This window comes from Stenotrophomonas sp. SBJS02 (assembly GCF_020428325.2).
GTDB lineage: Bacteria > Pseudomonadota > Gammaproteobacteria > Xanthomonadales > Xanthomonadaceae > Stenotrophomonas > Stenotrophomonas africana.
This window is the reverse complement of sequence record NZ_CP109812.1, coordinates 1792541-1847887: the sequence shown is the minus strand read 5'-3', so window position 1 is coordinate 1847887 and position 55347 is coordinate 1792541. Positions and strand designations below refer to the sequence as shown.

54 protein-coding genes, 1 tRNA gene and 1 pseudogene (1 of these 56 running past the window's edge) are annotated in these 55347 nt (G+C 66.7%); 17 read left to right on the top strand and 39 right to left on the bottom strand.

The genetic code is table 11. The annotated features are described in order from the left end of the window. Positions 1 to 850 carry the 3' portion of a LysR family transcriptional regulator gene (locus FQS62_RS08825; RefSeq protein WP_005409107.1) on the top strand. 182 nt of this gene lie to the left of the window's left edge, so the window shows 850 of its 1032 coding nt (coding positions 183-1032); its start codon lies beyond the left edge, outside the window; the stop codon is at positions 848 to 850. A gap of 522 nt (positions 851 to 1372) precedes the next feature. Here FQS62_RS08825 and FQS62_RS08820 read toward each other — a convergent pair. Further along, positions 1373 to 2068 (bottom strand): YiaD family glycine zipper/OmpA-like lipoprotein, encoded by a 696-nt coding sequence (locus FQS62_RS08820; protein ID WP_010484399.1) that lies wholly within the window; start codon positions 2066 to 2068, stop codon positions 1373 to 1375. 140 nt (positions 2069 to 2208) lie between these two features. After that, a complete protein-coding gene (locus FQS62_RS08815) occupies positions 2209 to 3624 on the bottom strand; it encodes a cryptochrome/photolyase family protein (RefSeq protein WP_208044006.1) in 1416 nt (471 codons plus the stop codon). Between the two features lie 109 nt (positions 3625 to 3733). Between FQS62_RS08815 and FQS62_RS08810 the strand changes: the two genes are divergently transcribed. After that, complete coding sequence (locus FQS62_RS08810) at positions 3734 to 4318, top strand: hypothetical protein (protein ID WP_208043973.1); 585 nt, start codon at positions 3734 to 3736, stop codon at positions 4316 to 4318. A gap of 19 nt (positions 4319 to 4337) precedes the next feature. On the opposite strand, the pseudogene FQS62_RS08805 reads toward FQS62_RS08810, so the two are convergent. From FQS62_RS08805 to FQS62_RS08790, 4 genes and pseudogenes are all read right to left on the bottom strand, one after another. Further along, positions 4338 to 4951: pseudogene (locus FQS62_RS08805) on the bottom strand (inorganic diphosphatase). Between the two features lie 10 nt (positions 4952 to 4961). Then, positions 4962 to 6311, bottom strand: coding sequence for a purple acid phosphatase family protein (locus FQS62_RS08800; protein ID WP_226053537.1), 1350 nt, complete (start codon positions 6309 to 6311; stop codon positions 4962 to 4964). 14 nt (positions 6312 to 6325) lie between these two features. Further along, positions 6326 to 7441: an NHL repeat-containing protein gene (locus FQS62_RS08795; protein WP_154348866.1), complete on the bottom strand. Its 1116-nt coding sequence runs from the start codon at positions 7439 to 7441 to the stop codon at positions 6326 to 6328. Further along, positions 7441 to 10002, bottom strand: coding sequence for a TonB-dependent receptor (locus FQS62_RS08790; protein WP_208043972.1), 2562 nt, complete (start codon positions 10000 to 10002; stop codon positions 7441 to 7443). The genes FQS62_RS08795 and FQS62_RS08790 overlap by 1 nt, the downstream gene beginning before the upstream one ends. A 170-nt stretch (positions 10003 to 10172) precedes the next feature. Between FQS62_RS08790 and upp the strand changes: the two genes are divergently transcribed. Beyond that, complete coding sequence (gene upp, locus FQS62_RS08785) at positions 10173 to 10805, top strand: uracil phosphoribosyltransferase (RefSeq protein WP_057499348.1); 633 nt, start codon at positions 10173 to 10175, stop codon at positions 10803 to 10805. 19 nt (positions 10806 to 10824) lie between these two features. Here the strand turns inward: upp and FQS62_RS08780 are convergent, their stop codons facing one another. Together FQS62_RS08780 and FQS62_RS08775 are read right to left on the bottom strand one after the other, a co-directional pair. Then, on the bottom strand, positions 10825 to 11304 hold the full coding sequence (locus FQS62_RS08780) for an SRPBCC family protein (protein WP_208043971.1): 480 nt from the start codon (positions 11302 to 11304) through the stop codon (positions 10825 to 10827). Continuing rightward, positions 11276 to 11644, bottom strand: coding sequence for an ArsR/SmtB family transcription factor (locus tag FQS62_RS08775; RefSeq protein ID WP_099588851.1), 369 nt, complete (start codon positions 11642 to 11644; stop codon positions 11276 to 11278). Before FQS62_RS08775 ends, FQS62_RS08780 begins: the two co-directional genes overlap by 29 nt. A gap of 126 nt (positions 11645 to 11770) precedes the next feature. Here FQS62_RS08775 and FQS62_RS08770 point away from each other — a divergent pair, with 126 nt between their 5' ends. Next, complete coding sequence (locus FQS62_RS08770; RefSeq protein ID WP_049446255.1) at positions 11771 to 12064, top strand: PsiF family protein; 294 nt, start codon at positions 11771 to 11773, stop codon at positions 12062 to 12064. 82 nt (positions 12065 to 12146) lie between these two features. Here FQS62_RS08770 and FQS62_RS08765 read toward each other — a convergent pair whose 3' ends face one another. From FQS62_RS08765 to rsmD, 6 genes are all read right to left on the bottom strand, one after another. Further along, entirely contained in the window at positions 12147 to 13034 is an 888-nt protein-coding gene (locus tag FQS62_RS08765; RefSeq protein ID WP_049446254.1) for an MBL fold metallo-hydrolase, read from the bottom strand. A gap of 120 nt (positions 13035 to 13154) precedes the next feature. Then, on the bottom strand, positions 13155 to 14885 hold the full coding sequence (ggt, locus tag FQS62_RS08760) for a gamma-glutamyltransferase (protein WP_208043970.1): 1731 nt from the start codon (positions 14883 to 14885) through the stop codon (positions 13155 to 13157). After that, positions 14882 to 15163, bottom strand: coding sequence for a YfhL family 4Fe-4S dicluster ferredoxin (locus FQS62_RS08755; protein WP_004153175.1), 282 nt, complete (start codon positions 15161 to 15163; stop codon positions 14882 to 14884). The genes ggt and FQS62_RS08755 overlap by 4 nt, the downstream gene beginning before the upstream one ends. Before the next feature lie 132 nt (positions 15164 to 15295). Continuing rightward, positions 15296 to 15787 (bottom strand): hypothetical protein, encoded by a 492-nt coding sequence (locus FQS62_RS08750; RefSeq protein WP_004153167.1) that lies wholly within the window; start codon positions 15785 to 15787, stop codon positions 15296 to 15298. A gap of 60 nt (positions 15788 to 15847) precedes the next feature. Beyond that, on the bottom strand, positions 15848 to 16357 hold the full coding sequence (coaD, locus tag FQS62_RS08745; protein ID WP_005409091.1) for a pantetheine-phosphate adenylyltransferase: 510 nt from the start codon (positions 16355 to 16357) through the stop codon (positions 15848 to 15850). Between the two features lie 26 nt (positions 16358 to 16383). Continuing rightward, positions 16384 to 16962: a 16S rRNA (guanine(966)-N(2))-methyltransferase RsmD gene (gene rsmD, locus FQS62_RS08740; protein ID WP_208043969.1), complete on the bottom strand. Its 579-nt coding sequence runs from the start codon at positions 16960 to 16962 to the stop codon at positions 16384 to 16386. 635 nt (positions 16963 to 17597) lie between these two features. On the opposite strand from rsmD, the gene htpG reads away from it, so the two are divergent. Then, a complete protein-coding gene (gene htpG / locus FQS62_RS08735; protein WP_208043802.1) occupies positions 17598 to 19490 on the top strand; it encodes a molecular chaperone HtpG in 1893 nt (630 codons plus the stop codon). Positions 19491 to 19658: 168 nt separating this feature from the next. On the opposite strand, the gene FQS62_RS08730 is transcribed toward htpG, so the two are convergent. Then, on the bottom strand, positions 19659 to 19958 hold the full coding sequence (locus FQS62_RS08730) for a hypothetical protein (RefSeq protein ID WP_049445698.1): 300 nt from the start codon (positions 19956 to 19958) through the stop codon (positions 19659 to 19661). A 129-nt stretch (positions 19959 to 20087) separates the two neighbouring features. On the opposite strand from FQS62_RS08730, the gene ftsY reads away from it, so the two are divergent. The 3 genes from ftsY to FQS62_RS08715 all read left to right on the top strand — a co-directional run bounded on the left by ftsY (position 20088) and on the right by FQS62_RS08715 (position 22886). After that, positions 20088 to 21404 carry a signal recognition particle-docking protein FtsY gene (gene ftsY, locus FQS62_RS08725; RefSeq protein WP_208043801.1) on the top strand — a complete coding sequence of 439 codons (1317 nt, stop codon included), beginning with the start codon at positions 20088 to 20090 and terminating at the stop codon, positions 21402 to 21404. An 82-nt stretch (positions 21405 to 21486) separates the two neighbouring features. Then, positions 21487 to 22611, top strand: a complete 1125-nt coding sequence (mutY, locus tag FQS62_RS08720) for an A/G-specific adenine glycosylase (RefSeq protein WP_208043800.1) — start codon at positions 21487 to 21489, stop codon at positions 22609 to 22611. A gap of 5 nt (positions 22612 to 22616) precedes the next feature. Beyond that, positions 22617 to 22886 (top strand): oxidative damage protection protein, encoded by a 270-nt coding sequence (locus FQS62_RS08715; protein WP_014036808.1) that lies wholly within the window; start codon positions 22617 to 22619, stop codon positions 22884 to 22886. 95 nt (positions 22887 to 22981) lie between these two features. Here the strand turns inward: FQS62_RS08715 and FQS62_RS08710 are convergent, their stop codons facing one another. From FQS62_RS08710 to FQS62_RS08665, 10 genes are all read right to left on the bottom strand, one after another. After that, on the bottom strand, positions 22982 to 23440 hold the full coding sequence (locus FQS62_RS08710; protein WP_208043636.1) for a DUF6491 family protein: 459 nt from the start codon (positions 23438 to 23440) through the stop codon (positions 22982 to 22984). Between the two features lie 220 nt (positions 23441 to 23660). Next, on the bottom strand, positions 23661 to 24374 hold the full coding sequence (gene lolD, locus FQS62_RS08705; RefSeq protein ID WP_005409083.1) for a lipoprotein-releasing ABC transporter ATP-binding protein LolD: 714 nt from the start codon (positions 24372 to 24374) through the stop codon (positions 23661 to 23663). Continuing rightward, entirely contained in the window at positions 24367 to 25608 is a 1242-nt protein-coding gene (locus FQS62_RS08700; protein ID WP_208043635.1) for a lipoprotein-releasing ABC transporter permease subunit, read from the bottom strand. Before FQS62_RS08700 ends, lolD begins: the two co-directional genes overlap by 8 nt. A 23-nt stretch (positions 25609 to 25631) precedes the next feature. Next, positions 25632 to 26030 (bottom strand): hypothetical protein, encoded by a 399-nt coding sequence (locus tag FQS62_RS08695; protein ID WP_268924498.1) that lies wholly within the window; start codon positions 26028 to 26030, stop codon positions 25632 to 25634. After that, positions 26031 to 26279 (bottom strand): FAD assembly factor SdhE, encoded by a 249-nt coding sequence (locus tag FQS62_RS08690; RefSeq protein ID WP_004153155.1) that lies wholly within the window; start codon positions 26277 to 26279, stop codon positions 26031 to 26033. A 98-nt stretch (positions 26280 to 26377) separates the two neighbouring features. Further along, positions 26378 to 27163, bottom strand: coding sequence for a succinate dehydrogenase iron-sulfur subunit (locus FQS62_RS08685; RefSeq protein WP_005409079.1), 786 nt, complete (start codon positions 27161 to 27163; stop codon positions 26378 to 26380). Between the two features lie 66 nt (positions 27164 to 27229). Further along, positions 27230 to 29020 (bottom strand): succinate dehydrogenase flavoprotein subunit, encoded by a 1791-nt coding sequence (sdhA, locus tag FQS62_RS08680; RefSeq protein ID WP_057500721.1) that lies wholly within the window; start codon positions 29018 to 29020, stop codon positions 27230 to 27232. 31 nt (positions 29021 to 29051) lie between these two features. Further along, positions 29052 to 29438, bottom strand: a complete 387-nt coding sequence (sdhD, locus tag FQS62_RS08675; protein WP_024958619.1) for a succinate dehydrogenase, hydrophobic membrane anchor protein — start codon at positions 29436 to 29438, stop codon at positions 29052 to 29054. Next, positions 29435 to 29827, bottom strand: coding sequence for a succinate dehydrogenase, cytochrome b556 subunit (gene sdhC, locus FQS62_RS08670; protein WP_024958620.1), 393 nt, complete (start codon positions 29825 to 29827; stop codon positions 29435 to 29437). Before sdhC ends, sdhD begins: the two co-directional genes overlap by 4 nt. A gap of 56 nt (positions 29828 to 29883) precedes the next feature. Continuing rightward, positions 29884 to 30054, bottom strand: a complete 171-nt coding sequence (locus FQS62_RS08665) for a DUF1674 domain-containing protein (protein WP_005409075.1) — start codon at positions 30052 to 30054, stop codon at positions 29884 to 29886. 39 nt (positions 30055 to 30093) lie between these two features. Here FQS62_RS08665 and FQS62_RS08660 point away from each other — a divergent pair, with 39 nt between their 5' ends. Further along, positions 30094 to 30969 (top strand): CAF17-like 4Fe-4S cluster assembly/insertion protein YgfZ, encoded by an 876-nt coding sequence (locus tag FQS62_RS08660; protein ID WP_208043633.1) that lies wholly within the window; start codon positions 30094 to 30096, stop codon positions 30967 to 30969. A gap of 132 nt (positions 30970 to 31101) precedes the next feature. On the opposite strand, the gene ugpC is transcribed toward FQS62_RS08660, so the two are convergent. Next, positions 31102 to 32184, bottom strand: a complete 1083-nt coding sequence (gene ugpC, locus FQS62_RS08655) for an ABC transporter ATP-binding protein (RefSeq protein WP_208043392.1) — start codon at positions 32182 to 32184, stop codon at positions 31102 to 31104. 351 nt (positions 32185 to 32535) lie between these two features. Between ugpC and zwf the strand changes: the two genes are divergently transcribed. The 5 genes from zwf to eda all read left to right on the top strand — a co-directional run bounded on the left by zwf (position 32536) and on the right by eda (position 38548). Further along, complete coding sequence (zwf, locus tag FQS62_RS08650; RefSeq protein WP_088479157.1) at positions 32536 to 33972, top strand: glucose-6-phosphate dehydrogenase; 1437 nt, start codon at positions 32536 to 32538, stop codon at positions 33970 to 33972. After that, the gene (glk, locus tag FQS62_RS08645; RefSeq protein ID WP_049447609.1) at positions 33969 to 34976 is read left to right on the top strand and encodes a glucokinase; all 1008 of its coding nucleotides are present in this window, start codon (positions 33969 to 33971) and stop codon (positions 34974 to 34976) included. Before zwf ends, glk begins: the two co-directional genes overlap by 4 nt. Further along, positions 34973 to 35695 (top strand): 6-phosphogluconolactonase, encoded by a 723-nt coding sequence (gene pgl / locus FQS62_RS08640; protein WP_049447610.1) that lies wholly within the window; start codon positions 34973 to 34975, stop codon positions 35693 to 35695. The genes glk and pgl overlap by 4 nt, the downstream gene beginning before the upstream one ends. 58 nt (positions 35696 to 35753) lie before the next feature. Next, complete coding sequence (gene edd, locus FQS62_RS08635; protein WP_049447611.1) at positions 35754 to 37670, top strand: phosphogluconate dehydratase; 1917 nt, start codon at positions 35754 to 35756, stop codon at positions 37668 to 37670. 218 nt (positions 37671 to 37888) lie between these two features. After that, positions 37889 to 38548 carry a bifunctional 4-hydroxy-2-oxoglutarate aldolase/2-dehydro-3-deoxy-phosphogluconate aldolase gene (gene eda / locus FQS62_RS08630; protein ID WP_005409068.1) on the top strand — a complete coding sequence of 220 codons (660 nt, stop codon included), beginning with the start codon at positions 37889 to 37891 and terminating at the stop codon, positions 38546 to 38548. Between the two features lie 334 nt (positions 38549 to 38882). On the opposite strand, the gene FQS62_RS08625 is transcribed toward eda, so the two are convergent. The 3 genes from FQS62_RS08625 to ispG all read right to left on the bottom strand — a co-directional run bounded on the left by FQS62_RS08625 (position 38883) and on the right by ispG (position 41727). Continuing rightward, the gene (locus FQS62_RS08625) at positions 38883 to 39530 is read right to left on the bottom strand and encodes a response regulator (protein WP_004153112.1); all 648 of its coding nucleotides are present in this window, start codon (positions 39528 to 39530) and stop codon (positions 38883 to 38885) included. A gap of 201 nt (positions 39531 to 39731) precedes the next feature. Then, positions 39732 to 40481 (bottom strand): phosphatase PAP2 family protein, encoded by a 750-nt coding sequence (locus FQS62_RS08620; RefSeq protein WP_057500716.1) that lies wholly within the window; start codon positions 40479 to 40481, stop codon positions 39732 to 39734. Beyond that, positions 40462 to 41727 carry a flavodoxin-dependent (E)-4-hydroxy-3-methylbut-2-enyl-diphosphate synthase gene (gene ispG / locus FQS62_RS08615; protein WP_057500715.1) on the bottom strand — a complete coding sequence of 422 codons (1266 nt, stop codon included), beginning with the start codon at positions 41725 to 41727 and terminating at the stop codon, positions 40462 to 40464. The genes FQS62_RS08620 and ispG overlap by 20 nt, the downstream gene beginning before the upstream one ends. Positions 41728 to 41841: 114 nt before the next feature. Between ispG and FQS62_RS08610 the strand changes: the two genes are divergently transcribed. Together FQS62_RS08610 and FQS62_RS08605 are read left to right on the top strand one after the other, a co-directional pair. After that, the gene (locus FQS62_RS08610; protein WP_208043393.1) at positions 41842 to 43068 is read left to right on the top strand and encodes an ATP-binding protein; all 1227 of its coding nucleotides are present in this window, start codon (positions 41842 to 41844) and stop codon (positions 43066 to 43068) included. Then, on the top strand, positions 43065 to 43628 hold the full coding sequence (locus tag FQS62_RS08605) for a response regulator transcription factor (RefSeq protein WP_054171466.1): 564 nt from the start codon (positions 43065 to 43067) through the stop codon (positions 43626 to 43628). The genes FQS62_RS08610 and FQS62_RS08605 overlap by 4 nt, the downstream gene beginning before the upstream one ends. A gap of 21 nt (positions 43629 to 43649) precedes the next feature. On the opposite strand, the gene FQS62_RS08600 is transcribed toward FQS62_RS08605, so the two are convergent. From FQS62_RS08600 to pcnB, 9 genes are all read right to left on the bottom strand, one after another. Next, complete coding sequence (locus tag FQS62_RS08600; protein WP_226053531.1) at positions 43650 to 46547, bottom strand: type 2 lanthipeptide synthetase LanM family protein; 2898 nt, start codon at positions 46545 to 46547, stop codon at positions 43650 to 43652. A gap of 82 nt (positions 46548 to 46629) precedes the next feature. Next, entirely contained in the window at positions 46630 to 46836 is a 207-nt protein-coding gene (locus tag FQS62_RS08595; RefSeq protein ID WP_049423517.1) for a DUF6229 family protein, read from the bottom strand. Positions 46837 to 47151: 315 nt separating this feature from the next. After that, positions 47152 to 48666, bottom strand: a complete 1515-nt coding sequence (gene pgi / locus FQS62_RS08590; protein ID WP_049445291.1) for a glucose-6-phosphate isomerase — start codon at positions 48664 to 48666, stop codon at positions 47152 to 47154. Further along, positions 48663 to 49043 carry an aspartate 1-decarboxylase gene (gene panD / locus FQS62_RS08585; protein WP_005409061.1) on the bottom strand — a complete coding sequence of 127 codons (381 nt, stop codon included), beginning with the start codon at positions 49041 to 49043 and terminating at the stop codon, positions 48663 to 48665. The genes pgi and panD overlap by 4 nt, the downstream gene beginning before the upstream one ends. A gap of 87 nt (positions 49044 to 49130) precedes the next feature. Then, positions 49131 to 49628, bottom strand: a complete 498-nt coding sequence (locus FQS62_RS08580) for a hypothetical protein (RefSeq protein ID WP_049445294.1) — start codon at positions 49626 to 49628, stop codon at positions 49131 to 49133. Positions 49629 to 49695: 67 nt separating this feature from the next. Beyond that, on the bottom strand, positions 49696 to 50535 hold the full coding sequence (gene panC, locus FQS62_RS08575; protein WP_164158934.1) for a pantoate--beta-alanine ligase: 840 nt from the start codon (positions 50533 to 50535) through the stop codon (positions 49696 to 49698). Continuing rightward, entirely contained in the window at positions 50532 to 51347 is an 816-nt protein-coding gene (panB, locus tag FQS62_RS08570) for a 3-methyl-2-oxobutanoate hydroxymethyltransferase (protein ID WP_049445298.1), read from the bottom strand. Before panB ends, panC begins: the two co-directional genes overlap by 4 nt. Positions 51348 to 51381: 34 nt before the next feature. Then, on the bottom strand, positions 51382 to 51867 hold the full coding sequence (folK, locus tag FQS62_RS08565) for a 2-amino-4-hydroxy-6-hydroxymethyldihydropteridine diphosphokinase (RefSeq protein WP_088479151.1): 486 nt from the start codon (positions 51865 to 51867) through the stop codon (positions 51382 to 51384). Positions 51868 to 51870: 3 nt separating this feature from the next. Beyond that, the gene (gene pcnB / locus FQS62_RS08560; protein WP_057500709.1) at positions 51871 to 53250 is read right to left on the bottom strand and encodes a polynucleotide adenylyltransferase PcnB; all 1380 of its coding nucleotides are present in this window, start codon (positions 53248 to 53250) and stop codon (positions 51871 to 51873) included. A gap of 52 nt (positions 53251 to 53302) precedes the next feature. Between pcnB and FQS62_RS08555 the strand changes: the two genes are divergently transcribed. Continuing rightward, positions 53303 to 53377 (top strand) — tRNA-Glu (locus FQS62_RS08555). A 448-nt stretch (positions 53378 to 53825) separates the two neighbouring features. On the opposite strand, the gene FQS62_RS08550 is transcribed toward FQS62_RS08555, so the two are convergent. Beyond that, entirely contained in the window at positions 53826 to 55250 is a 1425-nt protein-coding gene (locus FQS62_RS08550) for a sugar porter family MFS transporter (protein WP_208043862.1), read from the bottom strand. Between the last annotated feature and the right edge of the window lie 97 nt (positions 55251 to 55347).

The following is a 55347-nucleotide window of genomic DNA, read 5'->3' as shown; positions in this document are numbered from 1 at the left end:
AGCCGGTTCGATCTACCACGAGCATTGCCAGCGCATTGCGCGCGAGCTGGAAGAAGCCGAGAGCGCAGTGAGCCAGCTGCAGTCCGGCCCGCGTGGCTGGCTGCGTTTCACCGTGCCCTATTCAATCGGCATCACCTGGATCGCCCCGCTGCTGGGCCAGTTCCATGCGCAGTATCCAGAGATCCGCCTGGACATGCATATGGGCAACGAGAAGCTGGACCTGATTGCTGGTGAAGCGGATCTTGCGCTGCGTGTCGGTGCCCTGCCCGATTCCAACCTGGTGGCGCGCAAGCTGGGCAGCCTGCGTACGCAGGTGTTCGCCAGCCCGGCCTACATCGAGCGCTATGGCGAACCGCTGCATCCGGAAGAACTGCAGTTCCATCGCATCCTGGCGATGCGCAAGCCGTACCACACCGGCAACTCGCCGCGCTTCACCTGGCAGCTGGGCGAGAACGGCGGCGAGCTGCGCGACTTCCCGGTCACCCCGCTGATGACCGCCAACGACATGTCTGCGTTGAACGGTGCGCTGGTGTGTGGCGAAGGCCTGCTGCTGACCGGCGACGTGATGGCCAAGCCGTTTGTTGAATCGGGCATGGTGCGCCGCGTGCTGGCCGGCTGGACCGGCCCGGAAGTGGACTTCAACGCTGTGTTCGCTGGCGGCCGCCTGGTTTCGCCGAAGGTACGTGCGTTCGTCGACTTCCTGGTCGAGAAGCTCAACTTCGATGCCAACTATATGCTGGCGCAATGCCCAGGCGCGAAGCTGGCGCAGCAGCAGAAGGAAAAGGAAGACGCCGCGCTGGAAAGCAGCGGCAAGCGGATCCTCGAGAAGGTGGCCGCTTCGGCGGCGTAACCGGACGCATCCACGCACGGCATGGATCTGGCCAGCGCGCGGCGCGGCGTTCTGTAGAGTCGAGCCATGCTCGACTGCTGTTGGGACCGCGCCGACCAAGGTCGGCATCTACCAGAAGAGGAGTCGAGCACGGCTCGACTCTACATGCGCTATCGGCGTGCCGAGCAAGCTCGGCACCTACAGAAAATACCGCCTGCAAGGGCGGCATTTTCGTTCCGGCTACGCCGAACTACCGGTAGATGCCGACCTTGGTCGGCGCCGTTCGGAGAAGCCGCAACCGGAAGCGCTATCGGCGTGCCGAGCAAGCTCGGCACCTACAGAAAATGCCGCCTGCAAGGGCGGCATTTTCGTTCCGGCCAGGCCGAGCTACCGGTAGATGCCGACCTTGGTCGGCGCCGTTCGGAGAAGCCGCGAACGGGAACGCTATCGGTGCGCCGAGCAAGCTCGGCACCTACAGAAAATGCCGCCTGCAAGGGCGGCATTTTCGTTCCGGCTACGCCGGAACAGCAGTAACGCTACGCGTTACTGCTTGAGCGGAATCACCCGGATTTCGACGCGGCGGTTCTTTGCACGGCCGGCATCGGTGCTGTTGTCGGCAATCGGGTACGACTTGCCGGCACCCAGCGTTTCGATACGTACGCTCTGCACGCCCTGGCCGATCAGGTACTGCGCGACCGAGTCGGCACGTTCCTTCGACAGGCGGTTGTTCACCGCGTCGCTGCCGATGCTGTCGGTGTGGCCGACCACTTCGATCATGGTCTGGTTGTAGTCGCGCAGGGTGCCTGCCACGCCGTTGAGCGAACCGTAGAACTGCGGCTTCAGGGTCGACTTGCCGAAGTCGAAGGTGATGCCGTCCGGCAGGTTCAGCATGATGTTGTCGCCCTGGCGCTGCACATCGATGCCGGTGTTGGCAGTGCGCTCGCGCAGCGCGCGTTCCTGGCGATCCTGGTACTGGCCGACGGCGGCGCCGCTGAGCGCACCGATACCGGCACCGATCAGTGCGTGCTGACGACGCTCGGTGGCGCTGTCGCCGGTCAGCAGGCCAGCGGCCACACCAATCGCGGTGCCGATCAGCGCATTGCGGCCGGTGCGGTTCTGCTGCTCGGTCGGGTTGCCGTACTGGTCACTCTGCACATAGGAGCCGCCAGTGGCGCAGGCCGACAGGACGGCCGCACTCATCAGAGCCAGTGCGACGTTGCGGGTAGTGTTGCGGATCATGGGGTTCTCCTTGGTTTCCGGTCGGGCCGGCGGCTTGCGGGCGCAGAGAGAATAAACAGCCCGATGCGATGCCGGAATGATGATGCGGCGTGGCGACAGGGCCGCGTTCAGCTAACTGACTGGATCACTCAGCCGCCACTTTACCCTTCTCCCGACTGGCGGTAAGCCGCCAACGCTGCGTCGCGGCCAACCGCCAGATCCACCAGCGGGGTACGCGGATAGCCCGGGGCATGCGCCGCCAGCAGTAGCGGATGCTGCCACGGCGCGAAACGCGCCTTCACCGGCAGTGCCGCCAGCTCGGGCACCCAGAGGCTGATGTAGCGGGCCTGTGGGTCGAACTTCTCGGCCTGGGTGACCGGGTTGAACACGCGGAAGTACGGCGCAGCATCGGCACCGGTTCCGGCCACCCATTGCCAGCCCATCGTGTTATTGGCCAGGTCGGCATCGACCAGAGTGTCCCAGAACCAGCGTGCGCCCTGCAGCCAGTGCGCACGCAGGTGCTTGCACAGGTAGCTGGCCACAATCATCCGCACCCGGTTATGCATGTAGCCGGTGTGCCACAGCTCGCGCAGGCCGGCATCGACGATAGGCACGCCGGTATTGCCGCGCTGCCAGTCGTGCAGTTGCGCTGCAGTGGGCGTGGCCCAAGGGAAACGGTCAAAGCGCGGGTTGAGGTTGTCGGTGGGCGTCTTCGGGAAGTGATGCAGCAGGTGGTAGGCGAAATCACGCCAGCCGAGCTGGCGCAGGTAGCCGTCGATGTCGGCGTCGGTGCCCGCACTGCGCAGGCCTTCCAGCGCGTGGGCAATGCGCCACGGTGCGATTTCGCCGAAATGCAGGTGCGGCGAAAGCCGCGAGGTGCCCACGCGATCCGGCAGGTCGCGCTGCTCGCGGTAACCGCGCAACGCACCGTCCTCGAACACGGACAACGCCTCCAGCGCGCCAGCCTCGCCCGGTTGCCAGTGCTCCCAGAAGCCGGTATCCCAGTCCAGCGTCGGTGCCAGCTGGAGATCATCCAGTGCGAGGCTGTCGACCGCGTGCGCCGCCAGCGCCTTCGGTGCGGCCTGCAATGCGGGCAGGCGCCAATGACTGAGCACGTTGCGCCAGTAGGGAGTGAACACCTTGTAAGGCTGGCCCTGCTGGGTCGCGATGTCCCAGGGCTCGAACAGCAGGCTGCCATTGCAGCTCTGCGCGTCGATGCCCTGCTCGCGCAGCGCGCGCTTGATGGTGGCGTCACGCGGCTGTGTGGCCGGTTCGTACTTGCGGTTCCAGTACACCGCCTCGGCGCCGGTCTGCTCGATCAGCGCCTGCAGCGTAGCCAGGCTCTCGCCGCTGCGCAGTACCAGGGCCGAACCGCGCGCGCGCAGGTCGGCGTCGAGCGCGGCCAGTGAGCGATGGCGCCACGCGTCCGATGCTGCGCCCGGCAACCACTCACCCTCCTCCTGCGGCGCATGGATGTAGACCGGTACCACTTCATGGCCGGCATCGAGCGCGGCCTGCAGGGCCGGATTGTCCTGCAGCCGTAGATCACGGCGAAACCACACCAACGCTACCGACACGTGCATCGCCTTCGTTCTGGATGCCGCACATGATAGCCAGCGGCGGTGAAGGCGTTGCGCGCGGCGGGGTCTGCTAGGCTGCCGGGCCCGTTACTGGAACACCTGCGCCATGGATGAGCTGCACGCTCCCTTCGCTCGCTTCGGCCTGCTGCAGGCCCAGGATGAACGTGACTGGGACGGACCCTTTCCGCTGCCATCGGTGCTGGCGCGCTTCTACGCGCAGGTCGGGCCACTGGGGCGCGAGATCAACGCCAGGGTTGGCCATGCCGGCATCACCATCCCCGGGCTCGAGGTGTGGGTGCCACCGCTGCAACGGCTGTGGCGCCATCAGGCCGGTTACCGCTGGAACGGCATCAGCGGCGAGGCGATCGAAGACTGGCCCGCCAACTGGTTGGTTGTGGCCGATCTCGGCGCCGATCCTTTCATCCTCGACCTGGACGATGGCCGCGTGCTGTTCGCACGACATGGCTGTGGACGATGGGAGCAGGACACACTTGTCGACGACCTGCCGACCCTGATGGCCATTCTGGCCGCGGCCGGCACTGTGTATCTGGAAGCCGGAGATGATCTCTACAACGATGACGACGGCGGCGGCATCCGCGCCGAATACCAGGAAGCTGCCGTGCAGGCAGTGGCCCGGGTGCTGGGCGACCGCCTGCAGGCCGAGGCCTTCATCGAGACGTTGCTGGGGTGAATCCACGCATGGCGTGGATCTACTTTTCGAAGCGCTCCATCGCCTTGCTGATCAGCGCACGCGCTTCGGCGGCGTTGCCCCAGCCGTTGAGTTGCACCGGGTTGCGCCCCGTCGGCAGGTCCTTGTAGACCCGGAAGAACGCCTCGATGCGCTGGCGCTCGATCTCCGGTAAATCCTGCAGATCGCGGATAGTGGCGTAGGTCGGGTCGACCTTGTCGGTCGGCACGCCGATGATCTTCTCGTCGTGCTCACCGCCGTCGATCATCTTCAGGTAGCCGATCGGCCGGAAGCGCACGATCACGCCCGGATGCAGCGGTTCGCGGGTCAGCACCAGCGCATCCAGCGGATCATTGTCACCGGCCAGGGTGCGCGGCATCGAGCCGTAGTTGGCCGGATAGCCACCGGCATCGACTGGAAGCGGTCCACATGCACCAGACCGTCTTCCTTGATCTCGTACTTGGTGAAGCTGCCGGCCGGAATCTCCACCGCCAGATTCACCTCCTGCGGGGCCTGCTTCGGCTGCGCCACCAGGAACGGATGCAACACGGTATCGGCAGCGGTCACCGCACTGGCCAGCAACAACAGGGCGGCACCGATGGCAGCGAGAGGAACGATGCGACGGGGCGCGTTCATGTGCGTCTCCTCATTCCCAGCAGCGGTCGGCACGCCCCTTGGCGGTCTGCGCGCGCGGGCAGTCGCGTGGCGTGATGCGGCCTTCGGTCAGCTCCGTGCGCAGCTTGCTACCGTTGGCATCGCGGCGCAGTTCGAAGGCGTCGTAGAGACGACCGGTCACGGTGCGGGCTTCATAGCGCAGGTGCTGTGGGTCGATATTCAGCACCTGGAACAGCTGGGTGTCCTCGGCCACCGGATGCATCGTCCTGCGTGCTTCGTCGGAAAGGCGGTACTGCTTCGGTCCGGCCACGGTCACCACATACTGTGGCGTCGCCGCCTGCCCTTCGCCACGACGGCCATAGGTGTGATCGTGGCCCTGCAGCACCAGATCGACGTTGTGGCGGCGTACCACCGGCAACAGCACGTCACGCAGCGCGGCGTTCTCACGCCCTTCGCGCGGCGAATAGAACGGCTGGTGCAGCAGCACGATGGTCCACGGCTGCGGATTGCCGCTCAGTACCTTGTCCAGCCACTGTGCCTGTGCCTTGGCGGTGCCCAGGTCGAGGGCCGACGTGCCATCGACCACGGCCACGCGCACGCCCTGCGCATCGAACCAGTAGCTTGTCTGCTGTGCGGCGCTGGCGCCATTGCCCGGCAGCGCGAACGTGACCGGCCAATGCTTGCCCAGCACGCGGCGTTCCTGCGGGGTGTCCTCGAATTCCTCGAAGTACTCGTGGTTGCCGATGGCCGGGGCCACCAGGGTTTCCTGCGCCAGCCAGCTGGTAGCAGCAAACCACTCGCCCCACTCGCTGTCATCCATGTTGTCGCCACCGCTGACCAGGTCGCCGGCAAACAGGCTCATGCGCGCCTGCGGTGCAGCCTTCTGCGCGGCACGCACCACCCGGCTGACGTGGCTGACGTTCTTGTTCTGGGTATCACCGAAGTACAGCAGGGTCAGCGGCTGGTCGGCGGCGGCCAGCGTACGCAACTGGTTCCAGGCGCTCCAGCTGCCATTGCCCTGCACGCGGTAGACGTACTGGGTATCCGGCTGCAGGCCGCTGATGTCGGCGCGATGATGATGCGACAGACCGTTCTCGGTCTGCAGCGCACGGGTCGTTGCGCGCACCTGGCGGATGCCCTCGATGGCCGGCGAATCATCGGCGAGGGCAATCTCCAGCAGCGGTGCCTGCACGCTGCCGTCGGTACGCCAGGCCACGGCGAACCCATGGCTGGGGTCGACCGCCGGCGAGGCGACGATGCGGTCCGGTACCGTCGTCGCTGCGTAGTGCCGGCTGCCCGCCGGCACCTGGGTATTCGGTTCGGCCGCTGCGAACGACAGGGACGGCAACGCCAGCATCAGGCCCAGCGCCAGCGTACGCATCACGCACTGCCCGCTCATGCGCCACACTCCAGCGGCAGCGCCAACTGCTTGGCGATGCTCTCCCAGTCGAAGGCCACCACGCCCTGGTCGTCGTGCACGGCATACAGCGCACCGTGCGGGAAGCGCGCGCTGGGTTGCTGCATCATCCAGATGCCATCGGTGTTGGCCACGGTATTGCCCTGGAACGCGCCGACCGGCTTCAGCGTGTGACGGTCGAACAGGTGGAATACGCTGCGCTGCTTGCCCTGTTCGGTGGTGATCCACCATCCGTCCTTGCCACAGGTGCGCAGGGTCACGCCTTCGGCCTGCGCCTTGAACACCTCGCGGCCGAACGTGGTGCCGGTGAAGCGGCCCGCCAGGGTATAGACCTTGAACTCGCTGGCGTAGCTCTCGTCCTCTTCCGCAATCAGCAGGCGGTCGTTGTCCGGATCGCCCCAGATCGACTCGACCACGCGCAGCGCACCGGCCGCGGTGGTGTCACCGATGCTGGCCACCAGCTTCGCCTCGACCTTCGCACCGTCGCGGGTCACGTGGTACTGGCGCACGCGCTTGTCCAGCTCGGCCAGCGGCGGCAGGATGTCACGCCCCTGCGCATCCTCGCCGTTGTCCCAGGAGTCGGTGACGTAGACGCTGTAGCCATCGGCACGGCGGTCGACCCACAGCCCGTACGGCTTGCGCAGGTCGTCCGCAGCGAAGGTCGCCAGCGGCGCGAAGTCCGGCAGGCTCAGCACCTGCACGCGGTGATTGTCGCGCTCCACGATCCACAGCAGGTCGTCGGTCACCGCGATGCCGTTTGGGCGGTCGAACTGCCCCGGTGCGGTGCCGCTGCTGCCCACGTCACGCAGGTGCTGGCCGGTGCTGCCATCGTAGACCACCAGCTTGTCGGTCGCCTTGGCCGTGGCGATCAACCACAGCATGCCATCCGGAGCGCGCCAGGCCGCCGGCGAATCGATGTTGTCAGCCGGGGTCATCGGCGAAAGGAACGCCTCGGCGATGGTGGTCACCGTGCGCTCGCCGCTGGCCTTCGCCGGCGTCGCGGCCATGGCAGGATCGTTGCCAGCGGACGGTGTGCAGCCGGCGGCCAGTGCAACGGCCAGCGCGGCGGCCAGGGCAGTGATGCCACGCGCCATCACAGTGCCACCTTCAGGCCCAGCGCATAGGTGCGGCCATATTCTTCCATCTGCAGGGTGCGCGAACGCGTGCCCTGGTACAGCTCCAGCGGCTTGTCCAGCAGGTTCTGCGCCTCGAAGTACATGCTCACCCGCGGGGTGAACTTGTAATCCAGCGAGAAATCGAGCTGGGTGTTGGGTGCAACATAGATGTCGAACGCGCGGCCCTTGCCGATGCTGTCCAGGTACTCGCTGCGGTATACCGCCGCCAGGCGCGTGCTCACACCGTACTTTTCATAGCCGATGTGTGCGCTGTAGACATGCTTGGAGGCGCGCGGCAGCGTGAAATCCTCCCCCGCACGGTCCTTGATGCCGGCATCGAATTTGGTATCCAGCCAGGTGCCACTGGCACCGACCAGCAGTCCATCCAGCCCGGAAGGCAGGAAGGCCAGCTGCTGCTGCCAGTTGAACTCGGCACCACGCACGGTGGCCTTGCGGCCGTTGATCGGCTGGGTCACGTCGAAGCCGCCGTAAGCCGGGTCGTTGGTGCGCACGGTCTCCACGATGTAGCCGTCGATGGACTTGTGGAACAGGCCCAGCGAGACGATGCCGGTGCTTCCGATGTACTTCTCCACCGACAGGTCGATGTTCTTCGACTCGTACGGGTCCAGTTCCGGATTGCCCAGGCGCACTTCCTCGTCACCGCGGCTGTAGCCCACGCGCGGTGAAATGTCACCGAACGAGGGGCGCGATACGGTCTTGTTGGCCGAGGCACGCAGCACCCAGTCGTCTGCAGCGTCATAGCGCAGGTGCAGGCCCGGCAGCACGTTGGTATAGCTGCTGTTGGCCACGCGCGGGGTGACGGTGAAGCTGCGGCCGTTGGCGGCCACGTCCACCTGGTTGCCAACCGCCTTGAACTGGGTGTTTTCCACGCGCACGCCGCCAATGATACGCAGCGCGCCCACGTCCCAGGTACCCATCGCATAGCTGGCGAAGATGTCTTCGCTGGCAACGTAGTCCTCTTCCAGCGATGTCATCGCGTTGCCACCGGCATCCTGCGGGCGGGCGCTGTACTGGCCACCGTTGGCGGCCCAGAAGGCGCGCATCGCGGCCGAATCCATGCCGTCACCCAGGTTGCCGTGGCGGTGTTCGGGCGAGGAGGTGCTCCAGCTCGACAGCGCCACCTTCGGGCCGACGCGCAGTTCGCGCTCGTCCACATTCACGTCGCGGTCGCGCCAGCGTCCCAGCAGGCCGAACTTGATGCTGCTGCTGTCGCCGTCGAAGCGTACGTTGACCTGCGCGCTGTGCTCCTTGTCGTTCACCTGCTTGGGCGAGAGTACGAAGCGGTCGAACGCATAGTTGCTGTTGTCCAGCCACTGCGGGTTGTCGAAGCTGTAGCTGGGCAGGCGGCTGCGCTGGTCAAGCGTGCCGTTGAAGGCCTTGCCGTTGAGCTTGAAGCGCGCCTCCATCTCGTCGTTCACCCGCTCCTCGGTGCGGGTGTAGCCGATCCGGTAATCGACCACGGCGTTGGTCAGCTTGTTCTCGCCACCGAGACTGGCCGCGAAGGTGTTTTCCTTCTTGGTGCGGTAGCGCATGCGCTTGTCGATCGAATCCTTCGGCATGCCATCCAGGCGGTACTGGTCGGTGCCGGTCTTGACCATCTTCGCGTCGTCGAAGTTGAAGATCACGCGCTGGCGGGTCTCCGCATCATCGAACTGGCTGTAGAGCGTGCGCAGGTAGTACTTGCTGTCGTCGTTCGGCCGCCAGTCGAGGTTGAGGTTGGCACCGATGCGCTTGCGCTCGATCTCGTACTTGCGGTGCTGCAGGTTGATCGCGGTCACGTCACCGGGGGCGGCATCGTCCTCGCCGTCGTACTCCACTTCGGTGTTGTCCGACTCGAACCGGCGCTTCTGGTAGTTCACGCCCAACGCCACGCCGAACGTGTCGTTGAACACTTCGCTGTAGTTGAAGGCGGCCTTGGGGCTTGTCTCGCCTGACAGCTGCTGGTGACTGCCCTCGATCTTGCCGCGCAGGCTGCGACCGTCGCGGTCGAAGGCCGAGGCCGATTCCACCAGCACGGCGCCGCCGATGGCATCACCGGGCATGTCCGGGGTCGGCGACTTGACCACGCGCAGGCGCTCGGTGGAGTCGGACGGGATCACGTCCAGCGGCGCGGCACGGCTGGAATCCTCCGGCGTGCCGACCGCGATGCCATCTACGCTGACGCTGTTGAGGTTGGCGTCCAGGCCACGGATGACCACGAAGCGGCCTTCGCCCTGGTCGCGGGTCACGCTGATGCCTGGCAGGCGCTGCAGCGACTCGGCCACGTTCTTGTCCGGGTACTGGCCCAGAGCATCGGAGGACACTGCGTCCTCGATGGCGTCGCTGCTTCGCTTGAGGTCGACTGCGCGGATCTGCGATTCGAGCTGGGCACGCACCTCGATGCGGTCCAGGTCGACTGCATCCGACGCCACGGCGCCGGTGGCGGCTACCGTCTGCTGCCCGGCGGCCTGCAGCGGTGCTGCGGCCCCCATTGCCAGGGTCAGGGTGATGGCAACGGCCAACGGAGTCTTGATATGCACTGGGAATCCCCATTCCTGTTAAGAATGGGTCTGCACGGTATGTCCGCAAGGTTGCATGGCCGTGACATGCGTCTGCACATTTCGAGTAACACCGCTCCGGGCCAGGTTTGGGTTCGGCCCGCCAATCCGGCAAAATGGCGCTCTCTCTCCTTCTCTCCCCCCTTCCGACCATGAAGATCGTCGAAGTGCGCCACCCGCTGGTGCAGCACAAGATCGGCCTGATGCGCAACGCTGCGCTCAGCACCAAGGACTTCCGCGAGCTGGCCAACGAGCTCGGCACGCTGCTGGCCTATGAGGCCACCGCCGACCTGGATACCGAGCCGCACACCCTGCCCGGCTGGGCCGGCCCGGTCACCGTGCAGCGCATTGCGGGCGCCAAGATCACCGTGGTGCCGATCCTGCGCGCTGGCCTGGGCATGCTCAGTGGCGTGCTGTCGCTGATCCCGGCCGCCCGCGTCAGCGTGGTCGGCCTGCAGCGCGATGAGGAAACCCTGCAGCCGGTGCCCTACTTCGAGCGCCTGACCGGCCGCCTGGAAGAGCGCGACGCGCTGATCCTGGACCCGATGCTGGCCACCGGCGGCACGCTGATCGCCACCATCGACATGCTCAAGCGTGCCGGCGCCCGCCGCATCAAGGGCATCTTCCTGGTGGCCGCGCCGGAAGGCATCGAAGCGGTCAAGGCCGTGCACCCGGACGTGGAGATCTACACCGCGGCCGTCGATGCCCAGCTCAACGACAAGGGCTACATCCTGCCGGGCCTGGGCGATGCCGGCGACCGCATCTTCGGTACCCGCGTCGGCTGATCCGACCCCAAGCGCTGTACTACAGGCCGGCTGCGAACGCTTCCAGCTGGCCGATGACGGTGTTCCAGCCGTCGAAGAAGCCCAACTGCTCATGCTGGTCACGCAGGGCGTTGTCCGGGTGCATCACCTGCGCGGTGTAACGACAGCCCTGCCCTTCGTCCTCCATCGTGATGATGGCGGTGAAACCCAACCACGGTGACTGCGGCTGCCAGCCCGGGCCGAGCATCGAGGTGAACACCAGGCGCTGCTGCGGCACGATCTCCAGGAAGCTGCCCGGGTTGTCACTGCTGCCGCCGTCGGGGCCCTGCATGAAGGTGTGGAAGGCCCCACCGGGGCGCAGGTCGAACGCTCGCACCTCGGTGGTCCAGGGCTTCGGGCACCACCACTGACGCAGCAGTTCCGGGTCGGTCCAGGCCCGCCACAGGGCGGCACGCGGTGCATTCAGCACGCGGCTGATGACCAGATCGGTGTCAGGGTTGTCGCCTGCGTCTACGGCCATGGGCCTGCTCCTGTCGGTGAAGGGTTTCGACAAACTCGACCATGCGGTCGGCACGCGCTTCCCACACGGCGCGCTGCCCGGCCAGCCATTGCTCGGCCTGGGCCAAGCGCTCCGGCACCAGTTCGCAGGTGCGTACACGTCCCTGCTTGTGGCTGCGCACCACGCCATTGCGCTCCAGCACGGCCAGATGTTTCATCAGCGAGGGCAAGGCCATTTTGAAAGGCTCGGCCAGCGTCGACACCGTGCGCGGCCCCTGCCCCAGCGCGGCTATGATCGCGCATCGGGTGGGGTCGGCCAGTGCCTGGAACACGTCTTGGATGGCGGGATAATACTTACCCATATGGCTAAGTAATACCCCGGTCTGAATGCCGCTGCAAGCAGGCGCGGCCGGGGCATGATTCTTCACGTGGTCTTGCTACCCGCAGGCCAATGCTCCGCGCACCCGCCACCGCTTGGAGTACTGTCGATGAAAGCTTCTTTCCTGCTGGCCGCTGTCCTGCTGGTCAGCCTGCCCCTGGCTGCCAACGCCACCACGCCGCAGCAGCAGCGCATGGCCGAATGCTCGGCCAAGAACAAGGGTTTGAAGGGTGATGCCTACAAGACCGCACAGAGTTCCTGCCTCAGCGGCCATGCCGCCGACACCAAGCCTGTCAATGCGCAGCAGGAACGCATGCGCAAGTGCAACGCTGACGCGGGTGCCAAGAAGCTCGCCGGTGATGCGCGCAAGACCTTCATGAGCAGCTGCCTGAAGGCGTCGTAACGGTCGCGACCGGGAAAACAATACACGCGTGGCGTGGATCCACGGGCATCAGTGAATGGCCGGGCAATGCCCGGCCATTTCATTACCCCAACGCGCGCGCCTTCAGTTCACCCTGCTCGTGCAGGGTCACGAAACGACCCTTGTCATCGCGGCCCAGCTGCGCCAGTGCCACCTGCGGGTCGTGGGTGAAGAACAGCCGCACGTTGCGCGCCAGCTTGTCTTCGAGGAACTGCCGCTTCTCGTCGATCAGCAGCTCGGCGTTGCGGTCATAGCCCATGGTGATCGGCACGTGCACCCATGAACGGCCGGGAATCAGGTCGGCGCAGAACACCACGCCGCCATGCGGCCCCTCGCCGGCCTGCGCATGGCCGACGATCTCGGCCAGCATCAGCCCCGGTGTGTGCCCGTCGCTGTAGCTGAAGCGTACGCTGCGCCCCAACGCCTTGGAGTATTCACCGTCCACCACTTCCAGGCGGCCACTGGCCTGCAGCAGGCCGGGCAGTTCCGGAATGAAGCTGGCGCGGTCGCGCGGGTGTGGCTGCACGGCGCGCTGCCAATGCTGCGCGCCGACCACGTAGGTTGCGTTGGGGAACAGCAGTTCCGGCTCGCGACCCTCGCTCCACGCCGCCAGCAGGCCACCGGCATGATCGAAGTGCAGGTGGCTGAGCACCACTACGTCGATATCCTCGTGCTCGAAGCCGGCTTCGCGCAGCGAATCGATCAGCACGTGCTGGCTTTCCTGCACGCCATAGCGCTCGCGCATGCGCGGATCGAAGAACGCGCCGATACCGGTTTCAAACAGCACGGTCTTGCCTTCCAGCGGGCTGGCAAGCAGTGCACGGCAGGCCAGCTCGATGCGATTGAGCTCGTCCGGTGCCGCCCATTTTTCCCACAACGCACGCGGCGCGTTGCCGAACATCGCGCCGCCGTCGAGGCGCTGCGAGTTTCCACGAATAGACCAGAGTTTCATGCGTCGATTATCGGCGCCGGCTCGTTAAATAATCGCTAGGAGGAAAACAGAAAACCCCGCCGGCAAAGGCGGGGTTTCGGTAATCGGCCAGATTGCCGGCCAACGGCCAGCACGACCGGATCAGTGTGCCGGTACGACCTGGGCACTGCCCACCGGATTGCGCGGGTCGCTGCCGCCGAACAGCTTGTTCGCCTTGCGGTCCCATTCCACGGTCTGCAGGTTGCCCCACACGTGGCTGGAACCGCGGCCACTGGCGGCAACGTCGCCCGGCAGGTCGATCTTGTGACCCATCGCCTGCAGCTGCTTCACCGTCGCCGCGTCGAACGCATCGTCCTCGGCTTCGATCAGGTCCGGCAGCCACTGGTGGTGGTAGCGCGGCAGCGCGGCAACCTGCTGCGCGTCCAGGCCGTCGTCGTAGCCCAGGATGCCCAGCAGCACCATGGTGATGATGCGACTGCCACCGGGGGTGCCCAGCACCACCACCTTGTCGGCGTTCTCCATGAAGGTCGGCGTCATCGAGCTGAGCATGCGCTTGCCCGCCTTCGGCGCATTGGCTTCATAGCCCATCACGCCGAACGCATTGGGCGTGCCCGGCTTCAGTGCGAAGTCGTCCATCTCGTTGTTCAGCAGCACGCCGGTGCCCTTGGGAATCAGCCCCGAGCCGTAAAGCAGATTGACGGTCTGGGTGGCGCCGACACGGTTGCCGTCACGATCGATGATCGAGAAGTGCGTGGTCTCGTCGTCTTCCAGCGGCGTCGGGTTGCCCGACAGCAGGTCGCTGGGCGTGGCCTTCTCCGGATGGATGGTCGCGCGCAGGCCCTGTGCGTAATCCTTGCTGGTCAGCACCTTCTGCGGGATCTGCACGAAGTCCGGATCACCAAGGAAGAAGGTGCGGTCGCGGTAGGCGCGACGCATCGACTCCACCACCAGATGGGTGCGATGTGCCGGGTCCATCTTCTTGATGTCCCAGCCTTCCAGGATCTGCAGCATGCTGGCCAGCGCGATGCCGCCGGACGACGGCGGCGGCGCGGTGGTGATCTTCCACCCGTTGTAGTTGAACACGATCGGCTCGCGCTGCTTCACGCGGTAGCCGGCCAGCTCTTCAGCGGTCCACTGGCCGCCGGCCTGCTTCACGCCGGCCAGCAGCAGCTTGCCGGTCTGGCCCTTGTAGAAGCCATCGAAGCCACCCGCGGCCAGGCGCTCCAGGGTCTGTGCCAGTTCCGGCTGCTTGAACAGATCGCCGCTGGCGATCGGCTTGCCGTTGCGCAGGTAGACCTCACGGGTGCCGGGGTAGCGTTCCATCACTTCGCGACGCGAGGCATAGCCCTTGGCCATGCGGTCGTACACGGGGAAGCCTTCACGCGCGATGCGGATCGCCGGCTGCAGCGAAGCCGACAACGGCAGCTTGCCGTGCTTGGCTGACAGCTCGACCAGCGCCGCGGGCAGGCCGGGAATACCGGCCGACCAGGCACCATTGACCGAACGATCACGGTCCAGGTTGCCCTGCTTGTCGAGGAAGGCCTGCGGAGTTGCCGCGGCCGGCGCGGTCTCGCGCGCGTCCAGCATCACGTCCTTGCCGGTGGCCGCGTCGTGCAGCAGGAAGAAGCCACCGCCGCCCAGCCCGGAACTGATTGGCTCGACCACCGCCAGCGTGGACGACACCGCCACCGCGGCGTCGAAGGCGTTGCCGCCCTGCGCCAGGATGTCGATGCCGGCCTGGGTGGCCAGCGCGTGGCCGCTGGCAATGGCTGCGCCGTCGGGGCGCTCGGCACGGGCCGGGCTGTCGGCCCAGGCCATCGGGCTCAGCAGCAGGCCGAGCAGCAACAGGGGGCGGACGATCAGCGTCTTCATTCGGATGGGGGCTCCGCGTAGAGTTCGGGGTGATCGTGCTGCAACTGGCGCAGCTTGGCCAGCAGCTGGTCTTCCGTTTCCACGATCTCCGGGTCCGGGTCGATGCACTCGACCGGGCAGACGACCACGCACTGTGGCTCGTCGAAATGACCCACGCATTCGGTGCAGCGCGCAGGGTCGATCACGTAGATGGTTTCACCCATCGCAATGGCCTGGTTCGGGCAGGCCGGCTCGCATACGTCGCAGTTGACGCAGAGCTCGTTGATTTTCAGCGACACGGCGATACTCCTCGCCCGCGCCCTGGGACAAAGGACCGGCCAGCGCGGGCGCGCGGGCCGGTCAGGTCATCAGCGGCGCCCTTGCAGGACGCCGCCCGGGCCATGCCGGAGCATGGCCGCCATGGCTCGGTATTACTTGGCTTCGACGAAAATGTACTCGGCACCGGTCGGCTGGATCGCAGCCTGTACGCGGGCGTTGTCGGCCGACTGGCCGATGAAGACGACGCGCACGCCCTTCATCGAATCCGGCGACACGTCCTTGAAGACGGCCTGGATCATGTCAGCCATCTTGCCCGAGGCCGACGAACCGAAGGCCAGCATGTTGCCCGGCTGCACGCCACGGGCCACGGCCTGGGTCGCGCTCTCGGTCTGGCGCTCGTACTTGGCCTGGAAGTCCGGGTCCGACTCCGGCGAGAGGTAGTACAGGAACGGGCTGTTGGTGATGTTGCCCATGTTCTGGATGGCCACTTCCTGCAGGTACTTCTTCCAGCCTGCATCGTCGTCCTTGGACGGAGCGACCAGGGCCTGCTTGGCCTCGTCGACCGGAGCGGCCTCTTCCTTCTTGCAGGCGGTGAAGGCCAGGGCCAACGAAGCGATCAGCATCGCGCGCATGGTGGTGTTCATGGGTTTCCTCCCGGAATGGTGCGTGGTGTTGTACGTAATGGGGTGCGGGTACAGCAGGGCTTACGACTGTGCAGCCTTCGCTTCGCGGACCTTGCGCAGGGCTTCGAGCACCGCGGCCGGCACGAAGCCGGACACGTCGCCGCCCAGGCGCGCGATCTCGCGGACCAGCGAGGACGAAATGAAGCTGTGCTGCTCGGCCGGGGTCAGGAACAGGGTCTCGACCTCCGGAATCAGATGGCGGTTCATGCTGGCCATCTGGAACTCGTACTCGAAATCGGACACCGCGCGCAGGCCGCGCAGCAGCACCCCGCCCTGGACCGAACGTACGAAATGGGCCAGCAGGGTGTCGAAGCCGATGACTTCGACGTTGCCGTGGTGGCCCAATGCGCCACGTGCCAGCTGCACGCGCTGCTCCAGCGGCAGTGCCGGTCCCTTCGACGGGCTCTGTGCCACGCCGACCACGACCTTTTCGAACAGTGGTGCGGCCCGGCTTACCAGGTCGATATGACCGTTGGTGATGGGGTCGAACGTGCCGGGGTAGACGGCAATGCGGCGGTTGGCCACGGTCATGGGCGGATGCAGATGTTCAGATGAGGTCAAAGTGTAGCAGTGGCGCGGCGGTACAGGGCAAAGCGCACCTCACGGGTGCCGCCCTCGCGGTGCAGCAGCCAGTCCGGCGGCAGCATCGGCACGTGGCCGGCCGGCGATTCCAGGTACAGCCAGGCATCGGCAGCCAGATGCCGCGGCAGCTGGGCCAGCACGTCCTGCCACAGGCCATCGGCGAACGGCGGGTCGATGAAGACCAGGCCTGCCTGCTGCGCGGGCGCGCTCTGCAGCCAGCGCACGGCATCGGCCTGCACGACCGTGATCTGGTCGGCGGCCTGCAGCTTGGCCACGGCGGCGGCCAGATTGCGTCCCAGCTGCGCGTCGCGCTCGACCAGAGTGGCGTGCGCGGCACCGCGCGAGACGGCTTCCAGGCCCAGCGCGCCGCTGCCGGCGAACAGGTCCAGCACCCGCGCGCCGCCCAGCCTGGGCATCAACCAGTTGAAAAGGGTCTCGCGCACGCGATCGCTGCTGGGCCGCAGCCCCGGCAGGGTCGGCACCGGCAGACGGGTATTGCGCCAGCGCCCGCCGATGATGCGGACCTGGCCGTCATTGCCCCCACGGCCGCTCATCGGCGCCCCCGGCGGGAGGTATTCGAGAAATTCAGCATGAGCGGGATTGTAGTTCGGCCGGCCCGCGGCCGGCACCCGCAGAGTCCGAAGCAACGGCCGAAGCAACTTCAAAAGCTGGTTTCCTGTGGGTTGGCGGGGCGGGTCAGGTTGTGGGGGACGCCGTAAACCCGTCCATGGGGGCTTGGCCGCGGCATCCATGCCGCGGACACCCCCACAACCTGACCCACCCCGCCTTCGACAGTTTCCTGCGATCTGTCGGAACGGCTTTCTGCTCTGGTGGGTGCCGACCGTTGGTCGGCACGAATGAATTCATTCGATATCTGACAGATGTGCCGACCAAAGGTCGGCACCTACCAACAGCCGAGTGAACCCGTCAGAGGCGAGGCGGTGTGGGTTGGCAGGACCGTTGGCGCCATGGATGGCGCCATCGAGCCCCCAGGGACGGGTTCACGGCGTGTCCTGCCAACCCACACCACCCCGCCATCCCACGGAACGCCCGCTGTTGCTGTTGCTTCGGCCTCTGCAGGTGCAGGGCTGCAAGCCCTGCCGAACAACCCCTTGATTTCGGGACAATCAGCCATACCCCTTGGCGAGGCCGCACGCGCTGGCGCGGCATTGCACATGGAGCCCTATCGATGACCGACACCATCCAGACCGAAACCCTTGGCTTCCAGACCGAAGTCAAGCAGCTGCTGCAGCTGATGATCCACTCGCTGTACTCCAACAAGGAAATCTTCCTGCGCGAGCTGGTCTCCAACGCCGCCGACGCCGCCGACAAGCTGCGCTTCGAGGCCCTGACCCAGCCGGCCCTGCTGGAAGGCGACAGCGAGCTGCGCGTGCGCGTCAGCTTCGACCCCACCGCGCACACCATCACCATCGAAGACAACGGCATCGGCATGAGCCGCGCCGAGGCGATTGCCCATCTCGGCACGATCGCCAAGTCCGGCACCGGCGATTTCCTGCGCCAGCTGTCCGGCGACCAGAAGAAGGATTCGCAGCTGATCGGCCAGTTCGGCGTCGGTTTCTACAGCGCCTTCATCGTTGCCGACGAAGTGGAAGTGACCTCGCGCCGCGCCGGCCTGGCTGCAGGCGAAGGCGTGCGCTGGACCTCGCGCGGCGAAGGCGATTTCGACGTGGCCACTGTCGACAAGGCCGAGCGCGGCACCCGCATCGTGCTGCACCTGAAGGACGGCGATCATGATTTCGCCGACGGCTGGCGCCTGCGCAGCATCCTCAAGAAGTATTCGGACCATATCGGCCTTCCGATCCAGATGCCGAAGGAAGGTGGCGAAGAAGGCGCCGCGGTCGAATGGGAAACCGTCAATCGCGCCAGCGCGCTGTGGACCCGTCCGCGCACCGAGATCAGCGACGCCGAGTACACCGAGTTCTACAAGCACGTGGCGCACGACCACAGCGATCCGCTGGCGTGGAGCCACAACAAGGTCGAAGGCAAGCTGGAGTACACCTCGCTGCTTTACGTGCCCGGCCGCGCGCCGTTCGACCTGTACCACCGCGACGCGCCCAAGGGCCTGAAGCTGTATGTGCAGCGCGTGTTCGTGATGGACCAGGCCGAACAGTTCCTGCCGCTGTACCTGCGCTTCATCAAGGGCGTGGTCGATTCCAACGACCTGTCGCTGAATGTCTCGCGCGAGATCCTGCAGTCCGGCCCGGTCATCGATTCGATGAAGGCGGCGCTGACCAAGCGCTCGCTGGACATGCTGGAAAAGCTGGCCACCGACAAGCCGGAGCAGTACGCCACGTTCTGGAAGGAATTCGGCCAGGTGCTGAAGGAAGGTCCGGCCGAGGACTACAACAACCGCGAGAAGGTGGCCGGCCTGCTGCGCTTCGCCTCCACCCGTGGCGACGGCGATGCGCAGACCGTGTCGCTGGCCGATTACCTCGGCCGCATGGCCGAAGGCCAGGACAAGATCTACTACCTGACCGGCGAGAGCTACAGCCAGGTGCGCAACAGCCCGCACCTGGAAGTGTTCCGCAAGAAGGGCGTGGAAGTGCTGCTGCTGACCGACCGCATCGACGAGTGGCTCATGGGCTACCTGACCGATTTCGACGGCAAGGGCTTCGTCGACATCGCCCGTGGCGACCTCGACCTGGGCGCGCTGGAAAGCGAGGCCGACAAGCAGGAACAGGAAGCAGCCGCCAAGGACAAGCAGGGCCTGGTCGAGCGCCTGAAGACGGTGCTGGGCGATGACGTGGCCGAAGTGCGCGTGTCGCACCGCCTGACCGATTCTCCGGCGGTGCTGGCCATCGGCGAACAGGACCTGGGCCTGCAGATGCGCCAGATCCTGGAAGCCAGCGGGCAGAAGGTGCCGGACAGCAAGCCGGTGCTGGAAATCAATCCGGGCCACCCGCTGATCGCCAAGCTCGATGCCGAAGCCGATGGCGCGCGTTTCGATGATCTGGGCCGGGTGCTGTTCGACCAGGCCGCACTGGCCGCCGGTGACAGTCTGAAGGACCCGGGCGCCTATGTGGCGCGCCTGAACAAGCTGCTGCTGGAGCTGTCGGCCTGATTGACAGGATGGAGGCCAACCTTGGTGACGCGCTTTTGTAGAGTCGAGCCATGCTCGACTGCGCCATGAGTGCCAACCGAGGTTGGCACCTACCAGGGCGGGTCGAGCATGCCAACCAAGGTTGGCCCCCACCTGGGGCGGCGGTTGGCACCTACCGAAGTGGGCTGCTCAGACCTCGCGATCCAGCAGCGAGCCCAGCATCTGGTCCTGGCGGCGGATCACCGTGGCATTGGCGGCGAAGGCCACCACCTCGGCTTTCGCCGCCAGCAGATCACCCAGCGGTGCGCGGGTATCGGCGCCAATGGACGTCACCGAAGCCTTCACCCCGCCCTGCTCCACCGCACTACGCTGCAGCTGCAGGCGTTGGGCATCGGGAGTCGCCAGGTTGGCCACGTTGTGCGCGGCCACCTGCACGCCCTGCTGGGCCACACGCGTCCCGCTGAGGGCGATTCCCATCACGTTGTTCATGGCGGTCTCCGGGCCGCCCTGCGCAGCCCTCCGGACCGGTTAACGGCCGGCGGGCCGCGACCTTGAGTCCACATCGGCCCGACAGGCCCGAGTGGTAGCATATCCCTCTGATTTCAGCGCCTTTTGCCAATGCTCAGTTTTTTCCGCCGCAAGAAGCCCCAGGATGCCCCCGCAACGGAGGCACCCAAGACCCAGCACTACTCGGCTGAAGAGCTGGCGGCGGCGTTCCCGTCTGCCGCGCCGGTCGAGGACAAGAAGCCGGCACCGGTAGCCGTACCGGCCGAGCCTGCGCCGGTCGAGCCGCCCCCCGCAGCCATCGTTCCGAACGCTGTCGAGCCGCCCCCGGTGGTTCCGGCTCCAGTCGCACCGGTTCCGGCAGCTCCTGCACCCACGGCGCAGATCGACGTCGCCCCCGTCGCGGCCCCGGCCATCGAACCGGCACCCGCACCGCTGCCTGAGCCCACCCCCACACCTGTCACCGACGATCTGCCTGCCGCCGCCTCGGTCGACGCCGTTCCGGCGCCTGCCGGCAAGCCCGGCTGGCGCGAGCGCCTGCGCAACAGCGTCATCGCGCGCAGCTTCGGTGGCCTGTTCTCGCGCAACCCCAAGCTCGACGACGACCTGCTGGACGAGCTGGAAACCGCACTGATCACCGCCGATGTCGGCGTAGGTGCCACCACCGATCTGGTCGAGGGCCTGCGCAAGCGCATGAAGTCGCGCGAGTTCGCCGACGCCAATGCACTGCTGGCCGCGCTGCGCGCCGAGCTGATCGCAATCCTGCAGCCGGTGGCCAAGCCGCTGGTGATCGACCGCAACGCCAAGCCCTTCGTGGTGCTGACCGTCGGCGTCAACGGCGTCGGCAAGACCACCACCATCGGCAAGCTGGCCAAGCGCTTCAAGGACGATGGCCACAGCCTGATGCTGGCCGCCGGTGACACCTTCCGTGCCGCCGCCGTGGCCCAGTTGCAGGCCTGGGGCGAGCGCAACGGCGTGGCCGTGGTCGCGCAGGGGCAGAACGCGGATGCCGCTTCGGTGGCATTCGATGCGCTGCAGGCCGGCAAGGCCCGTGGCACCGCGGTGCTGATCGCCGATACCGCCGGCCGCCTGCACACCCAGTCCGGTCTGATGAACGAGCTGGGCAAGATCCGCCGCGTGCTCGGCAAGATCGACGCTACTGCACCGCACGAGGTGTTGATGGTGATCGACGGCACCACCGGCCAGAACGCGCTGTCGCAGTTGCGCCAGTTCAATGCCGCGGTGAACGTGACCGGTTTGGTGGTGACCAAGCTGGACGGCACCGCCAAGGGAGGCGTGGTGTTCGCACTGGCCCGCGAGTTCGGCATTCCGATCCGTTTCGCCGGCATCGGCGAGCGCCCGGAAGACCTGCGCGTGTTCGACCCGGAAGCCTTCGTCGACGCCCTGCTGCCCGAAGCGCTGGGCGGCTGATACACCGCGCAGCCACGCAAGGCGTGGCTCTACTGCAATCCGGTAGAGCCACCCCACGGGTGGCTGCCTCTCTGGAACACCGATGCCCCGCCAGCCGCACGCCAGCGCCAGCACTGCCCAGCAAGACGGCTTCGTCGCCCGCCTGCTGCACTGGTTCGACGACCACGGTCGCCACGACCTGCCCTGGCAGCATCCGCGCAGCCCCTATCGGGTCTGGTTGTCGGAAATCATGCTGCAGCAGACCCAGGTGGCCACGGTCATCCCGTACTTCCAGCGGTTCCTGCAGCACTTCCCGACCCTGCCCGACCTCGCCGCCGCCAGCAACGACGCGGTGATGGCGCAGTGGGCCGGGCTCGGCTACTACGCCCGTGCACGCAACCTGCATGCCGCTGCAAAGCGCTGCGTGGAACTGCACGACGGCGACCTGCCGCGCGATTTCGATGCATTGCATGCCCTGCCCGGCATCGGCCGCAGCACCGCTGGCGCGATCCTCAGCCAAGCCTGGAACGACCCGTTCGCGATCCTCGACGGCAACGTCAAGCGCGTGCTCAGCCGCTACCACGGCATCGAGGGCTTCCCGGGCCTGCCGGCCATCGAGAAGCAGTTGTGGGCGATCGCCGAGGCGCACGTGGCGCAGGTGCCGGCCGGGCGCATGGCCGATTACACCCAGGCACAGATGGACCTGGGCGCGACCGTGTGCAGCCGCGCCAGACCCGCCTGCGTGATCTGCCCGCTGCAGGACGCATGCGTGGCGCGCCGCGAAGGCCGCACCGCTGAACTACCCACGCCCAAGCCCAGCAGGACCCTGCCCGAGCGCGAAGCAGTGGCCCTGCTGCTGCGCGACGCCCAGCAGCGCGTGCTGCTGCAGAAGCGGCCGGACACCGGCATCTGGGCGCAGCTGTGGACACTGCCGCAGGCCGACGCCGGCGGCGTGCTGCAGGACTGGTTCGATGCCCATGTCGATGGCTCGCTGGAAGATGCCGAGGAGCTGCCAGTGCTGCAGCACACCTTCAGCCACTACAGGCTGCATCTGCAGGTGCTGGCGCGGCAGGTACATGGCCTGCGCGTGGAGGAGCCCACGCTGCGCTGGGTCGCCTACGATGAACTGCCCGCGCTGGGCCTGCCCGCGCCGATCCGCAAACTGCTCGACGGCGCGACGATCAAGACGCCAAAACGAACTTCCAAGAAACCCCGCAACCACGAGTGAGCGCCATGCCCCGAACCGTCTTCTGCCAGTACGAACAACGCGATGCCGAGGGCCTGGACTTCGTGCCCTACCCCGGCGAGCTGGGCCAGCGCATCTTCAACAACATCGGCAAGCAGGCCTGGGCTGCGTGGCTGGCGCACCAGACCATGCTGATCAACGAGAACCGCCTGTCGCCGCGTACGCCGGAACATCGCGCGTTCCTTGAAGGCGAACTGGTCAAGTTCCTGTTCGAGAAGGACGCGGAAAAGCCGGCAGGCTTCACCCCGGAAGCCTGACGCACAGGTAGTGTCGGCCGCCAACAAAAAGGGGACGGAGGGGATTAAGTCGTTTGTGCCACAAACGACTTAATCCCCTCCGTCCCCTTTTTTGATCATTTCGCCGGCGCGGTGTTTTCCTCGCGCTCCTGCACCTGCGCCTGGCGCAGCTCCTGTTCGGAGGCACGCAGCGCCTTCACGTCCAGCTTGCGGATGCTGTCGATGAAGCACGGCATGCGCGGGCCGCCGGTAGGGTCGCGCACCAGCACTTTGTCGAAACGCGCCGAAACACGGTTCATCTGGCTGGTCAGGCCGATGGCGGTGGCATACGGCAGGTCCTGGCAGGGACCTCTCAGTTCCAGCAGATAGGCTTCGCTGGGACGCGTCCACACTGCCAGCGCGCTGTCACCCAGTTCGGTCCAGCCATTGAGGCTGCCGAAGAACTGCATGTCGTTCTGCGGCGCGCCGGCGTGGGCGCGGTACAGGTCGAGCTTCTCGGCGCTGCTGAGCCGGCCAGTGGTCGCGCAGGCGGCCAGGGCCAGGCAGAGTCCGGCCATCAGGATCGGGGTCTTCATGGCGATCTCCTCGGGGAACTGTCGCCATCATGCGCCTGGGCCGGCAACCCGGCGCGACGACCGGCAGCCCCATTCAGGCGCCGGTCGGCGGTCGACCCAGGTCGACCTCTACCAAAGCAGACCCAAGGCCCCGGATTCCGGTAGTCGCCAACCTCGGTTGGCGCTTGCCCTGCAGGAGCAGCCGACCAGGGCCGGCCTCTTCCAAAGCGGGCCCGGCGCCTCAGACGTCGGCGTGCGCCAGCGCGTGCAGGCGCCCTTCGCGCAGCTCCAGCACCCGGTCCAGGCGCCGCGCCAGGCTGCGGTCGTGGGTGACCAGCACCAGACTGGTGTGACGCGCACGATTCAGTTCCAGCATCAGCTCGAACACCGTTGCAGCCGTGCGGTCATCCAGGTTGCCGGTCGGCTCGTCACCGAGCACGCAGGCCGGATGATTGACCAGTGCCCGCGCCACCGCAGCACGCTGGCGCTCACCACCGGACAGCTCGCCCGGCTTGTGGTCCAGGCGATGGCCGAGGCCGACCGCTTCCAGCAGCGTGGTGGCCCGGCTGCTCGCTTCTGCGACCGCAGTGCCAGCCAGCAGTACCGGCATCATCACGTTTTCCAGCGCGGTGAACTCCGGCAGCAGGTGATGGAACTGGTAGACGAAGCCCAGCGCCTGGTTGCGCAGCAGGCCGCGCGCGGTGTCCGACAGCGCCGACATGCGCTGGCCGGTCACATAGACCTCGCCGGCGGTGGGAATGTCCAGGCCACCCAGCAGGTGCAGCAGCGTGCTCTTGCCGGCGCCGGAGGCACCGATGATCGCCACCGTCTCGCCGGCGGTGACGGTCAGGTCCAGGCCATCGAACACCGGGGTCTGCATGCGCCCTTCGGCGTAGGTCTTGCCCAGTGCTTCGGCGCGGATCACTTCATCGCCGCGGTTGAAGACCTTATTCATAACGCAGGGCCTCCGCCGGCTGGGTGCGTGCTGCCCGCCAGGCGGGATACAGGGTGGCCAGGAAGCTCATCAGCAGCGCGACCACGGTGATCGCCACCACGTCGCCGGTCTGCATGTCGGTCGGCAGGCCGGTGATGTAGTACACATCCTCCGGCAGCAGCTTGACGTTGAACACGCTCTCGATGGCGCCGAGGATGCGCTCCAGGTTGAGGGTCAGGGTGATGCCGCCGATCAGGCCGGCCAGCGTGCCGAAGATACCGATCAGCGAACCCTGCACCATGAACACCTGCATCACCCCGCCAGGAGTCAGGCCAAGGGTGCGCAGGATGGCGATGTCGGCCTGCTTGTCGGTCACCAGCATCACCTGCGAGGACACCAGGTTGAAGGCACCCATGGCGATGATCAGCGACAGCAGGATGCCCATCACCACCTTCTCCATGCGCAGCGAGTGGTAGAGGTTGGCGTTCTGCTGGGTCCAGTCACTCACGCGGTAAGCACCGCCGAGGCTCTGCGCCAGGTCCACGCCCACTTCCAGCGAGCGGTCCATGTCGTGCAGCTTCAGCCGCACGCCGGTGGCACCATCGCTGCGCAGCACGCGCTCCAGGTCCTGCATGTTGGCAAAGCCGACGCCACGATCGACCTCGTTGTAGCCGGCCTCGAAGATGCCGCTGACGGTGAAGCGTTTCATCCGTGGCACCGCGCCGGCGGGCGTGCCTTGCACTTCGGCAAACGTCACCAGTACCTGGTCGCCGACGTCAACACCCAGCCAGATCGCCAGTTCCTTGCCCAGCAGCAGGTTGAAGCTGCCCGGCTTGAGGCTGTCATAGCTGCCCTTGGTGACCTTCTTGTCGATCACCGAGACTTTCGGCTCCAGCGCCGGATCGATGCCCTGGATGATCGCCCCCTGCACGCGCGGGCCGCTGATCATCGACTGGATCTCGATGTAGGGTGCGGCACCGGCCACACGCGGGTCCTTGCGGGCGACGTCCACCACGCGCATCCAGTCCGGCATCGGCTCGCCGTCGCGGCTGATGGTGGTGTGCGCGGTCATCTGCAGCAGACGGCTGCGGATCTCCTTCTGGAAACCGCTCATGACGGCCAAGGTGGTGATCAGCACCGTAACGCCGAGCGCGATGCCCAGAATCGATGCCATCGCGATGAAGGAGATGAAGCCGTTGCGGCGCTTGGCGCGCAGGTAGCGCAGGCCGATCGCCACGGGAATGGGTTTGAACATGCAGGCACGCCAGTCAATTCAGCTTATGGTGCCATTGACCGGGGCCGACGGGAAACGCTGCGTGCGGCCACGGCCAGTCGCAGTTCACGTCGCTGCCCGGAATCGAGCACATCCGGCCAGAACAGCAGGCGCCGGCGGCGCTGATCCTCACGCCAGAGCAGCAACAACCATGGGCCACGCACGACCAGTTGTGGTGCATCGACGTCCTCCCCGGCCACCTGCAGCGGCTCGGGCGGTACCGGCAGAAGCACCTGCACGCGCGGCCTGCACTGGCGCCAGGCCAGTTCGGCCAACCCGACGCCCCAGGCCAGCAACACGGCGGGCATCAGCAGCCGTGGCGGCAGATCCGATGCGCGCAGCAGCCAGGGGGCGGCCAGCAGTACCGCCAGCTGGGCGCGGCCTGGAGCCGCGAGGGGCGCCACTCAAGGCTTGAGGGCGAGGATCTTCTGCATGAGGGGGATCGCGTGCGCATGCGGGCAGGCCTCATAGCCCATGAACCAGCGCCACAACTTATCGTCCTCGCAGTCGAGCAGGAACAGGAAAACTTCGCGCTCTTCGGTCGGCGCAGTGCTCCATTCACGGTCCAGGTAACGGCCGAACAGCTGGTCCAGCTCGCGCATGCCGCGGCGGCAGCGCCAGCGCAGCTTCTTCAGCAGAACGTCTTCTTCCATCGTGTTTCTCCAGATACAGCAAAGCCACGCATGGCGTGGCTCTACTGGGGTGGCACGGCCACGGATGGCGCGGCTCTACCGGGTACAGCCAGAGCCGATCAGGCGCGGCGTTCCATCATCAGCTTCTTGATCTCGGCGATCGCCAGCGCCGGGTTCAGGCCCTTCGGGCAGGTCCGGGCGCAGTTCATGATGGTGTGGCAGCGGTACAGCTTGAACGGATCTTCCAGATCGTCCAGGCGCGCACCGGTGTCCTCATCACGCGAGTCGATGATCCAGCGGTAGGCCTGCAGCAGAATCGCCGGGCCCAGGTAACGCTCGCCGTTCCACCAGTAGCTCGGGCAGCTGGTCGAGCAGCACGCGCACAGGATGCACTCGTACAGGCCGTCCAGCTTCTTGCGGTCTTCCGGCGACTGCAGGCGCTCACGGTCCGGCGGTGCCGGGGTCTGAGTGCGGATCCACGGCTTGATCGACGCGTACTGCGCGTAGAAGTGGGTCAGGTCCGGAACCAGATCCTTGACCACGTTCATGTGCGGCAGCGGATAGATCGGCACTTCCTTCTTGCCGCAGTCCGAGATGGCTCGGGTGCAGGCCAGGGTGTTGGTGCCGTCGATGTTCATCGCGCACGAACCACAGATACCTTCGCGGCAGGAGCGGCGGAAGGTCAGGGTCGGGTCGATCTCGTTCTTGATCTTGATCAGGGCGTCCAGGACCATCGGGCCACAGGCGTCCAGATCAACTTCATAGGTGTCGGTGCGCGGGTTGCTGTCGTCGTCCGGACTCCAGCGGTAGATCTTGAAGGTGCGCACGTTCTTGCCGCCGTTCTTGACGGGGAAGTGCTTGCCCTTCGTGATCTTGGAATTCTTGGGGAGTGAAAACTCGGCCATGGCTGCTCTCGTTGGCTCAGGCGGCCCGCGCCCTTGGGCGCGGATTGCATGGTAGGCGGGGTCGGATCAGTACACGCGCGGCTTCGGCGGCACTACGGACACGTCGTCGGTCAACGTGTACATGTGCACCGGACGGTAGTCGAAGCTGCACTTGCCCTTCTCGTCGACGCTGACCAGGGTGTGCTTCTGCCAGTTGACGTCGTCGCGGTCCGGGAAGTCCTCGTGCGCATGCGCGCCGCGGCTTTCCTTGCGCTGTTCGGCCGAGTTGATCGTCGCCACCGCGTTGAGCAGCAGGTTGTTCAGCTCGTAGGTCTCGATCAGGTCCGAGTTCCACACCAGCGAACGGTCGGAGACCTTCACGTCCTGGAACGAGTCGAAGATCTTGTCCATCTTCTCGCAGCCTTCCTTCAGCGTCTGGCTGGTGCGGAAGACCGCCGCGTCGGCCTGCATGGTGCGCTGCATGCGATCGCGGATGACCGAGGTCGGGGTATCGCCGTTGGCGTGGCGCAGCTTGTCCAGCAGGCCCAGTGCCTTGTCGCACGCATCAGACGCCAGCGGCTTGTGCGATGCGCCCGGCTTGATGGTCTCGGCGCAGCGGTTGGCCACCGCACGACCGAACACCACCAGATCCAGCAGCGAGTTCGAACCCAGGCGGTTGGCACCGTGCACCGACACGCAGGCGGCTTCGCCGATCGCGTACAGGCCTGGGATCACCGCGTCGGGGTTGTCGCCGTCCTTGCGGACGACTTCGCCGTGGTAGTTGGTCGGGATGCCGCCCATGTTGTAGTGCACGGTCGGGATGACCGGGATCGGCTGCTTGTGCACGTCGACGCCGGCGAAGATGCGGGCGCTCTCGGCGATGCCCGGCAGCTTGTCGTCGATCACGCCCGGGCCGAGGTGGGTCAGGTCGAGCAGGATGTGGTCCTTGTGCTCGCCGACGCCGCGGCCTTCGCGGATCTCGATGGTCATCGAACGGCTGACCACGTCGCGCGAGGCCAGGTCCTTGTAGTGCGGCGCGTAGCGCTCCATGAAGCGCTCGCCGCTGCTGTTGCGCAGGATGCCACCTTCACCGCGGACACCCTCGGTGATCAGGCAGCCGGCGCCGTAGATGCCGGTCGGGTGGAACTGCACGAACTCCATGTCCTGCATGGCGATGCCGGCACGCATGGCCAGGCCGCCACCGTCGCCGGTGCAGGTGTGCGCCGAGGTGGCGCTGAAGTAGGCGCGGCCGTAGCCGCCGGTGGCCAGCACCACGCCCTGGGCGCGGAACAGGTGCAGGGTGCCGTCGGACATGTCCAGGGCCAGCACACCGCGGCAGGCGCCTTCGTCGTCGAAGATCAGGTCGAGCGCGAAGTACTCGATCATGAAGCGCGCATCGTGCTTCAGCGACTGCTGGTACAGGGTGTGCAGCATCGCGTGGCCGGTACGGTCGGCCGCCGCGCAGGTACGCTGCGCCGCCGGGCCTTCGCCGTACTTGGTGGTCATGCCACCGAACGGACGCTGGTAGATCTTGCCTTCGGCGGTGCGCGAGAACGGCACGCCGTAGTGTTCGAGCTCGATGATGGCCGGGATGGCCTCACGGCACATGTATTCGATGGCGTCCTGGTCGCCCAGCCAGTCCGACCCCTTGATGGTGTCGAAGAAGTGGTAGCGCCAGTCGTCCTCGCCCATGTTGCCGAGCGCGGCGGAAATACCGCCCTGGGCGGCAACGGTGTGCGAACGGGTCGGGAAGACCTTGGTCAGGCACACGGTCTGCAGGCCCTTGGCGGCCAGGCCGAACGTGGCGCGCAGGCCGGCGCCGCCGGCGCCGACCACGACCATGTCGTACTTGTGTTCGGTGATCTTGTAAGCGGACATCTAATCTGGATTCCTGTGTTGGTGCCTGGGCTCAGGCAACGCCGAGGGCGATGCGGCCCACCGCAAACACACTGACGATCATGCCGAGCACGGCGACGAACTTCACCGCGGTCTGCAGCACCAGGGCCAGCAGCGATTCGTGGATGTAGTCTTCCAGCACGACCTGCATGCCGAGCTGCGCGTGCCAGAACATGGCGATCAGCAGGCCGATCAGCGGCACTGCATTCCACGGTTTGGCCACGGCGGCGGCGGCGGTCGCGTAGTCCGAGCCCAGCAGGCTCAGCACGAAGACCAGGAACCAGATGCCCAGCGCCACCAGGGCGGCGGCGGTCAGGCGCTGGTGCACGAAGTGCTCGGTGCCGGTCTTGGCCGAGCCCAGGCCGCGCACGCTCTTCAACGGGGTACGGAACTTGCTCACGCGGCACCTCCGAACATCACATAGGCCCACACCAGCAGGGTGATCACCAGGCTGCCGATGACCGACAGCCAGCTGCTGCGGATGAACGCGGGGATGCTGAAGCCGATGGCGAAGTCCTGCACCACATGGCGGATGCCATTGCACAGGTGATAGGCGAACGACCATGTCCACGCGAACAGGAACACGCGGCCATACCAGGCCCCGGCATGGCCGGTGAAGCAGTTCCAGGACTCGGGCCCCATCATCAGGGCCAGCAGCCCGGCGGCGATGATGAGGGCACCAACAGACAGAAAGACGCCAGTGGCTCGATGCAGGATCGAGGTGGCCATCTGAATCTGCCAGCGATACACCTGAAGGTGCGGGGAAAGTGGGCGTTGTCTGGTCGCCATTCGCTGGGCTCGTTGTCTCGGCTGGGCGGCACGCGGCCGCGTTGGCTCAATGCTGATCAGAAATCGATGCAGCGTCCGTTTTTCTCCCAATCGCCATACCGCACCGGATCAAGTCCGCCGCGGCCGCCGAATTCCTCTGCCTTTTCCTGTTCCACGGGCACGGGTGCCGCAGGGACCAGCGGGGCTTCAGATTCGTCGTCGGGAGTGGGGGTTGTTTGGCCTATCATGTTCGGTCTCGCAACGCACAAATTTTAGACCTCGTTCACGTGCCTGACAACCTGCCCCCTGCTTTCGTCGGATATCCGCGCCTGCCCGGCCACCAGTTGCTGAGCCTGCAGGGCGTGGATGCGGCCGTTTTCGCCCACGCCCAGTTCAGCAGCGACGTCACTGCCCTGCCCCTGCAGCACTGGCAGTGGAGCGCCTGGTTGAGCGCCAAGGGCCGCACCCTGGCGGTGTTCCAGCTGCTTCGGCTGGCCGAAGACCACGTGATGCTGGTGCTGGCCGACGGCGATGCCGATGCGATTGCGTCGCAACTGCAGCGCTTCGTGTTCCGCCGAAAGGTCAAAGTGCTGCTGCGCAGCGATCTGGCGGTGGCCGGCGCGTTCACCGCACCCGAGGCCGCCAGTGGCGCCGCGATTGCGCAGACCGCAGGTGACGGTTGGGAGCTGGACCTGGGCAGCGACGCCTTGCCGCGGACCCTGCGCATTGGCAGCGCCGATGCCTTTGCTGCCGGCAGTGAAGCCGATGAGGCCGCTTTCGCACTGGCCTGGCGCCAGGCCGACCTGCGCTACGGCCTGCCCCGGCTGGAAGAAAGCCAGCGCGAAGTGTGGACCCCGCAGCAGCTGGGGTTGGACCGCCTGAACGGTTACAGCGTGAAGAAGGGCTGCTATCCCGGCCAGGAAATCGTCGCCCGCACCCACTTCCTCGGCAAAGCCAAGCGCGCGGTGCAGTTGCTGCATACCGCGGCACCGGCGCAGGCCGGCGATGGCGTGCAGCAGGAAGGCGCGGCGCTGGGCACGATTGCCAGCGTGGCCGACGACCTGGCACTGGCGGTGCTGCCGCTGGAGGCCAGCGATGCCGAGCTGCAGGTGGGTGATGCCATTGCGCAGCGCGTGCCGTTGCTGGATGGCCTGGCACGCTGAATTTGAAGGGCCTTCATCCACGCGGTGGGTGCGGACCGTTGGTCCGCACGCCTTCGGCGGAGGAATGGTAGTGCCGGCGTGGCCGGCAACCACGCATGATTGAGGTAGCCGGCCAGCGGCCGGCACTACCGGTTAGAGGCGCTCGCCGGTTTCCGGGCTGAAGAAGTGCAGTCCCTGCGGGTGGATCGCCACGCGGATCTGCTCGCCCACCGCCGGCAGCGCCTGCGGCGCAACACGCATGGTCAGTGCATGCTGGCCACTGCTCATGTTGACGAAAATCTCGTTGCCGACGGGCTCGATGCCTTCAATGCGCGCGGTGAACGCGTGCGTGTCTTCGCTGCCTGCCGGTTGCAGGTGCTCCGGCCGCACGCCCACCGCGATCGGCTTCTGCAGCCATGCCGGATCGATCGTGGCCTGGCCCAGCGGTGCACGCCACTCGCCGTCGACCACGGTCACGCCACCGGCATCGCCCTGCAGCGTGCCACGCAGCACGTTCATCGCCGGACTGCCGAGGAAACCCGCCACGAACAGGTTGGCCGGGCGGTCGTACAGTGCCATCGGCGTATCGATCTGCTGGATGATGCCGTCCTTCAGCACCACGATGCGCTGGCCCAGGGTCATCGCTTCGACCTGGTCGTGCGTCACGTAGATCATGGTGGTGCCCAGCTTGCGGTGCAGCTGCGCGATCTCGGTGCGCACGCTGTGGCGCAGCTTGGCATCCAGATTGGACAGCGGTTCGTCGAGCAGGAACACCGCCGGCTCGCGCACCAGCGCCCGGCCCAGCGCAACTCGCTGGCGCTGGCCGCCGGACATCGCCTTGGGCAGCTTGTCCATCATCTCGGTCAGGCCCAGCGTCTGCGCGGCGTCGGCGATGCGCTTGTCGATGGTCGCCTTGTCATGCCCGCGCAGCTTCAGGCCGAAGGCCAGGTTCTCGGCCACGGTCATGTGCGGGTACAGCGCGTAGCTCTGGAACACCATGGCGATGTCGCGATCCTTCGGCGCCACGTCGTTGACCACGCGATCACCGATGGTCAGCATGCCGCCGCTGATCTCCTCCAGGCCAGCCACCATCCGCAGCAGGGTCGACTTGCCACAGCCGGACGGACCGACCAGCACCATCAGCTCGCCATCGGCGACCTCGAAGCTGGCGTCCTTCACCGCGACCTGGCCGTTGTCATAGACCTTGCGCACACCCTGCAACTGCACTTTTGCCATATCACCTATCCGGTCCGCCCGAAGCCGGGCTGTCTTTTGGGACTGCCTCGGCCCTCCCGATGGCAGTGATGATTGCGCGCTTGCCGCATGACGGCGAGCACTGCAATCGAATACAGTTGCCCATTCTGCCATGTAAACGTTTTCACGTGGCACTATCCGATGATCGGTGCGCACGATCTGCGTCGGCGGTTGAACGAAGGTTCCGCCGAGGTAGTGGTTTCGAATGGAACGGTCTTCCGGTATCCCGGAGAACGCCCCCGACGAACCTCGGACAGGCAGTTGCGCGGATGTCCCCCGAACCCAGCCATGAAGCGATTGACAACGATGTCACCCGGATCTGAAACTCGAGCGATGCACGACACCCTCTTCCTGTTCGGTGCCACAGGTGATCTGGCCCAGCGCTACCTGTTCCCTTCGCTGCTTCGCCTGCTTGGCGACGGCCTGCTGCCGGAGGACTTCCGCATCCGTGCGCTGGCCCTGTCCGGGCATGACACCGAAGCCTTCCATGACATCCTGCGGCCGCGCCTGCAGCAGGCCATGCCGATGGCCACGCAGGATGACATCGGCGCCCTGCTGCGCCGCATCGACTACCGTTCGGTGGACCTGCGCGATGTCGACTCGGTTGCCGCCGCGGTCTCCGACCTGGTGGACCGCAAGTGCGTCAGCTACCTGGCCATCCCGCCTGGCCTGTACATCTCCACCTGCGAAGGCCTGGCCAAGGGCGGTGCACTTGCCGCACCGGCACGGCTGATGCTGGAGAAGCCCATCGGCAGCGACAGCGAGAGCGCCGAGGAAATCATCAGCACCATCGGCCAGTGGATCGACGAAGACCGCGTGTTCCGCCTCGACCACTACCTGGGCAAGGCAGCGGTGCAGAACCTGATCGCGCTGCGCTTCGGCAACACGCTGCTGGAAGCGGTATGGAACCGCAACTACATCGAATCGGTGCACATCCTGGTGGCCGAGAGCGAAGGCGTGGACGGCCGCGACGCCTACTACGCACGCTCCGGCGCGCTGCGCGACATGGTGCAGAGCCACATCCTGCAGCTGCTGTGCATGGTGGCGATGGAACCGCCGGCCTCGCTGGAAGCCGACCGCATCCGCGACGAGAAGGTCAAGGTGCTGCGCGCCCTGCGCCCGCTTGATGCCAAGCACGCCGCGCGTGACAGCATCCGTGGCCGCTACACCGCCGGCACCATCAACGGGCAACCGGCCCAGGCCTATCAGCCGCCGGAAGGCAGCGACGTGGAAACCTTCGCCGGTGTCACCGCGCACATCGACAACTGGCGCTGGAGCGGTGTGCCGTTCCACCTCGTCACCGGCAAGCGCCTGCCCGAGCGCACTACCCGCGTGGTGGTCACGCTGAAGCCGGTCACCCACTGGCTGTTCGAGCGCCCGCAGCGCGCGCAGGCCGCACCGAACCGCCTGGTGTTCCAGCTGCAGCCGCAGGAAAACATCGAACTGGGCCTGATGAGCAGCCTGGCCGGCCCGGAATGGGGCGCGCTGGAACTGCATCCGCTGGAACTGGAACTGTCGGTGCCAACCGGCCTGCACCGCCGCATCGCGTACGAACGTCTGTTCCTGGACGCGTTCAACGGCAACCACACGCTGTTCGTGCGCGATGACGAAGTGCGCGCCGCCTGGGCGTGGATCGACAGCGTCGCCGATGCCTGGAAGGACGCCAAGCTGCCGCTGGAACCCTACCCGGCCGGCCAATGGGGCCCGAGCAATGCGGGCGAGTTCCTTCCGCAGGGTGTGGACGCACCGGACACTGGAGCCTCGGCATGAGTGCCAGTTCGCAGCCGGTGCTGGTCGCCGACATCGGTGGCACCAACGCCCGCTTCGCCCTGGCCGACACCTCGCTGGACGCACCGCTGCAGAAAGACAGCATCCGCGAGTACGCGGTGGCGGAGTTCCCGTCGCTGGGTGATGCCGCGCGCCACCATCTGGAACAGATCGGCGCCACTGCAAGCCGCGGCGTGTTCGCGGTTGCCGGTCGGGTCGATGGAGACGAAGCGCGCATCACCAACCATCCGTGGGTGATCTCGCGCAGCCGCACCGCCGCCATGCTCGGTTTCGACGAACTGCACCTGATCAACGACTTCGCCGCACAGGCGATGGCGATTTCACTGCTGCAGCCCGATGACGTGGTCCAGGTCGGCGGTGCCGCCTGGGTCCCGGGCAAGCCCGGCCAGCCGCGCAACTACGCGGTGATCGGCCCGGGTACCGGCCTGGGTGTCGGCGGCCTGATCCTGCGCCACGGGCGCTGCTACCCGCTGGAAACCGAAGGCGGCCATGTCAGCTTCCCGCCGGGAACCCCGGAGGAGATCCGCATCCTGGAAATCCTGTCCGAACAGTTCGGTCGCGTCTCCAACGAGCGGCTGATCTGCGGCCCCGGCCTGGTCAACATCCATCGCGCGGTGTGTGAGATGGCCGGTATCGACCCGGGCCAGCTGCAGCCGGTGGACGTGACCGCCCGCGCCCTGCACGGTGATCCGCAGGCGATGCGCACCGTGGACGTGTTCTGCGCGGTGTTCGGCGCCATTGCCGGTGACCTGGTGCTGACCCAGGGCGCCTGGGACGGCGTGTTCCTGACCGGCGGCCTGACCCCGAAGATGCTCGATTCACTGCAGCACTCCGGTTTCCGCCAGCGCTTCGAACACAAGGGGCGGTTCTCTTCGATCATGGCGCGCGTGCCCTCCTTGGCCGTGATGCATCCCCACGCCGGACTGCTGGGCGCCGCCGCCTATGCCGCCGACGCCGAACGTGACGCACCTGGAGTTGCCGCATGAGCCCCACCTTCCACGACGACCGCATCGAGTTCATCAACCACGGCGATGCCGATGGCTGGATCGAGGCAGTGGCCGCCGAGATGGCGCAGACCCTCAACCACGACATCAACGAAGTGGGCCGCGCCCGCATCCTGTTGTCCGGCGGCACCACGCCGGCGCCGATCTACCAGGCACTGGCCGAGTTGGACGTGCACTGGGACCGGGTGGAAGTGAGCCTGGCCGACGAGCGCTGGCTGTCGCCGCAGGATCGCGACAGCAATGCCTGGCTGGTGCGCGAAAACCTGCTCAAGCGCGCCGAAGGTGCGCATTTCGACCCGCTGGTGCGCATCGGCAAGCCGCTGCCGGAATGCGTCTACACCGCCAACCTGCAGGCCCAGCACAGCCAGCCGCCGAGCCTGGTGGCACTGGGCATGGGCAACGACGGCCACACCGCCTCGCTGTTCCCGGGCTCGAAGGACCTGGCCCGCGCACTGGAAAGCACCCTGCCCTACGCGGCACTGGATGCCACCGGCTGCCCGGGCGCGAACCAGTGGCCGCTGCGCATCACGCTGACCCCGCACGGCCTGCGCCAATGCCGCCAGCGCCTGCTGCTGCTGCGTGGCAAGCAGAAGCTGCAGGTGCTGCGCCAGGCGCTGGACAGCAACGATGCCCAGCAGTATCCGATCCTCAACGCGATCAACCTGGAAGGCGCGCGCCTGCGCGTCCACTGGGCTGATTGATGTCGGCGGCGGCGCCGCGCCGCCGCTTGCCTCTCGCCACCACGAACGCCGGTAGCCAATGAGCCTCCATCCGCAACTGCAAGCCATCACTGAGCGTGTCATCCGCCGCAGCGCCGCCTCGCGTGCCGCCTATCTGGCCGCGATCGACGCCTCCCTGCGTGAGGGCCCGTTCCGCAGCCGCCTGAGCTGCGGCAACCTCGCCCACGGGTTCGCCGCCTGCGGCGGCACCGACAAGAGCCGCCTGCGTGGCGGGGTGACGCCGAACCTCGGCATCATCACCGCCTACAACGACATGCTGTCGGCGCACCAGCCGTTCGAGACCTATCCGGAACAGATCCGCGAGATCGCGCGCGAGCTTGGCGCCACCGCACAGGTGGCCGGCGGCGTGCCGGCGATGTGCGACGGCGTCACCCAGGGCCGCGGTGGCATGGAACTGTCCCTGTTCTCGCGCGATGTCATTGCCCAGGCCACGGCGATCGGCCTCAGCCACGACATGTTCGACACCACCGTCTACCTCGGTGTCTGCGACAAGATCGTACCGGGCCTGCTGATCGGTGCGCTGGCCTTCGGCCATCTGCCGGCGGTGTTCGTGCCGGCCGGCCCGATGACACCGGGCATCCCGAACAAGCAGAAGGCCGAAGTGCGCGAGCGCTACGCCGCCGGTGAAGCCACCCGCGAAGAACTGCTGGAAGCCGAGTCCGCCTCCTACCATGGCGCCGGCACCTGCACCTTCTACGGCACGGCCAACTCCAACCAGGTGCTGCTGGAAGCGATGGGCGTGCAGCTGCCGGGCGCGTCGTTCGTCAATCCGGGCACGCCACTGCGCGATGCACTGACCCGCGAAGCGACCGAACGTGCGTTGGACATCACCGCATTGGGCGACGACTTCCGCCCGCTGGGCCGGATCATCGACGAGCGCGCGATCATCAACGCCGTCATCGCGCTGATGGCCACCGGCGGGTCGACCAACCACACCATCCACTGGATCGCGGTGGCGCGTGCTGCCGGCATCGTGCTGACCTGGGACGACTTCGACGAACTGTCGCAGCTGATCCCGCTGCTGGCCCGCGTCTATCCGAACGGCGACGCCGACGTGAACCGTTTTGCGGCCGCAGGCGGCCCGGCCTTCGTGTTCGGCGAGCTGATCAAGGCGGGCCTGATGCATGGCGACCTGGTCAGCGTCGCGCGTGGCGGCATGGCCGACTACGCACGCGAACCGCAGCTGCGCGATGGCCAGCTCGTCTATCTGCCGGGCCTGGAACGCAGCGCCGATGACGAGGTGGTGCGTGGCGTCGACAACCCGTTCGAGCACCAGGGCGGACTGCGGCTGCTGCGCGGCAACCTGGGCAAGTCGCTGATCAAGCTGTCGGCGGTGAAGCCGCAGTACCGCACGATCGAAGCACCGGCGGTGGTGGTCGATGCACCGCAGGTGTTGAACAAGCTGCATGCCGGTGGCCTGCTGCCCGAGCATTTCGTGGCAGTGGTGCGTTACCAGGGCCCGCGTGCGAACGGCATGCCGGAACTGCATTCGCTGGCGCCCCTGCTGGGCCTGCTGCAGAACCAGGGCCGGCGCGTGGCGCTGGTCACAGACGGCCGCCTGTCCGGCGCCTCGGGCAAGATTCCGGCAGCGATCCACGTGACGCCGGAGGCTGCCCGCGGCGGCCCGCTGGCCAAGGTGCGCGAGGGCGACATGATCCGCCTGGATGGCGAGGCCGGCACGCTGGAAGTGCTGGTGGACGCGGCCGAATGGGCGGCACGCCCGCTGGCGCCGAACACTGCGCCTGCCGCGCATGACCTGGGCCGCAATCTGTTCGCGATCAACCGCCGCGTGGTGGGTCCGGCCGACCAGGGGGCGATTTCGATTTCGTGCGGGCCGGCGGCGGCCGATGGTGGGCCGTGGGAGTACGACGCGGAATACGAGCTGGGGCACGATGCGGCGGCAGCGGCGGCGCCGCATGAGGCAAAAGACGCCTGAAGCGAAAAGCCGCGGCAGGCTTCCCGATCTGGGCAGTAGAGCGCCCTGGCCGGGACACGCCGTAAACCCCTCCATGGGGGCTCGGTCGCGGCATCCATGCCGCTCACGGTCCCGGCTGGGGCTACCCGCGCCCTCCTGACACTCTACGGCGCATCGACGCCGCGAAGTGATCACTGAAAATCAAATTCAAAAGCAGAAGCAAAGGCAGAAGCAGAGCTATGGGTATCGAACAACATCAGGTGAAGGCGGCGGAGCTGTTGCGTGCGGCGGGCATCCTGCCGGTGGTGACGATTCATACGCTGGACCAGGCGCGTGCGGTCAGTGCGGCGCTGCTGGAAGGTGGCTTGCCGGCGATCGAGCTGACGCTGCGCACGCCGGTGGCGATGGAAGCGCTGGCGATGCTCAAGCGCGAGCTGCCGGACGTGGTGGTGGGTGCCGGTACGGTGCTGACCGTGGAGCAGATGCAGCAGTCGATAGATGCGGGTGCGGACTTCCTGGTGACCCCGGGTACGCCGCCGGCACTGGCTGATGCACTGGCCGCTGCACCGCTGCCGGTGGTGCCGGGTGCAGCCACCCCGACCGAGCTGCTGTCGCTCTACGCCCGTGGCTTCCGCGTGTGCAAGCTGTTCCCGGCCACGGCTGTGGGTGGCCTGGCAATGATCAAGGGACTGGCCGGCCCGGTGGCGGACCTGAAGCTGTGCCCGACCGGCGGCATCACCGAGAACACCGCCGCCGAATACCTCGAGCAGAAGAACGTGGTCTGCATCGGTGGTTCGTGGATGGTGCCGGGCAACTGGATCGCCAACGGCGAATGGGACAAGGTGCGCGCCAGCGCCGCAGACGCCGCCAAGATCATCCAGCGCGTGCGCGGCCACTGAGCCCGACAAAGGTGTAGAGCCGAGCCCATGCTCGGCTCCGCCCCAGCGGAACGGAAAGCAGCCGAGCATCGGCTCGGCTCTACAGAACCAGCATCCAGAGGCGCAAAGCGCGCGACCCGCTCCTGCTCTTCCTTCTTCAATTCCGCGGTGGACGCGCACGGAACCTGTCCGTGGCCGGGCGGATGGGTTGTGCAGGGACGTGAGCCGCATGGATGCGGCGACCGAGCTTACAGGGACGTACTTGCAGCGCCCCCTGCACAGCCCATCCGCCCGGCCAACCACCACAATCCAACCGCACCACCACCGCGAGGGGCTCAGCCGTTGGCCGAATCCCTTACAGCGGCCGCGCCGGATCCACCAGCCCGTACTGGCTGGCCATCCGCGCCAACGCGATGTTGTCGTGGATCCCCATCTTCTCGAACAACCGCGCCTTGTGCGTGTTCACCGTCTTCGCACTCAGGCTCAGACGACGCGCGATGTCCTCCTGACGCAGGCCCTGGGTCAGCAGCAGTGCCACCTCCAGCTCGCGCGGCGACAGGCTGTCGAACGGCGAACCGTTGCCTTCCACCGTCGACAGCGCCAGGTTCTGCGCGATGCTGGTGCCCAGGTAGCGACGGCCACCGGCCACGTCACGCACCGCGCGCAACAGCTCCTGCGCATCGCAGCCCTTGCCGATGTAGCCGGCAGCACCGGCTTCAAGCAGCCGCTTCGGCAGCGGGCCATCTTCCAGCACCGACACGATCACCACGCGGGTATTGCGGTGGCTGCGCACGATACGCTCGGTCACTTCCATGCCGCTCACACCCGGCAGGTGCAGGTCACACAGCACCACATCCGGCAGCAGCTGACGGACTTCACGCAGCGCATCTTCGCCGGTCTCGGCTTCGCCCACCACCTCGATGTCGGTTTCCCCCGACAGAATCATCTTCATCCCGGTGCGGACCAGCGCGTGGTCATCCACCAGGTAGACTCGAATCGTCATCCACGTACCTCTTCGAATGCGGCCATTGCAGGTCAAGCTAGGTGGGGTGCCGATACCCCTGCAAGCGCGTTCGGAATGCGACCCCGGCAATCTGCCTTGCGCATCACAGTACCGCGCGTTGTGCTTGCCCCCTGTCTTGCAGAACCTGCTGCAACGAAACAACTGATCTATCACGTAGACGTCCCTCAAGGGCCATCCACGTCAATCCCCCTGTGATGATGCTTCGCTGGCCTTCGCTGGCGGCGAGCCATGACGTCGCCATGGGTGCCGGCGACTGAACATGACCAGATAGCACCCTACCACCCAAACCAGCGCGGCACACCATCCGGCCAGGATATCGGAGGGGTAATGCACCCCCAGATAGACCCGGGACACGCTGACCAGCAGGCTGAATGCCGGCGCCAGCAACAGCACCGGCCAGCGCCAGCGGGTGTTCCAGGCCAGCAGCACCAGGGTCACCGCCAGGGTCATCGAGCCCATCGCGTGGCCACTGGGGAAGCTGAACGTCGATTCCGGGGCGATCGATTCCCACAGGCTGGGGCGCTGGCGCTGGAAGAAGTGCTTGCTGCCCATGTTCAGCAGTGCCGAGCCGACGAAGCTGACCGCCACGAACGTGGCTTCACGCCAACGCCGGTAGCCCAGCAACACTGCGATGATCAGCACATCGGCCGGGATCAGGAACCATTCGTAGCCCAGCCTGGAAATGAGCACGAAGAAGCGGTCCAGCAGCGGCGAATGCAGGCCATGCATCTGCCACAGCAGCGGCGCGTCGAAATGGAACGATTCAAACTCGTGCACCTCGTCGGCCAGGGCGACGAAGCCGGCCAGCGGCAGCAGCACGCCACCGAACAGCAGGACCAGGCGCCAGGCATTGCGCGCCATCCAGTGGCGGAAGCCGGAGGCGGACTCCGGTGCAGCGAGGATCGCGGGCTTATCCGGCGCTTCGGACATATTTGTGTTCGACGTAGTCGTCGATCAGGGCGACGAACTCCTGGGCGATGTTGTCGCCACGCAGGGTCACCTTCTTCTCTCCATCGACGAACACCGGTGCCGCAGGCGTTTCACCCGTGCCCGGCAGCGAGATGCCGATGTTGGCATGGCGCGACTCACCCGGTCCGTTGACGATGCAGCCCATCACCGCCAGGGTCATGTTCTCCGCACCCGGGTGATGGATCTTCCACAGCGGCATCTTCTCGCGCACGTGGTTCTGCACCACCTTGGCCAGCTCCTGGAAGAACTCGGAGGTGGTGCGGCCGCAGCCCGGGCAGGCCGTGACCAGCGGCGTGAAGGCACGCTGCCCGGTGGTCTGCAGCAGTTCCTGGGCAACGATCACTTCCTGCGTACGCGACTGACCCGGTTCCGGGGTCAGCGAGATCCGGATGGTGTCACCGATGCCTTCCTGCAGCAGCACGCTCAGCGCCGCCGACGAGGCGACGATGCCCTTGCTGCCGATACCGGCTTCGGTCAGGCCCAGGTGCAGGGCGAAGTCCGAGCGCTGGGCCAGGTCGCGGTAAACCGCGATCAGCTCCTGCACGCCACTGACCTTGGCCGACAGCACGATGCGATCGCGCGGCAGGCCGAGCTCCACCGCCTGCTCGGCCGAGTCCAGCGCCGAGCGGATCAGCGCCTCGCGCAGCACGCGGCCGGCGTCCCAGGGCTGCTCGCGCAGGTTGTTCTCGTCCATCAGCTTCGCCGCCAGGGCCTGGTCCAGCGAGCCCCAGTTGGCGCCGATGCGCACCGGCTTGTTGTAGCGGATCGCGAACTCGATCAACTGGGCGAACTGCAGGTCCTTCTTCTTGCCGAAGCCGACGTTGCCCGGGTTGATGCGGTACTTGGCCAGCGCTTCGGCACACGCCGGTTCGGCGGTGAGCAGCTGGTGACCGTTGTAATGGAAGTCACCGATCAGTGGCACGTCGATGCCCATCATCGCCAGCTTGTCGACGATGCGCGGGATCGCCGCAGCGGCTTCAACGGTGTTGACGGTCAAACGCACCATTTCCGAACCCGCACGCCAGAGCTCGGCCACCTGCTTCACGCTGGAGGCGACGTCGGACGTGTCCGTGTTGGTCATCGACTGCACCACGACCGGCTTGCCTCCACCTACGGTGACCCCGCCGATCTGCACGGCATGGGTCTGGCGGCGGGGCCAGGAGGTGGCATCGGAGGGGGGAGTCGGGCGGGAGACGGCGTCGTGCATGGGCGCATTCTACCGCCCGCCCCCGCATTCGGGGTGACTCGCATTCAGCCGGAGGCACGGCTGCGGCCGATTGTCGCAGGCACGGTCACGCGTGAACGCATACGATGAGCATGAATGACCGGTCCCGACGCCCCGTTTCTCCGTACCCTGTGCAGCCTGCGCTGGCTTGCCGTAGGTGGCCAGGCCGCCACCATCCTGGTAGGCACCTGGGTGCTGGGCCTGCCATTGCCGCAGCTGCCGCTGTGGGCCGGCGTAGCCGTGCTGACCCTGTTCAACATCTACACCCAGCTGCGCCCGGAGGCGGCCGACACCGCGCCGCTGACCGCATTCGGCCACATCCTGGTGGACGTGATCATCCTGACCTGGATGGTGGGCTGGAGCGGTGGCATGGCCAACCCGTTCAGTTCGCTGTTCCTGATCCTGATCGCATTGGCCGCGTTCGCCCTGCCCCTGCGCTGGGCGCTGGCGGTCGCGCTGGCCTGCCTGCTCGGCTATGCCGCCAGCGGCATCTTCGGGCAGCCGCTGCCGGATGGCTATTTCCGCGCGCAGGACCTCAACCGCTGGGGCGTGGTCGCCAATTTCCTGATTTCCGCGGCGGTCGTGCTGACGTTCTCTACCCGCCTGGCGCTGGCGCTGCGCCAGCGCGAACTGGAACTGTCGGCCCTGCGCGAACGCTTCGCCCGCAACGAGGGCATCGTCGCCCTGGCCACCCATGCCGCCTCGGTGGCGCATGAGCTGAACACGCCGCTGGCAACCATGACCCTGCTCGCCGATGACGTCGCCGAGCGCAGCGAAGAGCCCGAAGTGCGCGAAGACATGGAAACCCTGCGCGAGCTGCTGGTGCAGTGCCGTGAGCGCGTGCTGGCGCTGGCCGCACCTGCCTCGGCCGATGCACCGGGGCGCAGCCACTCCAGTGCCCAGCAGGTACTGGAACAGTGGCGCCTGGTGCGGCCGACCATCGACCTGCACCGCAACGACGATGCGCCGCTGCGGCTGCCACTCGACCCGGGCGTGGGCCATCTGCTGATGGTCCTTCTCAACAATGCCGCCGACGCCGGCGAGAAGGCCGGCCGGCCACGCGTGGACCTGGACCTGCGCATCGAAGGCGACGACCTGATCGGCGAAGTACGCGACTATGGCCATGGCTTCGACGCCCGTGCTGCCGTGCTGCCGGGCAAGCTGTTCGGCAGCAGCAAAAGCGAGGGCATGGGCGTCGGCCTGGCCCTGTCCCATGCCACCATCGAACGCCTCGACGGCGAGATGTGGATGCGCCCGGCCCAGGGCGCCGGCAGCCGCGTCGGCTTCCGCCTGCCGCTGGCCCCACGCGAGGAAACCCCATGAGCACCTCAACCCTCGGCCTGCTGGTCGACGACGACGAACTGTACCTGCGCACCCTGCAGCGCAGCCTGGCCCGCAAGGGGCTTGAAACGCAGACCGCGCAGGATGCCGCCAGTGCACTGGCGCTGGCCCGCCAGCATCCGCCGGCGTTCGCGCTGATCGACCTGAAGCTGGGCAGCGATTCCGGCCTCGCCCTGATCCAGCCGCTGCGCGCGTTGCGCGCGGACATGCGCATCCTGCTGGTGACCGGCTACGCCAGCATCGCCACCGCGGTGGAGGCGATCAAGCTCGGCGCCGACGACTACCTGCCGAAGCCGGCCACGGTGCCGATGATCCTGCGCGCCCTCGGCGAGGAAGACGACGGCCCGGCCGACGATGGCGAAATGGAAGTGCCCGACGCGATGACCCCGATCAGCCGCCTGCAGTGGGAACACATCCAGCAGGCGATGCACGAGACCGGCGGTAACGTGTCCGCGGCCGCGCGCCTGCTCGGCATGCACCGGCGTTCGCTGCAGCGCAAGCTGGCAAAGCGGCCAAGCCCGGAACGCGATCCCAGCCGCTGATCGCAACCGGACCGGTCCGGCTCAGACCTCGGCCAGCGCCGCTCGGTCCTGCGCGGCACTGGAACGCGATGCCAGGGCATCGACCCGCGCCGCTGCCGTCTCCTGCAGCAGCGGCGACGGCAGCACGCAGGCTGGATGCATGCGCAGGAAGCCATAGATCGCACCTGCCAGGCCGATCATCAAGCCCGGAGTAAAGGCCGCGCGGGTCAGTCCGCCGACCATGCCCTGGTGCTCCTCGATCGAAGAAACGATCTCGATGGCGGCCTCGTCCTGCGGATAGGGGCATCCCTCCGGATCCAGCGCAGCCGCCAGCACCAGCAGCTCCCGCGTGGACAGGTCGCCATGACACAGGGTGTGGCTGAACCCCCATTTGCCGCGCGCGTCGGCCACAGCCCGCCGCATGTCACGCAACTGCGTGGGATCGCCAGTGCGGGCATACAGATCCGCCGCCGCCAGACCGATGCCAACACTGCCATGGCACCAGGTCGGGAAGTTCTTCTGCCCATCCTGCAGGTGGATGTCGCGCCAGTGCCCGGTATGCGGTTCGAACAACGCCGCCTGGAACGCAAACGCTCCTTCGGCCAACTGCCGCCAGGCGGCGCGCTCAGGCACGCTGCCGGCGTCCGACCGCGCCAGCCGCGCCAGCGCCCAGCCCATGCCCATCGCGCCGTGGCCAAAGCCACCGATCGGCTCGCGGAACTGTGGCGTCGGCCAGCGTGCACCGTCGACATCGACGATCGCCGCTTCCTGCATGCGGCGCCCGGCCGCAGCCGCCAACTCCAGCCAGCGCGTTCTGCCGGTGGCCTCGGCCAGCGCCAACAACGGCAGGATCATGCCGGACACGCCATCAATCAGTTCAAATTTCATCGGCCCCTGGAAACCACGACGTTCCACGCCCTCCGCACAGCGCTCGGCCAGCGCAAGCAGCGCGGGGCGCTGCAGAAGATCGTGCAACGCCAGCAGGGTCCAGATCTGCGAGCCTGTGCCGACGAATCCACCATCGATCCCGGCGGGATGGCGCTCGCACATGGTCTGGAACACCGCAATGGCGCCTTCGATGGCCGGATCCAGCCCGGCCACCGGGTCGGCACGTCCCTGCTCCACTTCCCGGCGGTAGGCCGCCAGTGCGAACGCAATGCCCCCCAGCCCGAAATACAGGTCGGGCTGCACCGGCTGGACGGTCCATCCTGTGCGGGTCACCTCGGGCGTGATCCACGTCATCGAACCATCTTCACCATGCACGGCCAGACGCAGAAGATTCTCCACCGCGCGTGCCGCAAGCGTTCGTCGGCGCAGGTCCAGATCGTCCGCGCGCGGCTGCTGCGCGGCATAGCTGTAGCCGGAGCGAGCCTCGGCGCGGGCCAGCGCATGCTGGTTCAGGTCGGTGGCCACCAGCGTGCTGCGGATGGTCACGTCTTCCAGGTCGATGCGCATCGCACGCCAGTTGTCGGCGATGGAGCGGATACGGGTCGCGTCCAGCCGCGAAGTGAAGATCGGAATGTCACCGTGGCGCAGGTCGTCCACTTCTCCACGTACGGTTTCCAGATCCGATGGCGCAGCCGGTGACACCGCTGCATTGCGCACCAGCAGATCGATCGCGCGCTCAACCGCCTGGGCTTCCTTGTGCAGCGAGGCTGGATGCCAGAGCATCCGCCCGAGCTCGGCGTAGGCCATTGTCGGCCGCCGTACATCCCGCACCTGGCAGCCTTCGAAAGCCGCCAGGAGTGGCATCAGTTCGCCCTTGGCATCGAGTGCGCGCAGGCGCCCGCTGGCGTCGATGAAGCCTTCGCTGATGTGGTCCCAGTACAACGAAACATCCGGCTGTGGACTGGGGTGGTTCTGTGCGATGGCGACTTCGGCCTCGACCATGCCAAGCCGGGCCGGCCCCGTCCCATCCTCGACAATCACCGGCACCTGTACCCGCGGCTGCTCGCCCGGCAATGCGCCGGCAGCCGACAGGTCCACGCCCTCCATGCCGAGGCCGGTGGCGCGGAACGGCACGATGCCGGTGCGCAGCACGGAATTGCGCATCAGTTTGATGGCCGTATCGTAGGCGTCGCCCAGGCCCGACGGCTCGACGTCGATCACCTGCGAGAACACACTTTCTGCATCGATCACCACCGGCACCGGCCCGACAGCGATCAGGTTCTCCAGATGGATGTCGGTACCACCGACCAGGCGCAGGATCGCCAGCCAATGGCCAAGACCGCGGTAGTAGGCACGCAGTTCTTCGTCATCGGCGCAATGACGGTGCGCGGCAAACGCGGCCCAGCCATGGCTGCCACGATCAACCACACGCGGCACACGCACCCGGCCCGGGCCCTCACCGAAGACCGCAGCGAGCAGGCCATCGAGCGCCGCATCGATGCGCAGCGAGCGCGGTTTGTACATCAGCACGCCGCCGTCGAACTGCAGCCGTGCCACGGTCCGGCCGCCGCCGTGCAGGTCACCCCGCCCCAACGCAATCGCACGCAGCGCTCCTGCCGGAGTGTCGAGCAGGTCCGTCAGCAGCGCACGATCACTGCCGATGCGCGCGGCCAGCTCCACCACGGCCGCGCATTGTCCTTCAAGCATGCGCGACAGCCGCGGCAACAGCACCGGGTAGCGTCGCTGCAGATGTTCACGGAAACCCTCGCTGGTGGCGAGGGCTACGAATTCGTCCAACGCACCGGCGCTGTCAAGCGGGCCGATGTCACCGCCGCGCGCAGCTGCGTGTAGTTCCAGCAACAGCACACGGTTGAGCTTGAGCTGGGCATGCTCACGCAGCGCCGCGTCGCCCTGCGCGTGCAGCAGTTCGCGCTCACCGGGCTGCAGCGCAATGGCAGGGTCATGCAGGCCGGCCGCCAACGCGGCGCGCGCATGGGCAAGGAAATGTTCGGTGATGCGCGCAAACGCGGCCGCAGCCGGAGAAGCGGTCATTACGCCCCCTGCAAGGTATCGGGAAGTCTGTTCCAGTTGCCGGCACGCAGCCGCAAGGCGCTGCGTGCCGGCTCGGGCTACATCAGCAACACAGGCAGTGATTGACCACGGACATCGTGGTGGTGCACTCGGTGCCACCACCGGTGATCAGGGTGTCGGAGGCCGACGTGAGTGCGGACTCGGTAGCCGCAGCGCCATAGATGAACAGCGAACCCGCAGGGTTGGCGCACCCATCCACATCGTCCGAGCCATTGAGCCAGCCGGACACAACATCGTCATTCAGATCCATTCGCAATCTCCTGTCATTCACAACATGAGGCGTTGAGGACATGGATCGATTCCACGTCCCTTCGGATACGGCCAGTCCCTGGCATCAACATCATGCTGCGAGCGATACTGGATGACAGGTACAGCCGCCCGTGCACACTGCAATGGCAGGCGATGCGCAGTCAAGCTGCGCTGCGGCAGGCACGCGGATGCGCTGCATGTGCAGCACGCAAACGACACGGAATGCGTGGCCGCGCACCATTCATGCGCGACCGGATCGAAGGCAAGCGGAGAGACATGGGATGGCCGGCCGGCGCCGGCACATCCGCAGGCCGGGTCAGCGCTTCAGCTGCGCCAGGATTTCGCGGGTCATCGGGTCGGCAATCGCAACATCCTCACCCTGCAGCGCCGGCAACAGGCCACTGGCCAGCTGCTTGCCAAGCTCGACACCGAACTGGTCGAAGGCATTGATGTTCCAGATCACCGACTGCACGTACACAGCGTGTTCGTACATGGCGATCAGTGCACCCAGCGCCTGCGGGGTCAGCGCGTCGAGCAGGATCAGCGTGCTCGGGCGGCCGCCCGGGTAATCACGGTGCGGGTCGTCGCTGCTCTGGCCATTGGCCAGTGCTTCAGTCTGCGCCAGCAGATTGGCCAGCAGGGCCTGATGATTGATCGTGTAGGGATCGTCGTTGTGCACGCAGCCGATGAAATCTGCCGGAACGATGCTGGTGCCCTGGTGCAGTGCCTGGAAGAAGCTGTGCTGCACATCGGTGCCCGCGCCGCCCCACCACACCGGCACGGTGTCGGTGGTGACAGGTTGCCCGTCACGCTGCACGCGCTTGCCCAGGCTTTCCATCACCAGCTGCTGCAGGTAGGCCGGCAGCAGCGCCAGGCGCTGGTCGTAGGTCATCACCGCGTGCGTTGCATGGCCCAGCAGGTTGCGGTTCCAGATGTCGGTCAGGCCGTGCAGCACCGGCAGGTTGCGCTCCAGCGGTGCATCCAGCGCATGCGCATCCATCTGCGCCGCGCCTTCCAGCAACTGCTCGAAGCGATCGAAGCCGACTGCCAGCGCGATCGGGAAACCGACCGCCGACCACAGTGAATAACGGCCACCCACCCAGTCCCACATCGGCAGCACGCGATCGGCGGCGATGGCAAAGGCCTTGGCGGCGCGTTCCGGATTGGCACTGACTGCATACAGGCGTTCGCTGCCACCCAGCCAATCGTGCAGGATCTGGCCGTTGAGCAGGGTTTCCTGCGTACCGAAGGTCTTGGAGATCAGGATGCCGGCAGTCTTCGCCGGATCCAGCGTGGCCAGCGTACGCTGCATGGCGGCGCCGTCCACGTTCGAGACGAAATGCACGCGCAGGCGCGCACCGCTGACCGGACGCAGCGCGTCGGCAACCAGGCGCGGGCCAAGGTCGGAACCACCGATGCCGACACTGACCACATCGGTCACGCCACTGTCTTCCAGCGCGCGCACCAGCACGCCCATGCGCTGGCGGATCTCGCGCGCGGTGGCATAGGCCTCGGCCGCCACCGGCGCATCGACCACATCGCCACGCAGCGCGGTGTGCAGCGCCGCGCGACCTTCGGTCAGGTTGACCTGCTCGCCACGGAACAGGCGGGTGATGGCGCCACCGACATCACGCTCGGCAGCCAGCGCCAGCAACGCCTGCAGCGCCGCAGCATCGTATTTCTGCCGCGCGAAGTTGACGTACAACGGACCGACCCGCAGCGCCAGATCCTGCACGCGCCCGGGTTCGGCGGCGAGCAGGCTGGGAATGCTTGCGCCCTTCAGGCGCTGGGCGTGGGAGTGCAGCGAGTCGAATCCGTTGTTCGTTGTCATGCGGCCTGGGTCGGGATCGTGTCGTTGGTGTGGGTGATCTGGTTCTTGCCATCAACGTACACCAGCTTCGGCTTGAAGCTGTCAGCTTCCTGCTCGGTCATGCTGGCGAACGCTGCGATGATGATGATGTCACCGACCTGCACGTGGCGCGCGGCGCCACCGTTGAGCGAGACAACGCCGCTGCCGGCTTCGGCGCGGATGGCGTAGGTCGAGAAGCGCGCACCGTTGGTCACGTCCCAGATGTGCACCTGCTCGAACTCGCGGATGCCGGTGGCAGCCAGCAGGTTGTCATCAATGGCGATCGAGCCTTCGTAGTTCAGCTCGGAATGGGTGACGGTGGCGCGGTGGATCTTGGTCTTGAGCAGGGACAGGTGCATGGGGGCGCTGCAACGGCAAAGGAAAGAGCGGATTCTAGCACCCGCTTGGCCATCGCCAGGGGGCGGCGGCAGGACGCTGAAGGCCGTTCAGGTGCCCTTGCCCGGCGGCGGCGCCGTGGCATGGACGGCACCGCCCTGCAGTGACAGCCTGAACACCGTATGGAAGGCCAGCCCGGAGGCCAGGCCCAGGCCCCCTGCAGCCAACACTGTCAGCCCATAGCTGATCACATCGAATGTATCCACATAGCGCAGGCGCTGCAGCAGCGGCCCATGGATCGCGCCCGGCCATTCATGGATGGCCATGGCCAGCGCGCCCAGGGCAGACCCTGCAAGCACGAAGCTGATCCGGCGCAGGGGCTGCCGAGATCGCGGGAGCAGCGCCATCGGCAGGAACACCGCGATGGCGATGCAGACGCCCAGCCCGAACATCAGTCCACCGCCGGTGAGCGCGGGCATCGGCGTGCGCCTGAATTCAAATGCGAACATCAGGCCGCCAAACAGTTGAGCCGGCAGCATGCCTGCCGCCAACACCGCCAGGATAGAGGCCTGGGCAAGACGGCCGGTATCAGTGCTGGGGGTTTTCATTTCAGGTCTCCCATCCGTGGGAAGTGGAGAGGCGCCCGTTGCGGGCGCCCCCCAAGCCGCATGCGGCTCAGAATTCCAGGTTGTCGATCAAGCGGGTGGTGCCCAGACGTGCGGCGATCAGCGCTACGCGGCCGCCGCCATCGAAGGTCGGCTCGGTCAAATCGGGCGTGCGCAGCACCGCATAGTCGACCTGGAAACCGGCTGCCTGCAATGCCGCCGTGGCGTCGGCCTCGATGCGGTCACGTGCCAGCCCGGCTACATAGCCTTCGCGCATGCCCAGCAGGGTGCGGTGGATACTGGTCGCAACCGGGCGCTGTTCGGCGCTCAGATACTGGTTGCGCGAGCTCTTGGCCAGACCATCCTCGTCGCGCACGATGTCCGCGCCGACGATCTGGATCGGGAACGACAGCTCGGCCACCATCTGCTTGATCACAGCCAGCTGCTGGTAGTCCTTTCGGCCGAACACGGCCACGTCCGGCTGCACCTGCAGGAACAGGCGCGCGACCACCGTGCACACGCCATCAAAGTGTCCCGGACGGCTGGCGCCTTCCAGCACTTCACTGACGCCGGGCGCGTGCATCTGCGTGGTCTTGTCCACGCCCAGCGGATACATCGCCTCGACGCTGGGCAGCCACACCGCATCGCAGCCGGCCTGCTCCAGCCCGGCCACGTCGGCCTCGGGCGTACGCGGATAGCGACTGAAATCCTCGTTCGGCCCGAACTGGGTCGGGTTGACGAAGATGCTTGCCACCACCTTGTCGGCGTACTGGCGGGCCAGGGTCACCAGCGAATGATGGCCACCGTGAAGGTTGCCCATGGTCGGCACCAGCGCCACGCGCAGGCCCTCGCGCTTCCACTGGGCGATCTGCTCGCGCAATGCGCCGAGCTCGTTGAAGGTCTGGATCATTGGGCGTAAGCGTGCTGTTCGTCGGGGAAGCTGCCGTCGCGCACGGCGTCGGCATAGGCGCGGGTGGCACCCGCCACCGAACCGCCTTCGGCAAGGAAGTCCTTGACGAACTTGGGACGGCGATGGCCACTGTCCAGGCCAAGGAAATCGTGCAGCACCAGCACCTGGCCATCGCACTGCGGGCCGGCACCGATGCCGATGGTCGGGACTTCCACAGCGGCAGTGACGTCGGCGGCGACCGGGCTCGGCATGCACTCCAGCACCAGCAGGCTGGCGCCCGCAGCAGCCACGGCCCTGGCATCTTCCACCAGCTGGCGTGCGGCATCGCCACGGCCCTGGATCTTGAAGCCACCCAGGCGCAGCACCGACTGCGGAGTCAGGCCCAGGTGCGAGCAGACCGGAATCTCACGCTCGACCAGGTAACGGATGATGTCGACCTTGAAGCCGGCACCTTCGATCTTGACCATCTCGGCACCGGCCTGCAGCAGCTGAAGCGATGCATCCAGCGCGCGCTCCGGGGTGGCATCGGCGCCGAACGGCAGATCGGCCACCAGCAGCGCGCGCTGCAGCACACGGGCCACGGCGCGGGTGTGGTAGACCATGTCGGCCACGGTCACCGGCAGGGTCGAATCATGGCCCTGCACGACCATGCCCAGCGAATCGCCAATCAGGATCAGGTCAACGCCATTTGCGTCGAAAGTGCGGGCGAAGCCAGCGTCGTAGGCGGTCAACATGACCAGCTTCTGGCCATTGCGCTTGGCCTCGGCCAGGGCGGGAACGGTCCAGGGCTTGCTGTCTGCGTGGGTGCTCATGTGCTGATAACCGGGGGAGATAACCCGGGCATTATCACCTTATCGGTGCGATCCCGCAGGCATCCACCCGCACCACTGCATCCCGCACGCGACCATGGCCGGGAATGGCCAGATCCGGCGCGATTTCGGCCAGCGGCACCAACACGAAGGCACGCTCGTGCAGGTAAGGATGCGGCACCTGCAGACCGGGCTGGTCGAGCACCTGCGTGCCATACAGCAGCAGGTCCAGGTCCAGCGCGCGCGGGCCCCAGTGCACCGCCGGATCGCGCACGCGACCAAAGCGCTGCTCCAGCGCCAGCATCGCCTGCAGCAGCGTGTCGGCCGGCAATGTGGTGTCGACCGCAGCCACCGCGTTGACGAACGGCGGCTGGTCTTCATTGCCCCAGGCCGGCGTGGCGTACAGCCTCGAGGCCTGGCGCAGGCGGGTACCGGGCAGCCCGTCGAGCGCGGCAATCGCCGCGCCGACGGTGGCGGCCGCGTCGCCAAGGTTGGCGCCGAGGCCGATCCAGGCAAGGGTCATCGTTTACTCGCCAGCCGCACCGGCCGGGGCGCCCGGACGACGGCGGCGACGGCGGCGCTTGCGCGGTGCCCCGCTCTCGTCATCACCCTCTTCGCTGTGCATCACGTCCAGCGACGATTCCAGCTCGCGGCCGGACTGCGCCTGTGCCTCGCGCCAGAACTCGACATCGGCGGCATGCTCGGCCGAGGCCACCTGGCGCAGGCTGAGGAAGTCGAACGCGGCCCGGAAGCGCGGGTGGGTGAGCGTACGGAACACGCGTTTGCGCTGGCGCGAGCCAAAGCGTGACTGCAGCAGCCAGATTTCCTGCATCGGCAGCGAGAAGCGGCGCGGCAGCGCGATGGTGCTCAGCTGCTGCACGGTGACGCGGTCGGCGGCACGGCGCTGCGCTTCCTCCGGTGCCACGCCCTGCTTGAGCAGGGTCGCCTGCGCGCGGCAGAACGCCGGCCACAGCAGCAGCGCGAACAGGAACGCGGGCGAGACCGGCTCGTCGTTGGCCACGCGCGCATCGGTGTTGGCCAGGCCCTCGACCAGCATGCGGCGCAGCGCGCCGGTGCGGTTGGACTTCAGCGCCTTGGCGCTTTCAGGGAACAGCACGTCGAGCAGGCCGTAGCGCTCCAGGCCTTCGAAGCTGGCCACGCCGTGCCCGGACAGGAACAGCTTCAGCACTTCCTCGAACAGGCGTGCCGGCGCGGCTTCGTTGAGCAGGCCGGCCAGATGGGGGATCGGCGCGGCGGTGCCCTCTTCGATCTGGAAGCCGAGCTTGGCCGCCAGGCGCACCGCGCGCAGCATGCGCACCGGGTCTTCCTGGTAGCGCTGCACCGGGTCGCCGATGAGCTTCATCAGGCGCGCCTGCACGTCTTCGAAGCCGCCGGTGTAGTCACGTACCGAGAAGTCCTCGATGGCGTAGTACAGGGCGTTGCAGGTGAAATCGCGGCGGATGGCGTCGTCTTCGATGGTGCCGTACACGTTGTCGCGCACGAGCATGCCGTTTTCCATCTCGCGGTCACCGCTGCCGTCATCGCTGTTGGCGCGGAAGGTGGCGACTTCGATGATCTCGCGGCCGAACACAACGTGGGCGAGGCGGAAGCGGCGGCCGATCAGGCGGCAGTTGCGGAACAGCTGCTTGACCTGTTCGGGCGTGGCGTCGGTAGCCACGTCGAAATCCTTGGGTTGGCCATTGACCAGCAGGTCGCGCACCGCGCCGCCGACAAGATAGGCGCCGAAGCCTGCATCGCGCAGGCGATAAAGCACGCGCAGGGCGTTCGGGCTGATGTCCTTGCGGGAGATCGTGTGCTGGTCGCGCGGGATGACGCGCAGGCTGAACGGTGATGTAGCAGAGGAAATGATGTTGGCGCTTCCGGTTGAAGTTTCGGGATTGCCCAATGGCATCGAGGTGCATATACTAGCGCTCCTGCCTCGGCAGCGACACAGTTACGCTCCCTTCGTCTAGTGGTTAGGACGTGGCCCTCTCAAGGCTAAAACAGGGGTTCGAGTCCCCTAGGGAGCGCCAGTCGCCGCAGCAGGAACCGAAAAAGCCCGCCTTGTGCGGGCTTTTCTGTTTTCCGGGATTGCAGTGATTGCGGTCGGGTTGGTCGCTTTGGCGCCTCCCTGCAATCGGCTCGAGCCGGTGGGGTCACCCAGGGCAGGACACGCCGTGAACCCATCCATGGGGGCTCGATGGCGCCATCCTTGGCGCCAACGGTCCTGCCCTGGGTGACCCCACCGACTCTGGACGGTTTCCCGCCAGCTGCGGCAACAACCGACCAGCGCTTCGCCGCATCCGCACGCACCATGAAACTGTCAGGAGGGGGCAGGCCGCCCTCTCCAGGACCGTTGGCGCCATGGATGGCGCCATCGAGCACCATGGATGGGCTCTTGCGTGTCCTGGAGAGGGCGGCCTGCCCCCTCACACTCTGGACAAGCAGGCGCCAACGGAACGCAACCGAAGCCAGTCGCCGTCAGCCTTCCATCTGCTCCAGCTCCTTGCCTTTGGTCTCGCGCACGTAGCGGACCACGAAGAAGATCGAGAGGATGGCGGCAACCGTATAGATGCCATAGGCACCGGCCAGGCCGATGCCGGCCAGCAGCATCGGGAAGGTCACGGTGATCGCGAAATTCGATGTCCACTGCGCCGCGCCGGCAACGGCCAACGCCGGGCCGCGGATCTGGTTGGGGAACATCTCGCCCAGCATCACCCACATCACCGGGCCCCAGGACATGTTGAAGAACACCACGTAGACATTGGCCGTGACCAGCGCCAGTCGACCCATACCGTCGGACAACTGCAGTCGACCGTCGGCCAGGCTGCCACTGGCGAAGGCGACCACCATCAGCACCAGCGCCACCGACATGCCGACCGAGCCGATCCACAGCAACGGCTTGCGCCCGATGCGGTCGATCAACAACACCGTCAGCAGGCAGGCGCCGATGCTCAGCGCGCCGGACAGCACGTTGATCAGCAGTGCGTCGCTTTCCGAGAAGCCCACCGCCTGCCACAGCACCGCGCCGTAATAGAACACCACATTGATGCCGACCAGCTGCTGGAACATGGCCAGGCCGATGCCCAGCCAGAGGATCGGGCGCAGCCTGCCGGTGGCCTTGTTGCGCAGGTCGCCGAAGCGCGGCTTGTGCTGGTCCTGGGCCAGACTGGCTTCGATCTCGGCCTGCTTGGCCGCCGCTGAGGCCTCGCCGTACAGCCGCGAGAGTACCGCCCTCGCCTGCTGCTGACGCCCCTTCAGGACCAGGAAGCGCGGGCTTTCCGGTATCACCAGCAACAACAGCAGGAACAGCCCCGACGGCAGTGCCTGCATCCAGAACATCCAGCGCCAGGCCTCATGGCCCAGCCATAGCGGCTCGGTCGACGCTCCGGCGGCACGGGCCAGCAGGTAATTGCTGAGGAAAGCTGCGAAAAGGCCGCAGATGATCGCCATCTGCTGCACCGTGGCCAAGCGCCCGCGATAGCGCGCCGAGGCCACTTCGGCAATGTAGGCCGGCGACATCACGCTGGCCGCGCCCACCGCGAAGCCGCCGAGCACGCGTGCGGCAATGAACAGCCAGGAGGCGTGAGCGGCACCGGCACCCAGCGCCGAGACCAGGAACATCAGCGCCGAGGCGATCAGCACGCCACGACGGCCCAGGCGATCTCCCAGCCAACCGGCCAGGAAGGCACCGATCGCGCAGCCCAGCAGCATCGAGGCGACTTCGAAACCGAGCGCCGCCTCGCTGGAGTTGAAGGCCTGGCGCAGGCCATCGACCGTGCCATTGATGACCCCACTGTCGAAGCCGAACAGGAATCCACCCAGGGTGGCCACGCAGCTGATCAGGACGATGAATGCAGTGTTCTCACCGCCATGGGAGGCGATGTCGGGTTGGGCTGGGGACATGGACGATCCTGCTGGGAAGGGGTCCGGCCATCCGACGCAGCCGGCTGACCCGCAGCGTCGCACAGGCCTCACCCCGCCGCCAATGACCGCCACGGTC

Bases quoted from the DNA above. Each gene is read 5' to 3' on its own strand.
- FQS62_RS08625 (WP_004153112.1), bottom strand. From the start codon at position 39,530: ATGACGATTCGAGTCTACCTGGTGGATGACCACGCGCTGGTCCGCACC.
- FQS62_RS08715 (WP_014036808.1), top strand. From the start codon at position 22,617: ATGCCCCGAACCGTCTTCTGCCAGTACGAACAACGCGATGCCGAGGGC.
- pgi (WP_049445291.1), bottom strand. From the start codon at position 48,666: ATGACAACGAACAACGGATTCGACTCGCTGCACTCCCACGCCCAGCGC.
- ispG (WP_057500715.1), bottom strand. From the start codon at position 41,727: ATGCACGACGCCGTCTCCCGCCCGACTCCCCCCTCCGATGCCACCTCC.
- FQS62_RS08780 (WP_208043971.1), bottom strand. From the start codon at position 11,304: ATGGCCGTAGACGCAGGCGACAACCCTGACACCGATCTGGTCATCAGC.
- FQS62_RS08600 (WP_226053531.1), bottom strand. From the start codon at position 46,547: ATGACCGCTTCTCCGGCTGCGGCCGCGTTTGCGCGCATCACCGAACAT.
- eda (WP_005409068.1), top strand. From the start codon at position 37,889: ATGGGTATCGAACAACATCAGGTGAAGGCGGCGGAGCTGTTGCGTGCG.
- ugpC (WP_208043392.1), bottom strand. From the start codon at position 32,184: ATGGCAAAAGTGCAGTTGCAGGGTGTGCGCAAGGTCTATGACAACGGC.
- panB (WP_049445298.1), bottom strand. From the start codon at position 51,347: ATGAGCACCCACGCAGACAGCAAGCCCTGGACCGTTCCCGCCCTGGCC.
- sdhA (WP_057500721.1), bottom strand. From the start codon at position 29,020: ATGTCCGCTTACAAGATCACCGAACACAAGTACGACATGGTCGTGGTC.
- FQS62_RS08595 (WP_049423517.1), bottom strand. From the start codon at position 46,836: ATGGATCTGAATGACGATGTTGTGTCCGGCTGGCTCAATGGCTCGGAC.
- FQS62_RS08820 (WP_010484399.1), bottom strand. From the start codon at position 2,068: ATGATCCGCAACACTACCCGCAACGTCGCACTGGCTCTGATGAGTGCG.
- FQS62_RS08580 (WP_049445294.1), bottom strand. From the start codon at position 49,628: ATGAAAACCCCCAGCACTGATACCGGCCGTCTTGCCCAGGCCTCTATC.
- pgl (WP_049447610.1), top strand. From the start codon at position 34,973: ATGAGCCCCACCTTCCACGACGACCGCATCGAGTTCATCAACCACGGC.
- rsmD (WP_208043969.1), bottom strand. From the start codon at position 16,962: ATGAGCGGCCGTGGGGGCAATGACGGCCAGGTCCGCATCATCGGCGGG.
- ggt (WP_208043970.1), bottom strand. From the start codon at position 14,885: ATGAAGACGCTGATCGTCCGCCCCCTGTTGCTGCTCGGCCTGCTGCTG.
- FQS62_RS08685 (WP_005409079.1), bottom strand. From the start codon at position 27,163: ATGGCCGAGTTTTCACTCCCCAAGAATTCCAAGATCACGAAGGGCAAG.
- edd (WP_049447611.1), top strand. From the start codon at position 35,754: ATGAGCCTCCATCCGCAACTGCAAGCCATCACTGAGCGTGTCATCCGC.
- FQS62_RS08765 (WP_049446254.1), bottom strand. From the start codon at position 13,034: ATGAAACTCTGGTCTATTCGTGGAAACTCGCAGCGCCTCGACGGCGGC.
- ftsY (WP_208043801.1), top strand. From the start codon at position 20,088: ATGCTCAGTTTTTTCCGCCGCAAGAAGCCCCAGGATGCCCCCGCAACG.
- FQS62_RS08700 (WP_208043635.1), bottom strand. From the start codon at position 25,608: ATGTTCAAACCCATTCCCGTGGCGATCGGCCTGCGCTACCTGCGCGCC.
- lolD (WP_005409083.1), bottom strand. From the start codon at position 24,374: ATGAATAAGGTCTTCAACCGCGGCGATGAAGTGATCCGCGCCGAAGCA.
- glk (WP_049447609.1), top strand. From the start codon at position 33,969: ATGAGTGCCAGTTCGCAGCCGGTGCTGGTCGCCGACATCGGTGGCACC.
- FQS62_RS08795 (WP_154348866.1), bottom strand. From the start codon at position 7,441: ATGGCGCGTGGCATCACTGCCCTGGCCGCCGCGCTGGCCGTTGCACTG.
- panD (WP_005409061.1), bottom strand. From the start codon at position 49,043: ATGCACCTGTCCCTGCTCAAGACCAAGATCCACCGCGCCACCGTCACC.
- FQS62_RS08770 (WP_049446255.1), top strand. From the start codon at position 11,771: ATGAAAGCTTCTTTCCTGCTGGCCGCTGTCCTGCTGGTCAGCCTGCCC.
- FQS62_RS08810 (WP_208043973.1), top strand. From the start codon at position 3,734: ATGGATGAGCTGCACGCTCCCTTCGCTCGCTTCGGCCTGCTGCAGGCC.
- zwf (WP_088479157.1), top strand. From the start codon at position 32,536: ATGCACGACACCCTCTTCCTGTTCGGTGCCACAGGTGATCTGGCCCAG.
- sdhC (WP_024958620.1), bottom strand. From the start codon at position 29,827: ATGGCGACCAGACAACGCCCACTTTCCCCGCACCTTCAGGTGTATCGC.
- FQS62_RS08550 (WP_208043862.1), bottom strand. From the start codon at position 55,250: ATGTCCCCAGCCCAACCCGACATCGCCTCCCATGGCGGTGAGAACACT.
- FQS62_RS08605 (WP_054171466.1), top strand. From the start codon at position 43,065: ATGAGCACCTCAACCCTCGGCCTGCTGGTCGACGACGACGAACTGTAC.
- htpG (WP_208043802.1), top strand. From the start codon at position 17,598: ATGACCGACACCATCCAGACCGAAACCCTTGGCTTCCAGACCGAAGTC.
- FQS62_RS08620 (WP_057500716.1), bottom strand. From the start codon at position 40,481: ATGTCCGAAGCGCCGGATAAGCCCGCGATCCTCGCTGCACCGGAGTCC.
- mutY (WP_208043800.1), top strand. From the start codon at position 21,487: ATGCCCCGCCAGCCGCACGCCAGCGCCAGCACTGCCCAGCAAGACGGC.
- FQS62_RS08775 (WP_099588851.1), bottom strand. From the start codon at position 11,644: ATGGGTAAGTATTATCCCGCCATCCAAGACGTGTTCCAGGCACTGGCC.
- upp (WP_057499348.1), top strand. From the start codon at position 10,173: ATGAAGATCGTCGAAGTGCGCCACCCGCTGGTGCAGCACAAGATCGGC.
- FQS62_RS08710 (WP_208043636.1), bottom strand. From the start codon at position 23,440: ATGAAGACCCCGATCCTGATGGCCGGACTCTGCCTGGCCCTGGCCGCC.
- FQS62_RS08665 (WP_005409075.1), bottom strand. From the start codon at position 30,054: ATGATAGGCCAAACAACCCCCACTCCCGACGACGAATCTGAAGCCCCG.
- FQS62_RS08610 (WP_208043393.1), top strand. From the start codon at position 41,842: ATGACCGGTCCCGACGCCCCGTTTCTCCGTACCCTGTGCAGCCTGCGC.
- FQS62_RS08750 (WP_004153167.1), bottom strand. From the start codon at position 15,787: ATGAACACCACCATGCGCGCGATGCTGATCGCTTCGTTGGCCCTGGCC.
- folK (WP_088479151.1), bottom strand. From the start codon at position 51,867: ATGACCCTTGCCTGGATCGGCCTCGGCGCCAACCTTGGCGACGCGGCC.
- coaD (WP_005409091.1), bottom strand. From the start codon at position 16,357: ATGACCGTGGCCAACCGCCGCATTGCCGTCTACCCCGGCACGTTCGAC.
- FQS62_RS08730 (WP_049445698.1), bottom strand. From the start codon at position 19,958: ATGAACAACGTGATGGGAATCGCCCTCAGCGGGACGCGTGTGGCCCAG.
- FQS62_RS08800 (WP_226053537.1), bottom strand. From the start codon at position 6,311: ATGCGTACGCTGGCGCTGGGCCTGATGCTGGCGTTGCCGTCCCTGTCG.
- panC (WP_164158934.1), bottom strand. From the start codon at position 50,535: ATGATCCAGACCTTCAACGAGCTCGGCGCATTGCGCGAGCAGATCGCC.
- FQS62_RS08690 (WP_004153155.1), bottom strand. From the start codon at position 26,279: ATGGAAGAAGACGTTCTGCTGAAGAAGCTGCGCTGGCGCTGCCGCCGC.